Here is a 57,671-nt window from a genome sequence, read left to right on the forward strand (position 1 = left end):
TACCTTTTAACTTCTTTAAGATGGTGCTTACATTTAATTTCGGAGCATATTCAATATGCATGTGGACATGATCAGAACTAACGACTCCTTTTAATATTTCTATTCCCTCTGCTTCACAGATTTGGATTAAAACATCTCGACAACGCACTTGTATATCACCCCGAAGAACTTTGTATCGATATTTGGTAACCCAAACAACATGACAAGTCAAATGACTAACAGTATGAGAGCCTTTTCGCTGATAACTCATAGTCCGAAAATATGGATTTTTTCGCAATACTAAAGTTCTGCAATAAAATTGCAGGGTTTAAATCCCTATTTTGAGACCAATTAAACACAAAAAAGTCGTCTTAAAAAAGACGACTTTTTGCAATTATATATAACAAAAAACTTATTTCTTAAATTTCTTGTACTTGTTTTTAAACTTGTCAATACGACCAGCGCTATCAACCAATTTGGTTTGCCCGGTGTAGTATGGGTGAGAAGTTCTGGAGATCTCCAACTTAATAAGTGGATATTCTGTACCGTCTACTTCTATTGTTTCTTTAGTGTTTGCGGTAGATTTAGTAATGAATACATCTTCGTTAGACATATCTTTAAATGCTACTAATCTATAATTTTCCGGATGGATTCCCTGCTTCATCGCTTTAGTTCTTTTAATTTTGGAGGTGCAAATTTAAGTAATTCAATTATATAAACAAGGATTAGACAAAAATATTTTTAATTCTTATGCAATGTAACGTTTTCTTATATTTGCGCACTAACCGGTTATAACTAAACAATCATAAATTATGGAAAATTCTACCTCAATTAAATCGGTTGCTTATCCTTATGGAATAGTTCTCGCATTTTATTCTATCCTGGTTCTTGTGCTTATCTATGCATTTAATGTAGCTGAAGATAATTGGATAGTTGGAACACTAAACGCTTTTGTTTCAATAACTATATTTGTTCTGGCAATCAAAAAATTCAAACAAAATAATAGTGGATTTTTAAGCATCAAAGAGGCCTTAAAGGTTGGGTTAGCTGTAGCGGTAATAAGTGGAGTAATTGCTGCCATTTATTCATATATTCATTATAGCTTTGTATATCCTGAGTTTGCAGAGATGAAGTATGATGAAGCAGTTTTACAAATGTCAGAACAAAACATACCTGAATCTCAGCAATCCCAAGCCCTGGAAATGACAAAAATGTTTATTAGTCCGTGGTTTTTCGCAACTATGACTTTAGTAACAAGTTTATTTTTCGGGTTCATAATATCACTAATTACAGGATTATTTCTAAAAAGAGAAAATCCAGCTCATCAATAAAAACGTAATGCAGATTTCCGTCGTTATTCCTCTTTTAAACGAAGAACAATCTTTAACTGAATTATATAATTGGATCGCAAAAGTAATGCGATCCAATTCCTTTTCACACGAGATCATTTTTATTGACGATGGCAGTACCGATAATTCCTGGAAAACCATTGAAGCTCTTGTAAATAACGACAAGGCGGTTAAGGGAATCAAATTTAATAGAAACTACGGAAAATCACAGGCTTTACACGCCGGTTTCTTAAGAGCCCAGGGAGATGTGATTATTACCATGGATGCCGATCTACAGGATAATCCCGAAGAAATCCCCGAACTCTATCAACTTATAAAAGAGAAAGGTTACGACCTGGTTTCCGGTTGGAAAAAGAAACGCTACGATTCGGTAATTTCAAAAAATATTCCTTCTAAAATCTTTAATGCAGCCGCAAGAAAAACTTCTGGAGTAAAACTGCATGATTTTAATTGCGGACTTAAAGCTTACCGAAAAGAAGTGATCAAGAATATTGATGTTTACGGCGAGATGCATCGCTATATTCCGGTTTTGGCAAAAAATGCAGGCTATTCAAAAATTACCGAAAAGGAAGTAAAGCATCAGGCCAGGAAATTCGGAAAAACAAAATTTGGTGCAGAACGTTTTCTTAATGGCTTTTTAGACCTTATTAGTATTTGGTTCCTTTCCAAATTTGGCAGGAGACCTATGCACCTTTTTGGTGCTTTGGGAGTGCTTATGTTTATGTTCGGTTTCATCTCTGCCGGTTGGATTGGCATATCTAAACTCTACAAACTCTACCACGGCTTACCCAATGTTTTAGTAACCTCAAATCCCTGGTTTTACATTGCCCTGGCGGTAATGATAATTGGTTCTCAACTTTTCCTTGCCGGTTTTCTAGGCGAACTCATTTTACGCTCCAAGCGGGAAAAAGAACGCTATTTAATCAATAAAACCACTCCTAATTTATAATGCCATTAAGGCATTAATCCTTATTTTTGTTTCTCTAAACATAAAATTATGGCTCAAAATAAACCAGAAATCCTGGCTAAGGCTAAAGCCTGGCTCACCAATATATTTGACGAAGACACCCAAAAAGAGATCAACAACCTTATAGAAAACAACCCAAAAGAACTAGAGGAATCTTTTTATAAAAATGCAGCTTTTGGCACCGGTGGTATGCGTGGAATTATGGGCGTAGGCACCAACAGGATCAATAAATATACGCTTGGAAAAAATACCCAGGGGCTTTCTAATTTGTTGAAAGCTGAATTTAAAGGAGAAAAGTTAAAAGTAGCCATCGCTTACGATTGTAGAAATAACTCTAAAGAGTTGGCGCAAATGGTGGCTGAAGTATTTTCGGCTAACGAGATTGAGGTTTATTTATTTTCAGAATTAAGACCAACACCAGAGCTTTCTTTCGCTGTTAAGTATCTTGATTGTCACGCCGGGATCGTATTAACCGCTAGCCACAACCCACCGGAATATAATGGTTATAAAGTGTACTGGCAGGATGGTGGCCAATTGGTACCGCCGCAAGACACTAAACTTGTAGATATTATTAATAAGCTGGAGTATAACGAGGTTAATTTTGGAGCAAAGCCAGAATTTATTCATAAGATAGATAATGACGTAGATGATGCATTTCAAAAAGCTTCAGTAGCTAATGGGAGTTTTGACACTCCTTCTACAGCTAAAGACGAATTAAAAATCGTTTTCACCTCCCTGCACGGAACGGCTTGTAAAACCAATCCGCAGATTTTAGAAAAAGCAGGCTATAAAAATGTTTTTCTTGTAGAGGAACAAAAGGAGCCTAACGGAAATTTCCCAACGGTAAAATCACCTAATCCAGAAGAACCGGAAGCCTTAAAAATGGCATTAGACCTTGCCGAAGAAAAGAATGCCGATATTGTAATTGGCACAGATCCCGATGGTGACCGGCTTGGAGTTGCTGTGCGCGATCTAAACGGAAAGATGATTCTCCTTAATGGAAACCAAACCATGTTAATGATGACCTGGTTTTTACTTGAAAAACATAAGGAACAAAACAAGCTTTCTAAAAACTCCTTTGTTGCTTCTACGATTGTTTCTACGCCAATGCTTAAAAATATTATTGAAGCCTACGGCGCACAATATCACGAAGTTTTAACCGGATTTAAATGGATCGCCAAATTGATAAAAGATAATCCAGAGCTTGATTTTGTTGGCGGTGGTGAAGAAAGTTTTGGTTATATGGTAGGTGACTTTGTACGTGATAAAGATGCAGCAACTGCAACGCTTCTTGCCTGTGAGATAGCTGCACAAATGAAAGCACAGGGAAGTTCTTTCTACGAACAATTGCTAAAACTTTATACCGAACACGGTCTTTATCGAGAAGAGCTCACTTCTTTAGTGAAAAAAGGCATTGAAGGAGAAGCAGAAATAAAGCAAATGCTAATAGACCTTAGAGCAAATCCATGGAAAGAGATAGACGGAGAAAAAGTAGTACTTATTGAAGATTACCACACCTCAATAGCAAAAAATCTTCAGGAGCGCGGTGAAGAAAAACTAAATATTCCAAAATCTAATGTACTAATCTACTATACCGAAAATGGAACAAAAATCGCTGCAAGACCTAGCGGTACAGAACCAAAAATAAAATTCTATTTCAGCGTTAATTCCCAATTGGATAAAGTTGAAGATTTTGAAGTTGAAAATGCGAAACTTGCCGATAAGATTCAGCGAATTAAAAATGAATTACAACTGAGCTAATCGCTCACACCTATGACTTATTTAAAAAAGATCCTCCAGTTTGCAAAGCCTTACAAGACTTATGCAATACTTAATATTATTAGTAACGTTTTCTACGCGCTATTTAGCACCCTGGCGTTTATTTCTTTTATCCCCATGCTTAGGGTTTTATTTGGACAGGAAAAGCCTGTAAAAGTAAAACCGAATTGGGATGGAAATTTTGGCAATATAAAAGATTTCGCTAATGATTATTCCAATTACTTTTTAAATCAACAGGTGGAAGAATATGGCCAGCTTGCAGCGCTGGTTAGCATTTGTATTACTGTAATCGTGCTGTTTTTCCTTAAAAATCTCTTCAATTACCTGGCACTCTATTTTATTGCTAATCTTAGAAACGGAATGCTTAAGGACATAAGAAACCGTATTTACGATAAGATTGTAGATTTACCGGTTTCCTATTTTTCTGAAAAAAGAAAAGGAGATTTTATTTCCCGAATTACCAGTGATGTCCAGGAAATTCAAACTTCATTCTTAAGCATGTTGGAGCTATTTGTAAAAGAACCGCTTACGCTGATATTTACATTGGTAGCAATGATTGCACTTAGCCCTAAACTTACTCTTTTTGTTTTGGTCTTTTTGCCTATTTCAGGATTACTAATTTCTACCATTGGGAAAAAACTCAAATCACAATCAACCCAGGCGCAACAGGAAAATGCAAATTTCCTCACCATAGTTGAAGAATCACTTTCAAGCTTAAAAATTATTAAAGGCTTTAATGCTGAAGATAAATTCAAAAGGAAATTTTATAGCAGTACGGGGCGTTTAAATCAAATTTTAAACACGCTTTTACATCGCCAGAATCTGGCGTCACCTATGAGTGAGTTTTTAGGCGTTGTTGTAATCACAATCGTTTTATGGTTTGGTGGGCGAATGGTATTATTTGATAATACATTAGAGCCTGAAACTTTTATAGGATTTCTAGTGTTAACCTACAATATTTTAACACCGGCAAAAGCAATCTCTAAAGCAACATACTCTATCCAAAAAGGAAATGCCAGTGCAGAGCGAATCCTGGAAATTTTGGAAACAGAATCGACGATAAAGGATGATAGAAATGCAGTGAAAAAAGAAAGTTTTGATAATACTATTGAAGTAGATAACATCAACTTTAGGTATGAGAAAGAGAATGTGCTAAAGAATTTCTCTATGCAGGTTGAAAAAGGAAAAATGGTTGCGCTTGTAGGCCAATCTGGTAGTGGAAAATCTACCATTGCCAACCTTATAACACGTTTTTATGATGTTAACGAAGGAGAAATAAAGCTGGATGGGAATAATATTAAAGGAATTACCAAAAAGTCACTTCGTAATTTAATGGGACTTGTAACCCAGGATTCTATACTTTTTAACGACACGGTAAAAAATAATATCGCTTTAGGAAAAGATAATGCTACCGAAGATGAAATTATTGAAGCTTTAAAAATAGCCAATGCGTGGGAGTTTGTTAAAGAGCTTCCCGAGGGACTTGAAACTAATATTGGAGATAGTGGTAATAAATTGAGTGGTGGGCAGAAACAACGCCTTTCTATTGCTCGTGCGGTTCTTAAAAACCCGCCCATAATGATACTCGATGAAGCTACTTCTGCATTAGATACAGAAAGCGAAAAATTAGTACAGAAAGCACTGGAGAATATGATGAAGAACAGAACTTCTATCGTTATTGCCCATAGACTTTCAACGATTCAAAATGCCGATAAAATTATTGTACTGCATCGTGGAGAAATTGTAGAACAGGGAAAACACCTGGAATTACTAGCACAAAAAGGCACCTATCAAAAACTGGTAGAGATGCAGTCTTTTGATTAGATTAATAAAATATAAAAGCTGTCTAAGAATTTCCCAGACAGCTTTTTTTATTTCAATGATTCTTATTTCTACAGAATCAACTCTCCGTTTTTAAGTGCTTCATCTATATTAGCACTGATAAAGATATGGGTACGAAAGAATTTTCCTCCATCTTCCCTTTTTAAAATTACGGTAGTTTCCCCTACATCGTTGGTAGCAACTTCTGCCACTTCTACCCTTTTACCAATCAAACTCTTATAATTGGCGATTCCACCTTTTTTAATAATAAAATTAGCCTTTGGTAAATCTAAAGATTCAAAATCCTGATCACCATTTTGATTAATCACCAGAACATCTCCCACCACAACTGGATGGCTTTGTTGCTGCGCCTCTACCTGAATGGCAAATAATAACATAACCGGAATTATAAATATATTTCTCATTATAAAATTTATTTATTTCATAAAAATATACATAGAAATTTACCTCTATATAGTTTTAATAAATCTTTTAGTAAAATTTTCACAGTTTAAGATTTGAGCATAAAAAAAGGACAGAGTATACTCTATCCTTTTTTAAAACTATTCTCATTTTGGGGCAAATAAGAATAAAAGATTTAACTCGATTTTGTTTGGGGCAAAAAATATTAAATCATTCTAATACTGTAAATATAGATTAGAAAAACCTATCTACCAAACAAAAAGTGCTTTTTATCTATTTTTTATGCATTTTATCGATTAAATCTAGGTGCTATTGCGTGAATTTTGGATTCAAATTCTTTTATAGACTGACTTTAAGAAGAATAAAGTTTTAAGTACCTTTGATTTCCGTTACTCGGGATTCACCAATTTATTAAGACTAGCGTCCCTTTGAAAACGTCCGAAAATCTACTTATTAAACGCCTGCAGGATAAAAAAACTTCTTCAGAAGCTTTTAAAGAACTAATATCTTTATACAAAGAGCGTTTATACTGGCATATACGTAACATGGTCAAAGACCATGAGGACACGCATGATGTACTTCAAAATACCTTTATTAAAGTTTTTAAAAATATTCATAATTTTAAAGGAGAGAGCAAATTATTTTCCTGGATGTATAGAATTGCCACTAATGAGACAATTAGTTTTTTAAACAAACGAGCTAAGCGCAACCAAATTTCTTCAGAAGATTTACAGCAACAGCTTATTGCTAATTTAGAAAGTGATGTTTATTTTGAAGGTGATGAAATTCAGCTAAAATTACAAAAAGCGATTGCCAGTCTTCCTGCAAAGCAGCAACAGGTATTTAACATGAGATATTTTCAGGAATTAAAATATAGGGAAATGTCTGAAATTCTTGAAACAAGTGAAGGAGCGCTTAAAGCTTCCTACCACCATGCTTCCAAAAAAATAGAAGAATACTTAAAAACAAATTAAACCTTTTGTACTTTTTATAGTCAAATATACAAATGAAGAAAGATAAAATATCATATAATCCCAAGTCAGGTTTTAAAGCTCCCCAAGGCTACTTTGAGGGTTTTGAACAGGAATTGCTGGAAACCATGAAGCTTTCGGAAGATCTGGGGGAGAAAAAATCAACAGGTTTTACAGCGCCAAAAGGATATTTTGATGGAATGGAAGATGAGTTACTTAAAAAAGCAACTCAAGGTGAACCTAAAGTACGCAAATTGGTTACCAAAGAAGTTTTCCTTTATGCAGCGAGCATAGCAGCAATGGTTATTGCTTTTGCCAGTACCTTTTATATAAATCCTGAAACCCAAACCAGTTGGGAAAACGTAGAACTTTCTGTGATGGAGAGCTATATAGACAATAATAATATAGATCTCTCTACCGGTGAAATTTCAAATTACATTTTTCAACAAGGTTATATAGTAGATGATACCGATTTAGATAAAGTAGACTCTGAGGCGATGATGAATTATCTTGATGAAAATTTAGAAGAACCCCTATATATTTTAGATGAAGATTAATATGAAAACCCTACTTATAATATTATTGATGTTTTCTGGATTGTGGCAAATGCAATCACAGGAGAAACATGATAGTCATCGTGAGAAAATTAAGGAATTAAAAACCGCATTTTTTACGCAAGAATTAAACCTTGACAAGAATAAAGCGCAAAAGTTCTGGCCAATTTATAACGAATATGAATCTAATTTACACGAGCTAAGAAAACGAGAGCATAGAGATCTTCCTAATCTGGAATGCATTACTGAAAATGAAGCTGAAGATATGTTAGAGGAATATGTAGCGATAGAAAAGCAGGATTATGTACTTAAAGAAAAGCTTTTTAAAGATTTAAGAGAAATAATGTCTGCCCAGGAAATTATTAATCTTCATAAACTGGAAGATGAATTTCATAAGAAATTAATTAAAGAATACCGCGCCCGTAAAGAGCGCGAAAAGCAGGAAGAAGAATAGGATGCCTTGTTGAATCCGAACATTTAAACCTCGATTATCGAGTAAAGTTTAGTTTTTTGGTTAGTTAGTAGTTAGTATCCCGGTTGGTTTAGGTCTTCCGGGATTCTTTTTATCTAAAAGTTAGTTTTGCAATTCTTCCTTTCCCCGCGGCATAAGCAACTGAATCACTTTTAAATCTCAGCGTATAAAAACCTTCATTAGAAAGTTCCATCCAGTTTTCCCCGGAATCTTTAGAAAATGAAATTCCGCTAAATCCGGTAGCAATTATTTTCTCTCCTTTGCTATTTGGTACAAATCGAACACTGCTTTTATAGCCTGGCTCCTGCCCTTCTGCAATCAATTCCCAGGTTTTACCGCCATCTTTTGTAATAGCTTTATTCCCTGTATTTCCTTCAGGATTGGTATAATCGCCACCCATAATAATTCCAAAATTTTCATCGTAAAAATCCAGGGTATATCCACCTGTGGTCTCTTTGCCGTCTAGCAACAGAGTAGTAAAAACCTCCCAGGTCTCACCTTTATCAGGCGAAAAATATACACGCGATGTAATTCCGCCAGATAAAATCCATGTCTTATCGCCCTTAATAGCAATATTGGAATTACTCGCCGCAAAAGCTGCTTCCCCTTCAATAACTTCCGGTAACAGATAACAGTTTAATTTTTCCCAGGTTTTTCCTCCGTTACGGGTAATGATTATTGAAATACAATCATCGGTAGGATCGCCCATCGCAATTCCTTCCTTATTATTCCAAAAGGCCATAGCATCATAAAAGGCTTTTTCGTGTTCTTCTTTATATACCAACTCCATAGCACCAGAATCTCCCGTTTTATATAGTAAGGCAGGACTTCCCACGCTTAGCATAAAAAAATCGTTATCTGTAGCAGCTACGGCCCTATATTCAGGCACCAGAGTATCATAATTTTGAGTATTGATTCGCCAGTTTTTATTTTGAAAATTATACATTCCAAAAGTTCCTCCATTGGCGGCAAAAGCAAGGTTATTTCCAATTATTTCTATAGCTCGAATACTAAGAGAATCATCTTCAAGTATAGTTTCAATTTCTACTGAGGAAAAATTGATTTCAGATTTTTTGACTACTTTATTTTCAGCTTCATTCTTATTTTTACAGCTACTAAATACTAAAATCAGGCAAAAAACTATAAGTCGGTTCATAGGTGGAGTTTTAATTATTCTTTTAATCCGGCCAAAGGTAAATTTTCCAGAACAAATTACCTCATACTAATCTCCCAAAGCAGCTAAAAGTAGTATCACTTTATTATCCAGAAAAGCCTGTACGCATTTAAATCTCAATTATCGAGTAAAAAACATACCTTTGCAAATTCAAAATTTAATTATGCGGTTACACAGGAATTTGGTTTTTGCGACCATGGATGCCTTAAATGAAATTTTTAATAATGGTAAATATGCCGATAAGGTCATTGAGCAAACCTTAAAACGTGATAAACGTTGGGGCTCTAGAGACCGTAGTTTTATTGCAGAAACCGTTTACGACATTGTTCGCTGGAAAAGACTTTATGCTGAAATAGCGGAAGTAAAAGAACCCTTTGATCGTGAAAATTTATTTCGATTATTTACAGTTTGGGCTACTTTGCGTGGTATTACTTTGCCAGACTGGCCACAATTTGAAGGCACCCCTACCCGAAGAATTAAAGGGAAATTTGATAGCCTAAGTAAGATTAGAAAATACCGTGAATCTATTCCAGATTGGATGGATGAACTTGGAGTAAAAGAACTTGGACAAAAAGTATGGGAAAAAGAAATTGCTGCCCTTAATTTACATGCACCGGTAATTCTTAGAGCCAATACCTTAAAAACCACCAAAGATAAATTACGTAGTGTTCTTAAAGATGAAGAAATAATTTCTGAACCTTTAAAAGGATATAAAAGCGCTTTAAAACTGGAAGAACGTGGAAACGTTTTTAGAACCCAGGCTTTTAAAGACGGTTTCTTTGAAGTACAGGACGCATCTTCTCAATTAGTAGCTGAATTTCTTGAAGTAAAACCCGGAATGCGTGTGGTAGACACCTGCGCGGGTGCCGGCGGGAAGACACTTCACCTTGCGGCTTTAATGGAAAACAAAGGCCAGATTATTGCTACAGATATCTACGGAAATAAACTAAAAGAACTTAAACGCCGTGCCAAACGTGCCGGTGCACATAATATAGATCCGCGTGCTATTGATTCTACCAAAGTGATCAAAAAACTTTATGAAACCGCAGATCGCGTATTAATAGATTCTCCTTGTAGCGGACTCGGTGTTTTAAGCAGGAATCCAGATGCTAAATGGAAATTGCAACCGGAATTTATAGACAGGCTTATAAAAACCCAGGCCGAAATAATCGAAACTTACTCGCGTATTGTAAAACCGGGCGGAAAAATGGTTTACGCAACCTGTTCGGTTTTACCTTCTGAAAACGAGAAGCAAGTAGAAAATTTCCTAAAGAATACCGAAGAAGGGAAAAAATTCAAATTACTTAAAGATCAGAAAATATTATCATCTGAAACCGGTTTTGATGGTTTCTACATGGCCCTTTTAGAGAAAAAAGCCTAGGGATTTTACCCAAATTCCTTAATCGAATCAATTTCAGGTAAAATCCAACTATTTTCCCTGAAATTGATTTCTAATGAAAAAATATTACTTTCTACTTCTCTCGATCCTCATTTATTCCTGTGCCGCAGATGATGCTTCAATTCCTGAAGAAATTCCGCCGGAGAATAACTTTTCAACCGAAATCTTCTTTTCAGAATATTTAGAAGGCAGTTCTTTTAATAAGGCACTTGAAATTGTAAATCTCACAGGAGAGAAAATCAATCTGGAGGCTGAAGCTTATTCTATTAAAAAACAATCCAATGGTTCCGGAGACTGGATGGGGGAAGTTATACTTCAAGGAAACATTGCCCATACCGAAACTTTTATTATAAGTAATGAGTCTGCAGATATTTCTGAAATCACTGCTAAAGCCCATCAATTAAAAACCGGGGCACCTTTAGATTTTAATGGTAACGATCCTATTGGCCTCTTTAAAAATGGTGAATTAATAGATATCATTGGAACGCATAATAATTCTAAGGATTTTGCCAAAGATCAAACTCTTAGAAGAAAGAAATCTATTACCGAACCATCCCTTGAGTATAATTCAGAAGATTGGGAAGTTTTTGATATGAATAATGTAGATGAATTGGGTAGCTATTAAATAAGAAAAGGGCAAAGAGTTATGCGAGGAACAAGCGCAGTAAACTTTTGACTTTAGTAACCCGCCTATCTAAAAGGAACTTTCTCAAAAAAGTACAGATTCCCGCAGTTACCTGAAAAGACTCCTTCGCGATGACGGTAATTTACAGGAGCAATACTTAAAAATAAAAATCGATTTGTAAGCTACTTCGGAGCAAGCTCACGAAGCATTAATATTGAAAAATATAATTTGATTTCGAGGCAAGCCTCGGAGCATTCAATCTCGATTATCGAGTAAATTCGTGGCAAAATCCTTTTCTAGATTTTCTGCACAAACTTCCTGAAATATTTCCTTTAAAAAACCTAAATTTGTGCTTTCTCGAACAACACAAAACAACATAGAATGATCCTTTTCTTTGGAGACCAAGCCACTAAGGTTTTTGCGGTAGAAACGCATACTAATCTTACGGCTCAAGACATCACGAAACTAAACTGGCTTTTTGGAAATACACAACAAATCAATAAATCTGCACTGGCAGATTTTTTTGTTGGACCCCGAGCAGCAATGATCACTCCCTGGAGTACCAACGCGGTTGAAATAACCGAAAACATGGGAGTTCATGGAATTATCAGGATTGAGGAGTTCTTACGAATAGATAAGAATTATCACGATTTTGATCCAATGATTTCCCAAAAATACGAAGGCCTGGATCAGGATATTTTTGATATTCACATTAATCCCGAGCCAATCATTGAAATCGATGATATTGCGGCATACAACCAACAGGAAGGTCTCGCGCTTAATGCAGAAGAGGTTGCTTATTTGGAAGGCTTGGCCAACAAATTAGGCAGAAAACTCACCGATTCTGAAGTATTTGGATTTTCACAGGTGAATTCTGAACATTGCCGTCACAAAATTTTTAATGGCACTTTTGTGATTGATGGCGAAGAAAAACCAAGTTCATTATTTAAACTTATTAGAAAAACTTCTGAAAAGAATCCGAATGAAATAGTTTCGGCATATAAAGATAATGTGGCCTTTATTAATGGACCAAGAGTACAGCAGTTTGCTCCAAAACTTCCAGACGTTCCCGAATTTTATGAGAACAAAGATTTTGATTCGGTTATTTCTATAAAAGCCGAAACCCATAATTTCCCAACTACAGTAGAGCCTTTTAATGGTGCAGCAACTGGAAGCGGTGGTGAAATTCGAGATAGACTTGCCGGTGGAAAAGGTTCTTTACCATTAGCAGGAACCGCTGTTTATATGACTTCCTATTCAAGACTTGAAGAAGACCGAAAATGGGAAAATGGAATGAAAGAGCGGGATTGGTTGTACCAAACCCCAATGGATATTTTGATAAAAGCTTCTAACGGAGCTTCAGATTTCGGAAATAAATTCGGGCAACCCTTAATTTCTGGTTCTGTACTTACTTTTGAGCATAAAGAGCATCAAAGAAGTTTAGGTTACGATAAAGTAATTATGCTGGCCGGCGGAATTGGATATGGCAAAGCCAACCAGGCACAAAAGGATATTCCGAAGAAAGATGATAAAATAGTAATTCTGGGTGGTGAAAATTACCGAATTGGAATGGGCGGTGCCGCAGTTTCTTCAGCAGATACCGGAGCTTTTGGAAGTGGTATTGAGTTAAATGCTATTCAAAGAGCCAACCCCGAAATGCAAAAACGTGCTTCAAATGCGGTACGTGGAATGGTAGAAAGCGAGGAGAACCCTATTGTTTCCATTCACGATCACGGTGCTGGCGGACATTTAAACTGTCTTAGTGAGTTGGTTGAAGAAACAGGCGGAAAAATAGACCTTGATAAATTACCGGTTGGCGACCCTACACTTTCCGCAAAAGAAATTATTGGAAACGAATCTCAGGAAAGAATGGGATTGGTTATAGGTGGAGAAAATTATGAAATACTCCGTAGGGTTTCTGAACGCGAACGCTCCCCTATTTACCAGGTTGGAGACGTAACAGGCGATCACAAGTTTACTTTTGAAGGTTCAAAATCTAAACAAAAACCTATGGATCTGGAACTTTCTGATATGTTTGGTAGTTCACCAAAGACCATCATGAAAGATACCTCGGTAAATAGAGTTTATGAAGATGTAGTTTATTCTTCAAACCATATAAAAGATTATTTAACACAAGTACTTCAATTAGAATCTGTTGCCTGTAAAGATTGGTTAACCAACAAAGTAGACCGCTGTGTAACTGGCCGTGTAGCCAAACAACAAACTGCAGGACCATTACAACTTCCGCTAAATAACTGTGGTGTAATGGCTTTGGATTATAATGGAAAAGAAGGTGTGGCTACTTCTATTGGTCATTCTCCGGTTTCTGCATTAGTAGATCCGGTTGCGGGTTCTAAGAATTCTATTGGAGAAGCACTTTCCAATATTGTTTGGGCACCACTAGAAAAAGGCTTAAAATCTATCTCGCTTTCGGCAAATTGGATGTGGCCGTGTAATAATGAAGGTGAAGATGCCAGGCTTTATGAAGCTGTGCAGGGAGTTTCAGATTTTGCGATCTCGCTTGGAATAAATGTTCCTACCGGAAAGGATTCTCTTTCCATGAAACAACGTTATAAAGACGGCGAAGTACTTTCTCCTGGAACGGTTATTATTTCGGCAGCCGGACATTGTGATGATATTACTAAAGTAGTAGAACCTGTTTTGCAAAAAAATGGAGGCGACATCTATTATATTAATTTATCTCAGGATAATTTTAAACTTGGCGGATCTTCTTTTGCGCAAATTTTGAACAAAGTTGGAAAAGAAGTACCTACCATAAAAGATGATAAGAAATTTGCCGATGCTTTTTATAATATCCAAGGATTAATAAAGCAGGATTTAATTCTTGCCGGGCACGATGTGGCCTCAGGTGGATTAATCACAACGCTTTTGGAAATGTGTTTTGCTGATAATAATCTTGGTGCCAATCTAGATCTTTCAGCCTTAAATGAAAAAGACAGTGTTAAATTGCTGTTTAATGAAAACTGCGGAATTGTCTTCCAGGCAAAAGACGAAACAGCCGAAAAAGTATTAAGTGATAATAAAGTTGAATTCTTTAAAATTGGAAGTGTTACTGAAGAAAACACCCTTAAGATTAAAAATGGCTCGGAAAATTTTAGTTTCAATATAGATCAATTAAGAGATACCTGGTATAAGACCTCCTTTCTTTTAGATCAAAAGCAAAGTGGCGTAGACAAAGCAACAGAGCGATTTAATAATTATAAAAATCAGCCACTGGAATTTAAATTCCCGGAAAACTTCACGGGACTTCTCAACGATGCCGGAAGTGATAAGAAGAAAATAAAAGCTGCCATTATTCGTGAAAAAGGTTCTAATTCTGAACGTGAAATGGCTCGTGCAATGCATCTTGCCGGATTTGACGTTAAAGATGTACATATGACCGATTTGATCTCAGGCAGGGAAACTTTAGAGGATATTAAATTTATTGCCGCTGTTGGTGGTTTCTCTAATTCTGATGTTTTGGGAAGTGCTAAAGGCTGGGCAGGAGCGTTTTTATATAATCAAAAGGCAAAAACCGCCCTGGACAATTTCTTTGACAGAGAAGATACTTTATCCTTAGGAGTTTGTAATGGTTGCCAGCTTTTTGTAGAATTAGGATTAATAAATCCAGAGCATGAAGAAAAACCGAAAATGCTTCATAATGCGTCTCATAAATTTGAATGTAATTTTACTTCCGTAGAAATTATGGAAAACAATTCTGTGATGCTTTCTAGCCTTGCCGGAAGTAAACTGGGAATTTGGGCAGCTCACGGTGAAGGGAAATTTAGTTTTCCTTATAAAAAAGAACGTTATAACATTGTGGGAGAATATGGTTACGATAAATATCCTGCGAATCCAAACGGCTCAAATCATAACACGGCAATGTTAACCGACGACTCCGGAAGACATTTGGTGATGATGCCACATTTAGAACGCTCTACCTTTCCATGGAACTGGGCATATTACCCAAAAGATAGAAAAGATGATAAAGTAAGTCCCTGGCTTGAAGCTTTTGTTAATGCCAGAAAGTGGCTGGAGAAAAAATAATTTCCTTGTTATAATATTATTTAAAACGCCCGATAAATTTTTATCGGGCGTTTTTGTATTCAAATTAATTAATTGAAAATCAATTTAATAAATTATTACTTAGGTAAGCGCAGCTTAGTATTTAAACAGCTATCCTTATTAACTATTTTATATTGTTACTAATAAATCTGTGTATATTTTAATATTTCAATTTGAAATAGGTTACAAATTTGCTATTTTGCAAAGTATATAATAATTCCACACCCAAAATGAATAAACCAACAAGACTATTTGATTTCCCATATTTTCAACTGGAAACACATGATTTAGAAAAGGCGCTAGTTACAAAATATGATGGTAGCTGGAAGGCTCTTTCTACCCAGGAATATATTGACAGAGCCAATGCTGTGAGTCGCGGATTATTGCGTCTTGGGATCAAACCGAATGATAAGATTGCTATAATTTCTACAAGTAACCGAACTGAATGGAATGTTATGGATATTGGGGTATTACAAACCGGTGCCCAAACTGTGCCAATTTATCCTACAATTTCTGAAGAAGATTACCAGTATGTATTAGACCATAGTGAGGCAGTATTTTGCTTTGTTTCAGACACAGAAGTTTTAGAAAAGCTTAACTCTATAAAACAAGACACCAAATTAAAAGAGGTTTATACTTTTGATGAAATAGACGGCGCAAAAAACTGGACTGAAGTTATTGATCTTGGAAAAGACAAAAGCAATCAGGATGAAGTTGAACAAATGAAGAAGGCCGTTAAACCAGACGATCTTGCAACTTTAATATACACTTCCGGTACCACCGGAAGACCAAAAGGAGTTATGCTTTCGCATCAAAATATTGTGAGTAATGTATTAGATAGTGCCCAACGTGTTCCTTTTGAAAGAGGCACCTACATTGCGCTTAGCTTTTTACCCGTTTGTCACGTTTTTGAACGTATGATACTATATTTATATCAGTACTATTCGGTTTCTATTCACTTTGCAGAATCTATAGAGAAAATTAGTGACAACCTTAAAGAAGTAAAACCCCACGTAATCTCGGCCGTACCAAGATTACTGGAAAAAGTATATGATAAAATTATCGCTAAAGGTTCTACTGTTGGTGGAATTAAGCAAAAATTATTTTTCTGGGCTGTAGAATTAGGTCTGGAATACGAACCCTACGGTGCAAATGGCTGGTGGTATGAAACCCAACTTAAATTGGCCAGAAAACTTATTTTCTCTAAATGGAAAGAAGGTCTGGGCGGAAATATTGAATTGATCGTTTCCGGTTCTGCAGCGCTTCAACCACGTTTGGCTCGTATTTTTGCCGCAGCAGATATTCCGGTGATGGAAGGTTATGGACTAACTGAAACCTCCCCGGTAATTGCAGTAAACGATCAGAGAAATCATCATTTTAGAATAGGTACAGTAGGAAAGCCAATCAGAAATGTTGATGTAAAAATAGCTGAAGACGGAGAAATTCTAGCCAAAGGACCAAATGTGATGCTCGGTTATTATAAAGATCCGGAAAAAACAAAAGAAGTTCTTAATGGTGATCACTATTTCCATACCGGCGATATTGGAGAATTAGATGAAGATGGATTTTTAAAGATTACCGATCGTAAAAAAGAGATGTTTAAAACATCTGGTGGCAAATATGTAGCTCCTCAAATTATTGAAAACACAATGAAGCAATCTCGCTTTATCGAGCAGATTATGGTCATTGGAGATGGAGAAAAAATGCCTGCTGCTTTTATTCAACCAAACTTTGAATTTATTCAGGAATGGGCTAAACGCAAAAATTTAGATCTTGGCGACGGCTCTGAAAAGACTATAGCAGAAAACGAACAGGTTAAAGATCGTATTCAGGAAGAGGTAGATTTTTATAATGAGAAATTTGGTAAGTGGGAACGTATTAAAGTAATAGAACTAACTGGAGAAGTTTGGGGCATTGAGGAAGGCCACCTTACTCCTACTATGAAGCTAAAGCGAAGAAATATTAGAGATCGCTACCAAAAGCTATATGAGAAAATTTACAGACCTATATAGTTTCAGTATTAATGTTAAAACCCTTCAATATGAAGGGTTTTTTTATGTATTTATTGGAAATTTAAGTGGTAAATTCATAGAGATTATTATTTATTCTGTTTTTATTATGCGTGCATAATAATTTTTATTAACTTTGAGAATCAAGATTTAAGAATGAAGGAAAAAACAATAGATTATGTATTACGAGCCACCTGGATGGCGGTCTCTAAAATGTATAATGAAGAAGCCGGTAAAGCTGGAAGTACAATGTCCACCGGTTTTGCCCTCTTAAGTATAGATCCTGAAAATGGTACTCCCTCTACTTCCCTTGGCCCCAAAATGGGAATGGAAGCTACAAGCTTATCGAGAATACTTAGAACAATGGAAGATAAAGGCTTAATCCTGCGTAAAAAGAATCCAAAAGACGGCCGAAGTGTTCTTATATATTTAACCGATTTTGGACAGGAAATGCGTGAGTATTCTAAAAAAGTGGTCTTACGCTTTGATGATGCTGTAAAAGAAAACGTTTCAGAAGAAGACTTAAAGACATTTACAGAAGTAGCCAATACCATTCTGTACCTCATTTCAGAAAAGAAAATTTACGAAGAAGAAATTAAATTAAAATAATAAGAACTGAAGTTTACAGACTATAGAATCTGTAAAATTTTATTCAGTTTCGAAAACCTTATAGTAAAACCAGATAACAATTATGAAGAGAAGAATTAACAAAGTAGCAGTTGTAGGCTCCGGAATTATGGGGAGCGGTATTGCCTGCCACTTCGCCAATATTGGAGTAGAAGTTCTCTTGCTGGATATTGTCCCGCGGGAACTCAACGAGAAAGAGAAGAAAAAAGGACTCACTTTAGAAGATAAAGAAGTAAGAGACCGATTGGTAAACGAATCTTTGCAAGCTTCTTTAAAATCTAAACCCTCTCCTATTTATCATAAAGATTTTGCCAATCGTATAGAGACCGGAAATATGGAAGACGATATTTCTAAAGTCTCTGAAGTAGATTGGATTATTGAGGTAGTAGTAGAACGCCTGGATATTAAGCAACAGGTTTTTGAAAAACTGGAAAAACACCGTAAAAAAGGAACACTTATAACTTCCAATACTTCGGGAATTCCTATTCAGCAAATGAATGAAGGTAGAAGTGAAGATTTTCAGCAGCATTTCTGCGGAACGCATTTCTTTAACCCTCCAAGATATTTAAGACTATTTGAAATTATTCCGGGACCGTACACCAAACCGGAAGTTCTGGATTTTCTAAACGAATATGGTGAAAAATACCTGGGTAAAAAATCGGTAGTTGCAAAAGATACTCCGGCGTTTATAGGAAACAGAATAGGTATTTTTAGCATTATGAGCCTCTTCCACATGGTTAAAGATATGGATATGACCATAGAGGAGGTAGACAAACTTACCGGCCCGGTTATTGGCCGTCAAAAATCAGCTACTTTCCGAACGGTAGATGTGGTAGGCTTAGATACTTTGGTGCACGTTGCCAATGGCCTTCATAAAGGCGTTCCCGAAGATGAAGCGAACAATCTTTTTGCACTTCCAGATTTTATCCAGACGATGATGGATAATGAATGGCTGGGTAGCAAAACCAATAATACCGGTTTCTATAAAAAAGTAAAGAAAGAGGATGGCTCTAGTGAAATCAAGTCTTTGGACTTAGATAAAATGGAATATCGCGATAGAAAAAGTGCGAAATTCGATGTGCTGGAACAAACCAAAACTATAGATAAACTGGAAGACCGCTATGAAGTTTTAGTTGGTGATAAAGGAAAAGCTGGTAAATTCTACCGTAAAAACTTTTCAGCTTTGTTCGCTTATGTTTCTAACCGAATTCCAGAAATTTCAAACGATCTTTATAAAATCGATGATGGTGTAAAAGCCGGATTTGGTTGGGAGCACGGCCCATTTCAAATGTGGGATGCTCTTGGTGTTGAGAAAGGTGTTGAAATGATGAAAGCCGAAGGTAAAGAACCGGCGGCCTGGGTAAATGAGATGTTGGAAAGCGGTAAAGATTCTTTCTACACCGTTAAAGATGGAAACACCTATTATTACAATATTCAGAAAAAGGATTATACGAAAATTCCTGGTCAGGACTCATTTATTATTTTAGATAATATTCGTGAATCTAAAGAAGTTTTTAGCAACAGCGGTGTTGTAGTTGAAGATCTTGGCGATGGCATTTTAAATGTAGAATTCCGTAGCAAAATGAACTCCATTGGCGGTGATGTGCTAGACGGGATCAATAAGGCCATAGACATGGCTGAAAAAGATTACCAGGGATTAGTAGTAGCTAATAACGGCAAGAATTTTTCTGTAGGCGCAAACATCGGGATGATCTTTATGATGGCCGTAGAACAGGAATATGAAGAGCTAAATATGGCGATTAAATATTTCCAGGATACCATGATGCGCATGCGCTACTCTTCTATTCCAACGGTAGCTGCACCTCACTCCATGACACTTGGAGGTGGATGCGAGCTTTCACTTCACGCCGATAAAGTTGTGGCAGCAGCCGAAACTTATATTGGCCTGGTGGAATTTGGTGTTGGGGTAATTCCCGGCGGAGGTGGTTCTAAGGAAATGACCGTACGAGCCGCTGATACCTATCAAAAAGATGACGTGGAGCTAAACCGTTTAAGAGAACATTTCTTAACTATTGGAATGGCAAAAGTTTCAACCTCAGCCTACGAAGCCTTCGATTTAAATATTCTTCAAAAAGGAAAAGATATTGTAGTTGTCAATCCAGAACGCCAACTAAGCATTGCTAAACAGCACGCTTTATTAATGGCAGAAAATGGGTACACTAAGCCAATCGCGAGAAGAGATATTAAAGTTCTTGGTAAACAAGCATTAGGAGCTTTCTTAGTAGGTACAGACCAGATGAATGCAGGAAAATATATTAGTGATCACGATAAGAAGATTGCGAACAAACTTGCCTATGTAATGGCCGGTGGTGATCTATCTGAACCACAAATGGTGAGTGAACAATACTTGTTAGATCTGGAAAGAGAAGCTTTCCTTTCCCTAACCGGGGAACGCAAAACCCTGGAAAGACTTCAACATATGTTGAAAAAAGGGAAACCGCTTCGTAACTAAATAGTATAGTGTATAATGTAGATTGTATACTGTAATCTATAGATAATATGAATTATTTCAAGGAGTTAAAAGTTTGGCAGAAAGCTATCAATTTGGTCACTGAGACTTATACAAAGAGTCAGGAGTTTCCATAAGAAGAGCTTTATGGGTTGACATCTCAGATTAGAAGATCTGCGGTTTCAATTCCTTCAAATATAGCAGAAGGTTGCGGCAGAAAAACCGATAAAGATTTTGCAAACTTTTTGGGAATATCCCTTGGATCGGCATTCGAATTAGAAACACAGTTGATAATTGCAAAAAAATTAAATTATATGAATTCAGATGATTTTAAAATTCTAGAAAATGAACTTCATCATATTCAGAATATGATTATCAAATTACAATCAACATTATAACTAGATAATTTCAATATACATTATACAAAATACAATATACAATGAACAAAACAGCATACATAGTAAAAGCATACAGAACAGCCGTGGGAAAAGCTCCCCGGGGTGTGTTCAGGTTTAAGCGTCCAGATGATCTGGCTGCCGAGACCATAGAATATATGATGAAACAATTACCCGATTTTGATAAAACCAGGATCGATGATGTAATTGTAGGAAACGCCATGCCAGAAGCAGAGCAAGGCCTTAATGTTGGGCGTTTAATCTCATTAATGAGTTTAGACACCGATAAGGTTCCCGGAATGACGGTTAACCGTTATTGCGCTTCAGGACTCGAAACTATCGCGATTGCTTCGGCTAAAATTCAAAGCGGAATGGCGGATTGCATTATTGCGGGTGGAGCAGAAAGTATGAGCTATATCCCAATGGGCGGTTACAAACCGGTTCCCAATTATAACGCAGCCAAAGAAGGCCATGAAGATTATTACTGGGGAATGGGGCTTACAGCAGAAGCAGTAGCCGAGAAATATAAAGTTTCCCGTGAAGACCAGGATGAATTTGCTTTTAATTCCCATCAAAAAGCATTGAAAGCTCAGGAAGAAGATCGCTTTCAGGATCAGATCGTACCTATAGATGTTGAAGAAACTTTTGTAGGGAAAGACGGTAAGAAGAAAACCAAAACCTATACAGTTAACAAAGATGAAGGTCCGCGTGCTGATACTTCTAAGGAAGTATTAGGAAAACTAAGACCTGTTTTTGCCGAAGGCGGTAGCGTAACTGCAGGTAACTCATCGCAAATGAGTGATGGCGCTGCCTTTGTAATGGTAATGAGCGAAGAAATGGTAAAGGAATTTAATCTTGAACCCATTGCAAGAATGGTGAGCTATGCACCAGTTGGCGTAGATCCTCGAATTATGGGTATTGGGCCGGTTCACGCCATTCCAAAAGCTTTAAAACAAGCTGGGTTAAAGCAGGATGACATGCAGCTTATAGAACTTAATGAAGCCTTTGCTTCACAATCGCTGGCCGTGATTAGAGAACTTGGCTTGAATCCTGAGACCTTAAACCCAAATGGAGGAGCAATCTCTATGGGCCACCCATTGGGCTGTACAGGAGCAAAACTCTCGGTGCAGATCTTTGATGAAATGCGTAAACGCAATCTAAAAGATAAATACGCCATGGTAACCATGTGTGTAGGAACCGGACAGGGAGCTGCTGGGATCTATGAAGTATTTTAAATGATGAATGTTTAATGTTAAATGAATAAAATTGAAAAGTGAGAATATCATAGTAGACAAAACCTTTAAGTTTTCTCTTGACATCATCTCGCTTTTCAAAAAACTTCAAGAGGAAAGAGAGTTTATAATCTCCAGGCAATTATTAAAATCTGCAACAAGTATTGGCGCTAATGTAGAAGAAGCAACTGCAGCACAATCAAAGCGAGATTTTATAAGTAAAATGTCAATTGCTTCCAAGGAAGCCAGAGAGACGAAATACTGGCTAAGACTTCTAGAAGATTCAGAAATAACAAAAATTGAAGTTTCAAATCATTTAAATGAAATCACACATATAATAAACATCATCACTAAAATTATAATTACAGCTCGAAAAAACATTAATAACACTGAATTATAAAAAGCTAGATCATTTAAAATTTATAATTCAAAATTCAAAATAATAGAATGGAAACAACAGAAAATAAAAATGAACTTCTACGCGGCGGGCAATTCCTTGTTAAGGAAACCAAAGCAGAAGATGTATTTACTCCTGAAGATTTTAATGAGGAGCAAAAAATGATGCGTGATTCGGTTAAGGAATTTGTAGATCGTGAGGTTTGGCCGAAGAAGGAAGAATTTGAAAATAAAAATTACGCGCTTACCGAAGAGGTAATGGGAAAAGCCGGGGAACTTGGTTTTCTTGGAGTAGCAATACCAGAAGAATACGAAGGCCTTGGAATGGGATTTGTCTCAACCATGTTGGTTTGTGATTATATCTCGGGAGCATCTGGTTCTATTGCAACCGCCTTTGGCGCGCATACGGGAATTGGAACATTACCAATCCTGCTTTATGGAAATGAAGAGCAACGCAAAAAATATATCCCGAAGTTAGCTACAGGAGAATGGTTCGGCGCTTATTGCCTTACTGAACCGGGAGCTGGTAGTGATGCCAATTCAGGGAAAACTAAAGCTGAGCTTACCGAAGACGGAAAAAGCTACAAAATAAACGGACAAAAAATGTGGATCTCCAATGCGGGATTTGCAAGTGTTTTTATTGTTTTTGCGCGTATTCAGGATGATAAAAATATTACCGGGTTTATCGTGGAATACGATAAAGAGAATCCGAACGGGATTACTTTTGGTGAAGAAGAGAAGAAGCTGGGAATCCACGCCTCCTCTACTCGCCAGGTATTTTTCAATGACACTGTAGTTTCTGCTGAAAATATGCTTTCGGAAAGAGGAAACGGATTTAAAATCGCAATGAATGCGCTAAACGTTGGCCGAATTAAACTGGCAGCAGCATCTTTAGAAGCGCAACGACGAGTAACCGATGTAGCTGTGAAATATGCTAATGACAGGGTGCAGTTTAAAACCCCAATTGCAAAGTTTGGTGCTATAAAATCTAAACTTGCAGAAATGGCTACTTCAGCTTATGTTGGAGAAGCAGCGTGTTATAGAGCTGCAAAAAATATTGATGATCGAATTAATCTTCGCCTGGAAGGTGGAGAATCTCATGCTGATGCCGAATTAAAAACCTTTGAAGAATATGCAATAGAATGTTCTATTTTAAAAGTTGCTTGTTCTGAAGATATTCAGAACTGTAGCGATGAAGGTATCCAGGTATTGGGAGGAATGGGCTTCTCTGCCGATACTCCAATGGAATCTGCCTGGAGAGATGCCAGAATTGCCAGGATATATGAAGGTACTAATGAGATTAACAGAATGTTGGCTGTTGGAATGCTGATTAAAAAAGCGATGAAAGGCCACGTAGATCTTTTAGGACCGGCACAGGCAGTTGGGGAAGAACTCACCGGTATCCCTTCAATGGACAAACCAGATTTTAATGAATTGTTTGCTGAAGAAAAGGATATGATCAAAAAACTGAAAAAGGTTTTCTTGATGGTAGCCGGTAGCGCAGTTCAAAAATTTGGTCAGGACCTGGAAGAACACCAGCAATTACTTCTTGCTGCTTCAGATATTCTTATTGAAGCTTATATGGCTGAATCTGGAATTCTAAGAGCTGAAAAGAATGTAAAACGTTTTGGTGAAGATGCACAAAAAGAGCAGATCGCTATGGCCAAATTATATCTATATCACGCTGTAGATACCGTAAACCAGAAAGCCAAAGAGGGTATTGCATCTTTTGCTGAAGGAGACGAGCAACGTATGATGTTAATGGGACTTAAGCGTTTCACCAAATACGACAGAATGCCAAATGTGGTAGCCTTAAGAAATACTATTGCTGAAAAACTTACTTCAGAAAATAAGTATTGTTTCTAAAAATTCTGATAAATCTATTTTAAAATGGCCGTCAAATTTAGACGGTCTTTTTTTTATTCCTTAATTTTAAAATTATTCCAATCAATAATTTTAGAATAGACTTCAATAAATAGGTATGAACAACCAAATGAGATTGTTATTTTTAATTTTCAGCATATTCCTGCTGCCCATTTCGGTTTTTGCTTTTCAACAGGATTCGGTAAGCACTGAAAAAACACTTCCTTCAGAAGAAAAAATAGATGAACCAAATAAGTCCAACTATCTTCCAAATAGCTTAAAAGAGTACAATGAAGCCTATTACCAACTTACACGTTTAAATAATCCATTAGGTTTACCACCAAACAAATTTAATTTACAAACTCCACAATCTACATTAGAGCATTTTGTGATTAGTTGTAGAAATAAAAACTTTAAAGAAGCTGCGTATGCTTTAAATCTTAACCTATTCCCCAACAATATTACCGAGAAAGAAGCGATAGATATTGCGCAGAAACTTTATTTTGTAATGGATCAACGGGTGGCGATCAATTGGGATGGATTACCAGACCGCCCAGATGGACAGGTAGATATTAGAACCACTACCAATCAGGCGGTGGCTGGAGAACCTAGAAGAAGTGTTGTTTTTGGAGAAACACAGATAAAAACTCGGGATATAATTTTTAGGTTACAAAGAATAAAATATCAGAATTATGGAGCATTTTGGTTAATCTCCGCAAATACTGTTGAGAATACCGAAGAACTATACCAGGTTTATGGCCCCACCTTTTTAGACCGCCATATGCCTACCTGGTCTCAGGCAAAAATAGGTACTGTCCCCTTGTGGAAGCCAGTGCTAACATTTCTATTACTTATTGTTTCCTATATTCTTGGAAAAGTAGTCATTCTTTTAATAAGAAGAATCGCCCAATCATTTGATAAACCAATAATTGTAGCCTTATCTAAAAGGTTAGGGATTCCGGCTGCTTTAGCCTCAGGAGTTCTGTTTTTCTATATTACGCTTAACCAGTTAATTTCCTATTCCGGTACTTTCTCAAGTACCATCTATGCCATTCTACTGGCTATTGTAATCGCATCAGCTACATGGTTCTTTATGCGAATTTTAGATTTTGCTATGCGCTATGTTGCTGAACATAAAATTGGCGATGTGACTTCAGAAAATAGCCATGAATCCAGGCAACTTTTCACCTATTTATCGGTTGCCAGGAGAATTCTAACCTTTACCGTGGTTATTATTGGCACTTCAATTATCCTGTCCCAATTTAAATCAATGGAAAAACTTGGGGTTTCTATGTTGGCTTCGGCAGGACTGGCTACTATAATTATTGGTATTGCTGCCCAAAGCACTTTGGGGAATATTATTGCCGGAATTCAAATTGCCCTTACCAAACCCGCAAGGATTGGGGATACTGTAATTATTGAAGGCCGCTGGGGTTATGTTGAAGATATAAGATTTACCTATATGATTGTTAGAACCTGGGATCTTAGAAGACTGGTAGTGCCTTTAAAAACAGTGATTTCTGATACCTTCGAAAATCTTTCTATTACGAGCCCGCACTCGCTAAACGAAATTGAACTTTATGTAGATTACCGTGTAGATGTTGAAAAACTTAGAACAAAATTTAAAGAGTTGCTTGAAGAATCTGATGAATGGGACGAAGAACACCCTCCCATAATGCAGGTTACTGAAATGACCGAGAAATCTTTAAAAGTAAGAGCCATTTGTAGCGCCAGTACTGCAGTTATTGCCTGGGATCTTCATTGCAAACTAAGGGAGCAAATGGTAGCCTATATTAAAGAATTGGAAAAGGGAATTTATTTTACGCGTTCCCGAGTAGAATTAAATGAACCTTATTTTAATGCCGAAAAGACTAAAAAGCCAGATAAGTAATTTGCTTTAATTAGCGAATCGCTCTATAACTATCTCAAACTACTCAGCTTTTGATGTAAATTTATTAGGGAGAAACTTAAAATTTTCTCCCTATAATATTTAAAACTCACTAAGCCAGCTTTCTTCGGAACTTGTCCCTATACTAAAATTAGCAGCGGTTTCTATTAAGGCCAGGTGGGAATATGCTTGTGGAAAATTACCCAACAATCTTTTGGTTTCAAAATCTATATCTTCACTAAATAATCCCAAATGGTTACTATAAGAAAGCAATTGATCGAACATTTTTTTAGCTTTCTTCTTCTCCCCTATTTTAAAAAGACTATCTATTAGCCAAAAAGTACAAATAGTAAAAGAAGAAGTTGGTTCGCCAAAATCATCCTTATTCTTATAACGATACATCAGTCCGTCTTTACATAATTCTCTTTCAGTTGCCTGAACGGTGCTCACAAATCTTGGATCTTTAGCCTCTATAAATCCATATTGCTCCATGAGCAAAGTTGAAGCATCCAAATCTTTAGAACCGTAGTATTGTGTATAAGCCTGCACCTCTTCATTCCAGCCGTTTTTATAAATATCATTATAAATTTCGGCACGTAAAGATTTCCAATGCGTATCGTTAATACCCATTCTTAAAACCTCTCCAATCTTTATCGCCCGGTCTATTGCTACCCAACATAAAAGTTTTGAAAATACAAAGTGCCGGTCTTCAGTGCGTAGTTCCCAAATTCCTTTATCGGGTTTTTGCCAGTTTTCTTCTACAATGCTTACTATTCCGCGTACAACGGTCCAAAGTTCTTCTGAATTCTCCAAAGAGGTTTCAAACTGGTTGAATTGCTGATAAATCACCTCCATCAAAATTCCGTAGATATCATTTTGCTTCTGGATATAAGCAGCGTTTCCGGTTCTTACGGGATGAGAATCTTTATAACCAGATAAATGATCTAAAATATGTTCGGTAAGTTCTTTTTCACCATTTATACCATACATGATCTGGATTTTTTCATCCTTATCAGGAATAATATCTATGATAAATTGAAGAAAATCTTTAGCCGATTTTATATGTCCAAGGCCCGCCATCACTTTAATAACCATAGAAGCATCACGAATCCAGCAGAAACGATAATCCCAGTTTCGTTCTTCCCCAATAGTTTCAGGCAAAGAAGTGGTGGCTGCCGCTAATACAGCACCAGACTTTTTATAACTAAGGCATTTTAATACTAAAGCACTTCGCATTATTTCATTTTCATAATGCGTATAACGAGTAGTTTTAGAGCTCCAATTCATCCAATAGGTCTTGGTACGCTGAAATTTTAAATAGGAACGATCTAAAGATTGCGTAATAAGCTTTTCGTGATAACCCAAAAGGCAATATGCGTTTCCGGTTAATTCAATCTCCTTTTGTTCTAAAATATCATTCAGGTCTAAACTGGAGTAAAAGAAAAGGGAATCGTATTTACCTTCTTTGGTAAAACTCTTAATATAATTCCCCTTGTGAGTATTAAATGTTTTTTCTCGGGCAAAGTCTAAACGAGGATCGTACTTTATTCTAAATTTAGGCTTTCCGCTAATTAATCGTATAAATCTAATTATATCTGGCGGCGCATAATAAGAACCATCTTCACGCGGATACCTTGGCATAAAGTCTATAACCTGAAAGGAATTTTCGCCATCAGTAAATTCGGTATTTAAAATATTGGTTTCCCAAAGATATTCCTGGGTAATTTTATATGAATCGTCTACAATAAACTCAAAACTTCCACCAATTTTTTCATCCAACAACTTTGCAAAAACAGCTGATGAAGCAAAATTTGGTAAACAACACCAATCTAATGAGCCCGTTTTTGAGACCAATGCAGCACTCTTACAATTTCCTATAATTCCATAATCTAAATTCTCCATATACTCTTAAAATTCTTTAAAAAGACTTGTAGTGTAAAATGATTTTCGGAAATTTAAGAAAAATCAATTTCGCAACAACAGCATTCACATATAATTATGAGTAAGACGATAATAATTTCGAATAGATTACCATTACAAATTAGTTTAGAAGATAATCAGCTAGAGGTCACTCCAAGTGTTGGAGGTCTTGCAACGGGCTTAAAGTCATTCCATAAAGATGGCGATAGTATTTGGATAGGTTGGAGTGGTCTCACGGAAGAAGAAATTCCTAAAAACCTTTTGGATGATGTGAAAGAAAAAGCTCGTAAAGAAGCTTGTGTTGCTGTAAACCTTAGCGAAGAAGAAATTGAAGGTTTTTATTATGGCTTTAGCAATCGCACTATTTGGCCACTTTTCCATTATTTTATGGAATACACTGAAGCCGATAAAGAGCACTGGGAAACCTATAAAAGCGTAAATAGAAAATATGCCGATGAAGTACTAAAACATTACGAAGATGGTGATCATATTTGGGTACACGATTATCAATTGCTTTTAGTGCCAAATATGATTAGGGAAAAACAACCCGAAGCAACTATTGGGTTTTTCAACCATATCCCTTTTCCTTCCTATGAAGTTTTTAGAACTCTACCCTGGCGTGATGAGGTTTTAAAGGGTGTTTTAGGTGCCGATTTAATAGGTTTTCATACCTATGATTATGAAAGACATTTTCTAAGTTCGGTAAGTCGTATTCTTCGTCACCAGGTAAATTTCAATGAAATTACGCTTCCAGAAAGAATTGTAAAGGTAGATTCTTTCCCCATGGGAATAGATTACAATAAGTTTGAAAGTGCCGCTCATAATCATTTCAAAAACACCGAAGAACAACGCACCGAATTACAAAGAAGACTTGATCATCATTCCAGCGAGACGCCTGAAGCAAAACTTATTTTAAGCATAGATCGTCTAGATTACACTAAAGGGATAGCCAACAGAATTCGTGCTTTTGAATATTTTTTGGATAACCACCCAGAATTTATTGAAAAAGTAAGGTTGGTAATGCTTGCGGTTCCATCAAGATCTAACGTTCCGCAGTATCAACGCTTAAAAAGGGAAATAGATGAATTGGTAGGAAGAATAAACGGTAAGTTCTCTACCGTAAGCTGGACACCTATCTGGTATTTTTACCGCTCTATGCCTTTTGAAAACTTAATAGATCTTTATACCAGCTGTGATATTGCTTTATTAACGCCAATAAGAGACGGAATGAACCTGGTGGCTAAAGAATTTGTGGCCACAAGAATAAATCAAACTGGGGTGCTAATATTAAGTGAAATGGCCGGTGCAGCGCACGAAATGAATGAAGCTTTGATAATCAACCCAAATAATTTTGAGCAAATTTCACAAGCTTTGATCCAGGCTATAGAAATGCCGAAGGAAGAACAACAACAACGTAATAAAACCCTTCAAAAGCGATTAAAACGTTACAGTGTAGAAAAATGGGCTAGCGATTTTATGAGCGCCTTAGCTAATACAAGTCAGGATCGTGAGGCCTTTAAAGCAACCAGGATTTCCTCTAAAGTTTCAGATGAAATTGTGGAGAAATTTAAAAACGCTAAGAATAGAATCCTATTCCTTGATTATGATGGAACTCTGGTTAATTTCACCGATAAACCCGAAAAAGCAAAACCAGACCAGGATTTAATTGATTTGGTTCATAAATTAAATCAGTCTGAAAATACCGATGTTATTCTTATTAGTGGAAGGGACAAAGACACCCTTGGTTCCTGGTGGCAGCAAATACCTGTTGAGCTTATTTCTGAACACGGAGTTTGGATGCGTCAAAAAAATTCTGAATGGGAATTATCTGAAAATGTGAATAACGATTGGATGAGTACGGTAAGACCGGTAATAGAGACATTTGTAGATAGAACTCCCGGTACCTTTATAGAAGATAAAAACTATTCGCTAGCCTGGCATTACAGAAAAGCCGATCCCGAACTTGGAGAAATTAGAGCCAACGAACTTTCTAATGTTTTAAAGGAATTAATCTCTAACCGTGGTCTTAGCGTTCTTGAAGGAAATAAGGTCTTAGAAATAAAAAGTAGCGGCGTAAATAAGGGAAAAGCTTCCAATAAGAAACTTGTAGCGAAAGATTATGATTTTATTTTTGCGATTGGAGATGATTGGACAGACGAGTATATGTTTGAAGAACTGCCAGAAGAGGCATTTACTGTTAAAGTTGGGATGAAAAAAACCAGTGCAAGCTTCTATGTAGAAGACACTTCTAAAGTAAGGGATATCCTGAATAAATTTGCTGAAAATTCTTAAGGACTAAAAGTGTTAAAATCCTTGACATTTGCTAAAAAAGTTTATGCATAACTTAACTCCAAAAATATGGCAGGCTTTCTATTATCATCTAATTTTACATTAAACAATAATACGAACCAAACTTAAAAACTTAGATCGATGAAATCAGGAAAAATGTTATTAGGATTAATATCAGGAGCAGCTGCAGGAGCAGCATTAGGATTATTATTTGCACCTAAAAAAGGAGCAGATACTAGAAAGGCGATTTCAGATTCAAGCAATGAAGCATTAGAAGAAACTAAAGGAAAATTCAATGAATTTTCTGACTCTTTAAGTCATAAAGTAGACGCCTTAAAAAACAAAACAAAAGCTAGTCTTTCAAAAGCTGAAAAAAAAGCTAACGAAGCAAAAGCTGAAATTCATAATATGAAAGCAAGCTAAATTCTAATTTTAATTAGAATACAATATAAGATCCCGGCATAATCGTCGGGATTTTTTTGTTTGGAATCTTATCAAAATCGCAATTATTTGTGATATCACCGAAACTTTGGGTATTTTAGAAGCTTAAACCACATTTTTATATGATTAAAAATATATCTACTCTTGCCCTACTCATTTTTTCAGGATTAATATTTCAACAAACAAATGCACAAACAGATCAGCGTATTTATGAAATTATCGACAAAGTTTCAGCAGATAGTATTGAAGCCGATATTCGTAAACTTGCCGGTTTTGGCACCAGGAATACCTTTAGCGACACAGTATCTGATACTCGGGGAATTGGAGCAGCACGAAGATGGATAAAATCTGAATTCGATTATCTTTCTAAAAACTGCGATAATTGCCTGGATGTTTTTTATCAAAAAGACTTTGTTACTACAGATGATGGTGAGCGCATTCCTCACGACGCCTGGGTGGTGAACGTAGTGGCCATTCAAAAAGGAACCAAATATCCCAACCGATATATAATTATGAGCGGTGATATAGATTCTCGCGCCAGTAATACAATGGATTATAAAACCGATGCGCCGGGTGCCAACGATAATGCCAGCGGAATGGCCGGTGCTATGGAAGTCGCCAGGGTTTTATCACAATACGAATTTGAAAGCAGTGTGGTGTATGTTGGGCTCTCTGGGGAAGAACAGGGTCTTTTTGGTGGAAAAGGACTAGCCAAATATGCTAAAGAAAACAATTGGGAGATCATTGGAATTTTAAATAACGATATGATTGGTAATATTGAAGGAGTAGACGGTGTAATTGATAACCGTACTTTTAGAATATTCTCCGAACCGGTACCTCCAAATGAAACAGATAGGGAAAGAACTATGCGCAGGTTTTACGGCGGTGAAGTAGATGGTATTTCTCGTCAACTTGCCCGCTATGTTCATAAAACCACGAAAACTTACATGCCAGAAATGAACCCTATGATGATTTATCGACTAGATAGGTTTGGACGTGGTGGGCACCATCGTCCTTTTAACGACCTTGGCTTTGCAGGAATTAGGATTATGGAAGCTCACGAAAATTATAACCGACAACACCAGGATATTCGTACTGAAGATGGGATTGAATATGGCGATGTGGTAGAAGGTGTGAATTTTGATTATGCTGAAAAACTTACGGCGGTAAATGCTATAAATATGGCAAGCCTGGCCTGGGCACCTCCTGCTCCAAAAAATGTTGAAATTGGTGGAATTGTAGAACCTTCAGCAAAACTAAGATGGGATGAAGTTGAAGGCGATATTGCCGGTTATAAGATTTACTGGAGAGAAACTACCGAAGCACAATGGCAATATTCCCGTTTTGTTGGTGATGTAAATCAATTTACGCTAGACGGCATTGTTATAGATAACTACTTTTTTGGTGTTGCAGCCGTAGGAAAAGACGAGCATGAAAGTGTGGTGGTTTTTCCTTCGGGAGTTTTTCGTTAGTTTCTAATTTCAAAATATAACTGGAATTTGGTTTAATTCGGAAATAACAAAGAAGGTAAACATTTCCTGAAACCATATAATTAACTGAGACAGCCTTGCAGAACTAGACCTCACAGGTTTTTAAAACCTGTGAGGTCTAGTTTAAAAATACAAAACATCAGTCTATCAAAGAAAGTTGAACACGTTTTTTCTTTTCATCTACAGACAGCACTGTAACTTCCAGTTCCTGGTTTAGTTTTACCACTGCATTTACATCGCTTATAAATTCATTAGCGAGTTTAGAGATATGTATAAGTCCGCTTTCTTTAATTCCTATATCCACAAAACAGCCAAAATTGGTGATGTTGTTCACTATACCCGGTAGTTTCATACCTGGTTTAAGATCGGCTATGCTTTTTACGGAAGGATCAAAATTAAAAGGCTTTTTCTTCGCCCTGGGATCGGCACCCGGCTTTTTCAATTCTTCCAGAATATCTTTTAAACTGGGTAAACCCAAGTCTCCGGAAATATAATCTTCAGGATTAATTTTATCCAGAATTTGTTTGTTACCGATAAGGGCTTCAGGTTTTAGACCATTACTTTTAGCCATTTTTTCAACCACAAAATAACTTTCCGGATGAACCGCAGAATTATCTAAAGGGTTTTCAGCATTTCTTATCCTTAAAAATCCGGCAGATTGCTCAAAGGCCTTTGCTCCAAGTCTTGTCACTTTCAGCAATTCTTTTCGGCTAATAAACTTTTCATTTTCTTTTCTATAATCTAAGATATTTTGTGCCAATCCCGGACCAATTCCAGAAACATAAGAAAGTAATTCTTTACTCGCGGTATTTAGATTAACACCAATCTTATTTACACAGCGCATCACCACCACATCCAGTTTTTCCTTTAATTTTGTCTGGTCTACTTCGTGTTGATACTGCCCTACTCCTATAGATTTAGGATCTATTTTCACCAATTCCGCCAGGGGATCAATTAATCTTCGTCCAATAGAGACAGCTCCACGAACAGTGACATCATAATTAGGAAACTCTTCCCTGGCAATCTTAGAGGCTGAGTATACCGATGCACCAGCTTCATTAACCGTAAAAACCGAAACTTCTTTTGGTAAATACACTTTTTTAATGAATTCCTCTGTTTCCCTGGCAGCAGTACCATTTCCTATGGCTATAGCTTGTATTTTATAAGCATTTACCAAACTTTTAATCTTTGCTGAGGCCGCTTCTGTTTTCTTCTGTGGTGGGTGCGGAAATATGGCTTCGTTATAAAACAGATTTCCCTGCTCGTCTATACAAACCACCTTACAACCAGATTTAAAACCCGGGTCTATAGCCAGAATACGTTTACTCCCTAATGGCGCTTCCATTAACAGTTGCTCCAGGTTGGAAGCAAAAACCGCAATCGCATCTTCATCAGCTTTTTCTTTAGCTTCACCAAGGAATTCGGTGGCAAAAGATTTTTTTAGCAATCTGGTAAAGGCATCTTCAATCGAGACCTTTAGATATTTTATTCCTGAAAAACCTGGATTTTTTATTACTGATTTTTCCAACAGCTGTAATGCTTCATTTTTATCAACTTCCAGCTTCACTTTTATAATCCCGAGTTTTTCGGCACGGTGAATAGCCAGAAATCTATGCGAAGGAATTCTATTTAGGGATTCCTCCCATTTTTCAAATTGCGTGAATTTTGAAGCTTCAGGATGTTCTTCTTCAGTTTTTACCCACTTTGTAATTAATTGTGCTTTTCGAGCATATAATCTTCTTAGCGAAATTCTAACATAAGTGTTCTCATTGATCCATTCAGCAATAATATGGCCTGCGCCGGCAAAAGCTTCCTCCCTGGTTTTTACTTTTGTAGAAAGAAATTGTTTCGCAGATTGTTCGATATTTTGAGCGTTTTGCGCCATTAAAATTTTAGCAAGTGGCTCTAAACCGACTTCTCTGGCGGTATCTGCTTTTGTTTTTCGTTTCTTTTTATAGGGTAAATAAAGATCCTCAATTTCGGTTAAAGTTGTGGCTTTTTTAATTTTTTCAGCTAAGGCATCGGTTAAAACATTTTGCTCTTTGATCGATTTAAGAACTGCAGCCTTTCGCTTTTCCAATTCTTTAAACGTTGTGAGCAGTTGCGAAATCTTTTCTATAGCAACTTCATCTAAATTTCCTGTGGCTTCTTTTCGGTATCGGGAAATAAAAGGGATTGTAGCATCTGCCTCTAACAGTGCGATAGTATTTTGTATGCTTTTGGCAGGTAATTGCGCCCGGGATTGTATATAGTCCTGTACTTTCAAATAATAGGATTTCAGGTTAAGTAATTCTTCGATTAAAATTTCAGCGAATTTCAGCAAATATAGGATTCAGAATTCTTAAATAATCCCTTCTTCACGTGAATGTTCTATGGCCTTATGACTATGTTTAAAGTAACAAACGCTAACGCCCAGGCTTTCAATATTTTTAAGGATTTTAGTTATTTCCGACTTTTTCTTTTTACCTGTTTGCCTAATATAAACCGCTTTTAAACTCTTTGGAAAAATCTTGCAGATACGCTCGTAAATATAAGCGTCTTTTTGGGAATCGTCTCCCAGGAGAACATAAGGAATATTTGGATAGAAAGATATGATATCTTTTATTTTTTCAAATTTATGATCGTGGCTTCCTCGCCCGGTAGAGAGAAAATCTGAAATACCCGTCTTAATTTTTTTTAGCTTAATTACTGCCTTTGGTAATTCGTGCATTTTAGCAAATTCATTTATAAACTCATATAAATTCCATTCGCTACTGGAAACATAGAAAAATGAATTTGAAGCACATTCTGAATCCTGCCCCGAACGGCTTAATTCTTTATAATGCTCTACTACATCATCAAAAATTTTACGCTTATAGATATTCTTGGAAAGCATTACATACAACTTTTTAAAAAAGCTATTACTATGGGAAATAAGAAATGTATCATCAATATCTGATATTATTCCGTATTTAGATGGATGTGGTTTTAATACTTCTCCTTTCTCAACTATTCCAAAATCTTTTAAATTACATATTACTTCATATTGGTGCCAGCCACTTTCTAATTCTTCGTTAAAGGGAATTGAAAACCGGAAATAACCATCGTCAAGGGTTTTGGTAGTAACTTTGGTATTTTGAAACTTAAGCGTGATCTCCACATTTTTTAAAGGACTAATGCGAAACATATGGATTATAGCAAATGCATGTTTAATTCCTTTTCTATCCAGTCTATATTTGTCTGGGGCCCAGGATTCAAACAAATGTCCATATACGTTAAGTTCCTGGTCATTTACATAACCTCGATAAAGTTTTAGATCTAATTTCAAAATTTTAGATTTTTATTGAATTTTTCTTATCCCAAAATAATTAAATTTAAGAACATTTTGAAGCTATATGGAAGAAATACAGAAGGTTTTACTTATTGTAAACCCCATTTCGGGCGCAATTAATAAAGAAAATATCATTCAAAATATTGAAGTAGAGGTAAGAAAAATTAATGCTGAATTACAAACTTACCGCACTACCGGCGAGAATGACCAAAAAAAGATTAAAAATTTGGTTGCTGGTCAGGCTTTTGATCGCATTCTAATTGCTGGCGGCGATGGCACAATTAAACAGGTGGCAGAGGCATTAATATATAATAAAACGCCAATTGCAATAATCCCGGCTGGTTCGGCTAACGGGCTTGCTATTAATTTAGGTATTCCAAACAATCTAAAAGAACAACTAAAAATTGCATTTGGAAATTCTATAACCCAAATGGATATGTTAGAGATTAATAGCGAGCTTTGTTTGCACATTGGTGACCTGGGGCTAAATGCCGAATTAATTAAAAACTATCAGCAATCCAGGATTAGAGGGAAAATGGGATATCTTCTTCAGTCCATCCCTACCCTATGGTATAGTAAATATCCTTTTGAATTTGAAGTTCAAATAGAAAGTAGAAGTTTTACAAAACAAGGAATCCTTCTGGCTTTTGCCAACGCTAAAAAATATGGAACCGGCGCTAATGTAAACCCAAAGGGAAAAGTTGATGATGGCGTTTTTGAAGTTCTTTTATTTAAAAATTTTGATACTCTGGAGATTCTTAAAACCCTACGTAATGAAACCGATGTGAACTCTGAATTCGTTGAAATAATTCCTGTAAAAGAAGCTAGAGTTTACTGTAAAAAGCCGGTTTCTTTTCAGATTGATGGTGAATATATTGGAGAAAAGGAAGAGATTTATGTAAAAATATCCTCTGAAAAACTACCAATTATGACGCAGAAGAAGTATTAAACTACAAGCTTAAGAACAAGAATAGAAATAATCTTAATTCATAAGACGTAAATGGCAATTAAATCTCAACAATATAGAATAAAAAGCCCTCACAGATGGTTTCTGTAAGGGCTTTATCATATAGAAAAAATGTAAGTTTTAAATCAAAGATTGGTTAATTACAGCGACATTGCTTTCCCGCCCCCTAATTCATCGACTGATCCGCAGGGAATATATTCACCGGGTACCGGATCATACCACATTACATTTTCACCAATCTCTTCACTGGTTTTGTATGCCCAAATTGCCATATTACGCACTTCCTGTAAATAAGCCAGCGAACCGGCATCTGCATCTAAAGTAACTTTTAGATCTCTATCTTGCGGATCTTGAGTTTCGGTATTGCGCTTTGCAATTTCGTCTCTTTCTGCCTGTGTGGCTTTTAAATATTTTGCAACAATTTGCTCATATTCTTCTGTGCTACCTTTTCCTTCTTCTTTATCAAATTCATTGTTAAAAGCCCTGGAAAAAGCATCGGCAGAGTTTTTGAAATTCTCCTGTCTTTCCTTAGAAGCTACTTGCTGCATATAAGAATCTATAAATTCAGCAATATTTAGATCTTCTGCTCCCGGAGTATCAGTTTTAGGTATAATTACCTCTAAAATTTGTTTTAAGGCAAAACCATTAGATACGCTTAAAAAAGTAGGTTCCCAATTATAACCGGGATCATTTTTACAACTTTGTAAAAGGTTTAAAGTAGTTGGACCAACAATTATAGCCCCCGCTCCAAGCCCTATGTTTCTTAATGCCTGTCTTCTGTTCATAATCCTAAATTTAGACGTTAGATTTTTTGAAATTCTTAGAAGCATGGTCTGCTGCCCTTGCAGTCATGGCCATATATGTTAAAGAAGGGTTCTGGCAACCTGCAGAGGTCATAAAAGATCCATCGGTAACATATACATTAGGAACTTCATGTATTTGATTATTCCCATTTAGAACCGATGTTTTGGGATCTCTTCCCATTCGGGCTGTCCCCATCTCGTGTATTCCAAGCCCGGGAGCTCCCAGATAATCATAAGGTTGAACATCTCTGAATCCACCTTTTTCCAGCATTTCTACCGCCTGGTTTACCATATCCTTTCTCATTTTAAGCTCATTCTCCTTAAACTCGGCATCGAAAGTTACGGTTGGTAGACCCCATTCATCGGTTTTATTATAGTCCAGGGTCATTTTATTTTCATGGTAAGGTAAGGTCTCTCCAAAGCCCATTAGTCCCATAGTCCAGCCTCCAGGCTTCACTATGGCTTCCTTTAGTTCTTTACCATAAGACGCTTCCGCTATACTTTGGCTCCAATCACCACGACCGGCACCTCCCTGATAACCATAACCACGTTTAAAATCAAGATTATCCCCTGCTTTCAAATTTCTAAATCGAGGTAAGTAGATACCATTTGGTTTTCGGCCTTTATAATATTGATCTTCAAAACCGTCATATTTGGCTGAAGCTCCAGCACGGAAATGATGATCCATCACATTATGACCTAATTCTCCGCTATCGTTCCCCATTCCATTCTCAAATCTATCAGACTTTGATTGCATAAGGATACTTGTAGAAGCAATGGCTGAAGCACAAAGAAAAATTACGTTGGCTTTAAATTCTATTTCTTCTTTAGTTTCGGCATCAAAAATTTTAACACCGGTAGCTAATTTGGTTTCAGGATCGTAAACTACTTCGTGAACTACAGAGTTTGGCCTTAAAGTCATATTACCTGTACGCTCGGCTGCAGGTAAAGTAGAAGAGTTACTACTAAAATAACCTCCATAGGGACAACCTCTAATACAACGATTTCGGAATTGACAATTAGAACGGCCTTCAAAATTTTTATCACCAGTAAGATGCGCCACTCGTCCTGCTGTTAAAACACGACCATCTGTAAAGTTTTTTGCCATACTTTTCTTGAGGTGATCCTCAACACAATTAAGTGGCATTTGTGGGAGAAACTTCCCATCGGGTAATTGACTTAAACCAAGGTTTTCCCCACTTACACCTATATATGATTCTACATAGTCATACCACGGTGCGATATCTTTATAACGAATTGGCCAGTCTACTCCGTGGCCATCATTTTTATTGGCGGTAAAATCTAAATCACTTAATCGGTAACTATGTCTTCCCCACATAATAGATCTACCTCCTACGTGGTAACCTCGCATCCAATCAAACCTTTTGGTTTCATTATAAGGGTGTTTTATATCATCTACAAACCAATGCGCACTAGCTTTGTTAGTAGTATAGCCTGTACGAGATTGCTTCTGCTGGCGTTTCTTCTCTTCCCTTGTTAATTGTCCTTTATGCTTATAATCCCAGGGATCATCGTTCATAGTAGGATAATCTTCAATATGCTTTACCATACGCCCCCTTTCCAGAACAAGGGTTTTAAATCCTTTTTCACTAAGTTCTTTGGCGGCCCAACCACCGCTTATTCCCGTACCTACGACTATTGCATCATAAGTGTCATTTTCATAATAATTGCTCACTTTCCTGTAGTTAATTAATAATTTAGTTAATCGAATGTTCCCAAATATATAAATTTATGCTTATGATTTTACTTCTTTAAAAAAAAGTATACTTTTAAGATTCTAAAAATATCAGTAAAATCACATTCTGTAATCCTTAAATCTATTTTATGAAAATGAACTCAACTAATTTTTTATCCCTTTCCCTTATATTTTTCCTTTTCCTCGGAATATATTCCTGTAAAGATCAAAAATCACAAAAAGAAAATACTGAAACCGCTGAAGCTAATTCTGAAGTAAATAAAAATCCATTTTTTAAACTTTCGCTAGCGCAATGGTCTCTCAACAAACCTATTTTTGCCGGCGATTTAGACCCTATGGATTTTGCGGAAAAAGCAAATGAAATGGGCTTTCAGGGCATTGAATATGTTAACAGTTTCTATGCACAAAAAATCAAAGATGCTGAAAACCCGGAAGAGGCATTGCAGAAAGTTTTAGATACTTTAAAAGCGAAAAGTGAAGAGTTTAACGTAGAAAACGTTTTAATAATGATAGATGGTGAAGGTGATCTAGCTAGTCCTGAAAAAGATAAGCGTGAATTAGCTGTTGAAAATCATAAAAAATGGGTTGATGCTGCTAACTTTTTAGATGCTCAAGCCATTAGGGTAAATCTTTTTGGCAGCCAGGATCCAGAAGAATGGAAAACTTCTGCCACTCAAGGTTTAAAAGCCCTTAGTGAATATGCAGCAGAAAAAAATGTAAATATATTAGTTGAAAATCACGGCCAACTATCTTCAAATGCTGGGTTACTCGTAGAGGTAATTAAAGGTGTTAACATGGATAACTGTGGCACATTACCAGACTTTGGGAATTTCTGTCTTAAAAGAGAAGGTGGCGCACAATGGGAAGCAAAGTGTGTGGAAGAATATCCAAAATATAAAGGTATAGAGGAAATGATGCCTCACGCTATGGCCGTAAGTGCAAAATCTTACGACTTTAACGAAGAAGGAGAAGAAACTACCCTAGATTATGAAAGAATCCTGAAAATTGTTCAGGATGCTGGATATACCGGTTTTATTGGGGTGGAATATGAAGGTCAGAACTTATCTCCGGAAGAAGGTATTAAAGCTACTAAAGAACTTTTAATAGGAGTGGGAAGTAAACTAAATACTAAATAAGAGAAGCCACAGGAGATAATGAAAAGTATAACCAGATTTCAACTATCAACCATGATGTTCCTCGAATTTTTTATTTGGGGCGGGTGGTTTGTAACTTTAGGAACATTTTTAGGTCAAAATTTAAGTGCTACCGGTGCCCAAACCGGGATGGCATTTTCTACTCAATCATGGGGAGCCATTATAGCTCCCTTTATTATTGGCCTTATAGCCGATCGCTTTTTTAATGCCGAACGCATATTAGGTTTTCTTCATCTGGCAGGAGCGGTTTTGCTCTATATGATGTTTCAGGCGGAAGACTTTACTAATTTCTATCCTTTTGTTTTAGGATATATGATTATTTACATGCCTACCCTGGCTTTGGTGAATTCCATTTCCTTTTATCAAATGACCGATCCTTCTAAACAATTTTCAGGCATTAGGGTTTTTGGAACCATGGGATGGATTGTTTCAGGAGTGGTAATTAGTCTGGTATTTGGCTGGGATTCTGCTATAGCGCGAGAAGAAGGAATGCTTAAATACACTTTTTTAATGGCAGCGGCTGCTTCTGCAGTTTTAGGCTTATTTAGTTTTACCTTACCTAAAACCCCACCAAGTAGTAAAGGGGAAAAAGTGACATTATCTGATATTTTAGGGCTGGAAGCACTTGCTTTACTTAAAGGAAGAAACTTTTTAATGTTCTTTATTTCATCAGTTTTAATTTGTATTCCATTGGCTTTTTATTATCAAAATGCCAATCCATTTCTTTCGGAAGTAGGAATGGAAGATCCGACTTTTATGATGTCTATCGGTCAAATTTCCGAAGCATTATTCCTTTTATTATTGCCATTCTTTTTTAAGAAATTTGGCTTTAAAATCACCTTATTGGCCGGGATGTTAGCCTGGGTGCTTCGGTATTTATTATTCGCTTATGGCAACGCCGGCGAATTGGTTTATATGCTCATTTTAGGAATTGCGCTTCACGGGATTTGTTATGACTTCTTCTTTGTTTCCGGCCAGATCTATACCGATTCTAAAGCGGGACCAAAAATTAAAAGTGCAGCACAGGGCTTAATTACATTAGCTACTTATGGCGTAGGGATGTTAATCGGTTTCTGGGTGGCAGGACAAATTAGTGATCTTTATTTAAACGCAGACGGTACTCACAATTGGCAACAAATATGGATAGTTCCAGCAGGTTTTGCCTTTGTAGTAATGATAATTTTCGCTATTTTCTTTAAAGATGAAAAAATAGCAAAAAAAGATATTGAAATTTAAAAAGCAAAAGATTAAAAATTATGGGTAAAAAGATAAAATTAGGAGTTTTAGGCGGCGGCGGTGATTCCCTTATCGGGATCTTACACCGGGTGGCCTCTTCTATGTTTGATAAATTTGAATTTGTTGGTGGTGTTTTTAATCCCGACCTGGAAGAGAGCAAAAAATTTGCTCAGGAACTGGGAATTGGAACTGATAGGATTTATAAAGACCTTGACCATTTAATCGCTGAAGAAGAAAAGTTACCGGAAGATGAGCGTATTAAAGTTGTTTCTATTCTTACGCCAAATTTCCTGCATTTCCCTATGGCTAAACAGCTTTTGGAAAATGGGTTTCATGTGATTTGTGAAAAACCAATGACCACGACTTACGAGGAAGCTAAAATTCTTGAAGACACCCTTAATAAATCTAAAACCATCTTTGCGGTAACCTACACCTATACAGGTTACCCTATGATTCGCCAAATGAAAGAAATGATCGCCGCTGGCGAAATTGGTGAAGTACAAAAGATAGACGTACAATATTATCAGGGTTGGATAAATCCTATTATCCACGATAAAGATGAAAGAAACAGTATATGGCGACTTGATCCAGAAAAAGGAGGTATTAGCTGTTGTATTGGTGACATTGGTACCCACGCTTTTGATATGATAGAATATGTTTCCGGCCTGGAAGTAAAAGAACTTTTAGCCGATCTAAACTATGTGTATTCAGATAATATAATGGATGTAGACGGCACCGTTTTACTTCGTTTTTCAGAATATGTAAAAGGAGTACTTAGATCCAGCCAGATCGCGACCGGAGAAGAAAATAATTTTGCGGTAAAGATCTATGGAAAAAAAGCCGGCTTAAAATGGGAGCAGGAAAATCCCAATTATTTGTATAAATTAGAAGATGGCCAGCCAATAAAGGTTTTAAAACCCGGGCACGAATATAATTCAGCACTTTCTTTAGACGGAACAAAATTACCACCGGGACATCCTGAAGGTATTTTTGATTCTATGGGAAACATCTACAAAGGAGTAGCTAAAGCAATTAATGGTGAAAAATATCATCCCGCAGAATTCCCAACAATGAAAGATGGTATACGCGGAATGAACTTTATTGAAAAAGTTGTAGACTCTCACGCCAAAGGAAATGTTTGGGTGAAATTAGACGCATAAAATTGGAGTATTATGAAAACAGTAAAAGGACCTGCGGTTTATTTAGCACAATTCATGGACAGCAAAGCGCCATTCAATAGTTTGGATGGTTTGTGTAAATGGGCTGCAGATTTAGGATATAAAGGAATACAAATCCCAACCTGGGAATCGGCTTTAATAGATCTAAAAAAAGCAGGTGAAAGCAAAGATTACTGCCAGGAAATTAAAGGAAAAGTAGAATCTTACGGCTTAGAAGTTACCGAGCTTTGCACGCATTTGCAAGGCCAACTTGTTGCTGTACATTCAGCATACGATACCATGTTCGATAATTTCGCTCCAGATGAAGTTAAAGGCAATCCAAAAGCGAGAACCGAATGGGCCGTTGAGCAAATGAAAAGCGCAGCCCGTGCCAGCAGGCATTTTGGCTTAGATGTACACGGTACTTTTAGCGGCTCGCTGCTTTGGCACACTGCACACCCCTGGCCACAAAGACCGGAAGGTCTTGTAGAAATGGGATTCCAGGAACTCGCAAAAAGATGGACACCCATTTTAAACGAGTTTGATGAACAGGGTGTAGATGTTTGCTACGAGGTTCACCCGGGAGAAGATCTTCATGATGGAGTTACTTTTGAGCGTTTCCTTGAAGCTACCAATAATCATAAAAGGGTAAATTTACTATATGATCCCAGCCATTTTGTGCTGCAACAATTAGATTACATATCTTATATAGATCATTACCATGAATTTATTAAGATGTTCCATGTAAAAGATGCTGAATTTAATCCTACCGGAAAAAAAGGTTCTTTTGGTGGATATGGCGACTGGATAGATCGAGCCGGCCGTTACAGGCATCCCGGAGATGGCCAGGTAGACTTTAAAACTATATTTTCTAAATTAACCGAATATGGCTGCGATGTCTGGGCCGTTTTAGAATGGGAATGCTGCATTAAATCCCCGGACCAAGGTGCTCGTGAAGGTGCGCCGTTTATTCAAAGTCATATTATTGAGGCTACCGAAAAGAAATTTGATGATTTTGCCGGAAGTGAAATTGACGAACAAAAATTAAAACGAATCTTAGGACTTAACTAACATATCATGAAAAAAACCAGCTTAATTTTAGCAGCCGCTGTAATAATGGCCTCCGCCTGTAAATCTGATAAAAAAGAAAGCAAGGCAAACGAAACCAGTAAAAAACCAGACACTACTGCTATGACAAGTCTTGAAGGTAGTTGGCAAAACCTGCTTAATGGTGAAAATCTTGAAAATTGGAAAGCTTTTAATGCTGATTCTATTTCAGATCAATGGCAGGTAAAAGATGGGGTACTTGCTTTTACCCCGGCCGAAGGAAAACGGGAAAGTACAGAAAACCTTATTTCAAAAAACTCTTACACCAATTTTGAACTTTCCCTGGAATGGAAAATTTCAGAAGCAGGAAATAGCGGAATTATGTGGGGCGTTCAGGAAAGTGAAGAGTTTTCTGAGCCTTACTTAACCGGGCCAGAAATTCAAATTCTGGATAACAAATTGCATCCCGATGCCAAAAATGGCCCAATTAGGCAAGCCGGTGCCCTTTACGATATGATGCCACCAAGCGAAGACAAATCCCGTAACGCCGGCGAATGGAATAAAACGGTGATTCGAATTAATCATAAGACCAATAAAGGCTCGGTTCGTTTAAATGGAACGCTAATCACAGAATTCCCGGTTCACGGGGAAGAATGGAGTAAATTGGTAGAAAACTCAAAGTTTAAAGACTGGGAAGATTTTGGGAAAAGCAGAGAAGGCCATATTGCACTGCAGGATCACGGCAACAAAGTGTGGTTTAGAAATATTAAAATAAAAGACTTAGATTAACCTAATTCCTATTTTATAATTGGGGCTTTCTGAAAAGGTTTTAAAATCGTCATCTTGATTTTATTTCATAGCGTGCCCCGATTTTTTATCGGGGATCTAACATACTTATAATCAATAAGAGTATTAGAAGCTGAAATAAGTTCAGCTTGGCGAAAATAGACTTTTCAGACAGCCTTTTTTTGTTTTGGCACTTGCGCTAAACAATTTGTACATTTAATAAAATACCTCGCGTTAAGTCCATGACGCATTAAATGGAAAGATTTTTAGATTTCGAGGCAAGTCTCGGAAAATTAAACCTCGATTATCGAGTAAAAATTAAGTTATGAGAACCGAAAAAGTAAATTTCAAAAATAAGAATGGAGATGATTTATCGGGATACCTGGAACTTCCACTAAACCAGGATCCGCATAATTTTGTGCTTTTTGCACATTGTTTTACCTGCAACAAAAATTTCTTCGCCGCTAAAAATATAAGTCGAACTTTAGCACAAAACGGCTATGGGGTTTTACGCTTTGACTTTACCGGATTAGGAGAAAGTGAAGGTGATTTTGCCGACAGTAATTTTTCTGGAAATATCCAGGATCTTCTAGCTGCGGCAACTTACCTGGAAAAAGAATTTAAAGCTCCCAGCCTTTTAATTGGTCATTCCCTTGGTGGAGCCGCGGTATTATTTGCTGCAAAAGAAATAGAATCGGTTAAAGCTATAACTACTATTGCAGCTCCTTCTACTACTGCCCACGTTCAGCATTTAATAGAAAATAACATAGACGAGATTAAAAAAAATGGCGAAGCTAAAGTGAATATTGGAGGCAGAAGTTTTAAAATCAAAAAACAGTTTCTAGAGGATATTGACCAGCATGAATTGAAACCTTACCTAAGTGAACTTAAAAAATCACTTTTAATAATGCATTCGCCGCAAGATAATATTGTAAGTATTAAAAATGCCGAAGAATTATACATTGCCGCAAGACATCCTAAAAGCTTTGTTTCATTAGATGGAGCAGAACATCTTTTAGCTTCAGAAAAAGATGCGGTGTATGCCGGAAATGTGATTGCTACCTGGGCTTCCCGATATTTAATAATTCCTAATAAGGAAATTCCGGAATCTAATGCAGATGTGGTAGCAGGACTAGAAAAAGAAGATGCTTTTACTACTAGAATGAAAGCTGGAAACCATACTTTCCTGGCCGATGAACCGGTAAGCTCCGGCGGAAAAGACTACGGCCCTACTCCATATCAATTTCTATCGTCCGCGTTAGCCTCCTGTACTTCTATGACGCTTCAGATGTATGCTAAACGTAAAAAATGGCCATTGGAAGATGTGGAAACGCATGTTTATTATTCCCGGAAACATCAGGAAGATTGTGAGAATTGTGAAAAAAGCAATACAAAAATTGATACCTTTAGAAGAGAGATCAAGCTTTATGGGGATTTAGATGAAAAACAAAAAAAGCGATTACTTGAAATTGCAGATCGTTGCCCTGTCCATAAAAGTCTAACTTCCACAACAACTATAGCTACTAAATTAATCTAAAGTAATCAGCTGAGGTTGTTAACCTATCCTTAAATCTTTGGCTATACACAGCGATAAACCTAATTTAGCCCTGTTAAATCTAAAAAACCAATCTAGATTATGAAACGAATAAGTTTATCATTAGTGTTTTGCGCCTCATTATTTATTATAGGTTGTAAAAACGACAAAAAAGAAAATGAAACAGAAAATGCTACCGAAACAGAAATGAATTCTGAAATGGACAGCATGGAAAAAGAAGAAGAAACTAAAGAAATTACTGTGCCTCTAGAACCAAAAAGCGGAAGCGATTTAGGAGGTGAAGTTACTTTTACCCAGGAAAATGGAGAAGTAACTATGGAAGCTACCATTACAGGTTTAGCTGAAGGTAAGCACGCTATCCATATTCACCAAAAAGCAGATTGCTCTGCTGAAGATGGAACTTCTGCAGGTGGGCACTGGAACCCTACCAACGAAAAGCACGGTAAATGGGGTGATGCTGAAGGATATCACAAAGGTGATATTGGAAACTTTGAAGTTGATGCTAATGGAGAAGGAACGGTTAGTATGACTACCGATGAATGGTGTATAGGTTGTGAAGACGATAACAAAAATATCGTTGGAAAAGCAATTATTATACACGACGGTGTAGACGATTTCACTTCTCAACCTTCTGGAGCAGCAGGTACCAGAGTTGGATGTGGTGTAATAAAAATGTAAGCACTTTCACATAAATTTTAATAAAAAGCGGCTAAATGCCGCTTTTTATTTTTTTCAAGCTGGAGATTTATATACTTTTACTACTTAAGCCTACAATTTCTTTATGCAACAAGATGCTTTAATTTTAGAACTACAAAATGGTAACGAACGTGCCTTTGAACGTATTTATCATTTGTATTCAGAAAGCACCTACGGAATTATTTATAGTATAATTAGGGACGAAAAGATTGCAGAAGAAGTACTGCAGGATGTATTTTTAAAAATTTGGGATAAAGCCCCAAGTTATAATTCTGATAAAGGCCGATTTTTTACCTGGATTTTGAATATTGCCCGGAATGCTTCCATAGATAAAATAAGATCAAAAAGCTTTAAAAACGATCAACAAAACCTTAAGACCGATAACTTCGTAGATATATTAGAGGCGAAAACAAATTTCTCTGAAGCTGTAGACTCAATCGGACTCAAAAAGTATATTGAAGCTTTAAAGCCGGTTTGTAAAACACTGATAGATTATCTTTTTTTTAAAGGCTATACACAAAAAGAGACTTCAGAAGAATTAGATATGCCACTGGGAACTGTAAAAACCCGCAATAGAATTTGTATTGATAAGTTAAGAGCAATGGTAATTAAGTAATGGATATTCAAAAGTACATATCGTCTGGAATTCTTGAACTATATGTTTATGGCGCACTTTCTGAAAAAGAAAGCCATGAGGTAAGCCGCGTGCTTAAAAAATATCCTGAAATTAAAACTGAAGTAGAAGAGATTGAAAAATCTCTCCTTACACTTTCAGCTGCTGCAGCTCCTAATAATGCCGAACATTTAATTGCTTCAATAAAAAATAAACTAACCAATTCGACGTCTACCACTAAAGCCCCTTCAGTGACGCCGGTTAGATCCATAAACTGGATCACCTATTCCGGTTGGGCAGCAAGCTTACTCCTACTCGTTGGCCTTTTCATTTTCTTTAACCGAACCAACGAACTAAGAGAAGATTTACAAGCTGCCAATGCCAGAAATGTGCAGATGGAAGAACAAATAGCGAATGCCCGTGAGAACGCTGAAAATGCTGAAGAATTACTCGCTGTAATTCGAGACAGGAATGTAAAGCGTATACCTTTACAGGGCCAACAAGTTGCTCCTGAAGCCTTTGCTTCTGTTTACTGGAACACCCAGGAGAATACTGCTTATATAGACGCCAAAGACCTGCCCGAACCTCCTAGAGGAAAAGTTTACCAGGTATGGTCACTTACCATGCAACCCCTTACTCCTACGAGTATAGGTTTACTTGCAGATTTCGAAACCGATGATAATAAAGTTTTTAGTCTTGAAAATCAAAACCAATCTGAAGCTTTTGGTATTACTTTAGAACCTGAAGGTGGTAGCGAGACACCAACAATGGAGCAGTTATATGTTTTAGGAACAGTAGCTGCACCGTAACTATAGCGCAAACAAAAACAGCTTTTACTCCTAATCCAGGTAATTGAACTTTTTAAGCATACAATTTTCAGGCTAGTCTGCCTGAAAAAATACATTCTAATTTCAAAAAAAAGATCGCTTGAATTCGCACAGGCCACGGAATATTTTAATCTCGATTATCGAATAAAAAATGAAGGTCTGCCATAATTATTACGGCAAACCTTCACATAACCAACCAAAAAAATAAAATTCGAAAAACCAGGGGGCTAATAAAAACGAATCTGCTTTTAGTTACCCAACTTTTCATAGATATTTACGTAGAAAATCAGCTGGTGGTTTTTATTAGCGCCAATTTTAACTTTTTCAGCCTAAGAAATCCAGTCTTTGAAATCTCGCACTCGCTCCCGACTAACAATAAGCTGAAATTCACTAAACACTTTCACTTTAACCTCTAAGCGACTATTGGTATAGCTAATAATATCTTCTATACAGTCAATATTCACAATAGATTTTCGATTAATTCTGAAGAATTTCTCGGGATCCAGATCTTTTTCTAAGTTTTCAAGGGAAACATCTACCGGGTAATTTCTGCCTGAAGCGGTAGTTAGATAAGATGCCTTATTTTCAGAATAAAAACAGCAAATTTCATTGGTTGCGATAATCTTTAAATGCTGGCCAACTTGAATAGTAAAACGGGTTTTATAATCTGGTTTATTTCCGGTTTCCAGGATTTTTCTAAAGGCGTTAAAATCTATTTGTGGTGAATTTTTGAGGTAATTTTCTTTAAATTTCGTCACTGCGTTTGCCAATTCTTCTTCATCTATAGGCTTCAACAAGTAATCAACACTGTTCAGCTTAAATGCTTTTAGAGCATATTCATCATAAGCCGTGGTAAAAATAACGGCGCTATTGATTCTCACCTTTTCAAAAATTTCAAAAGAAATGCCGTCACTCAGTTGTATATCCAGAAAAACAAGATCTGGTTCAGGATTTTCTTTAAACCAGGCAATCCCATCATTAACCGAATGCAACATGATATTTACTTCTAATCCCAGCTTTTTGAGCATTCTTTGTAAACGCCGGGCAGCAGGCTTTTCGTCTTCTACAATTACTACTTCCATTATTCCCAGCGCTGTTTTTCTTCTTTTTCCATGTATTCCTGGATCTTGCGTTCTTCCCATCTTTTATCAAACATAGGATTCAATCTAAAAACTTTTAGCGCATCAAAGGCTAAACCAATTCCCCAACCACCTACAACCCATAAGAACCAGGGATACGCCCATTGATTTGTATAGTAATTGATCCCGGCCAGGAATACATTGACCAAAATATAAGAGAATAAATGATTATAAAATTCTTTTAATTCTTTCACTTGTTCCCGAGCTTGTAGATACTTGTCTTCTGATGTTTCCATATTTAGTTGGCTTTATTTTTTTTCATTAATTCCTTTATTTTGCGTTCCTCCCAGTTTTTCCCAAGCAAGAGGTTATAGTTAAATACCGAAAGCCCATGAAAAAAAACACCTATTCCCCAACCAATTGCGGGAAAAATAACCCAAAAAAATTCGTCATAGGTTAGAAAATTAAATAGTCCAAGCACCGGAATTACAATTAAATAAGAAGTTAAATGTCCATAGAAATCGCGTTCTGCCTTTACTTGTTTTTGTGCTCTTAAATAAGCATCTTCTTTGTTAAAAGCTGGGATTTGTCTTTCCATTTTTACAATTTTTGTTAGTAGTGGTAATTTTACACTAAACACCTGGTTCTCATTAAAAACTTCAACCTTCCTATCGGTAAGCAAACCATAGCGTTGCTGAATATTTGAAAGTCCAACCCCACTACCCCGTTTTAATATTTTCTTAGGCTGAATATTATTTTCCACCACCAGGTTGCGGTCTTCTTCCACGATGGTTATTTCTAAGGGATTTTCAGAATTTACGGTATTGTGTTTTATAGTATTCTCCAGTAATAACTGCAGTGAAAGCGGAACTACTTTGGCTTCTGGTCTTTCTAACATCGAGGGAAAATTAAAAATAATCGCATCCTCAAAGCGCATCTTTAGCAAATCCATATAGGTTTTTGCGAATTTCAATTCTTCCTCCAGATTTACCAATTCCTTATTCTTCTGCTCTAACACATAGCGGTATACTTTAGAAAGCGCGCTGGTAAACTTTTGTGCCTGCTCGGGGTTTTCATCAATCAAAGCACTTAAAACATTCAAACTATTGAATAGAAAATGTGGATCTAATTGATTTTTTAAAGCATCAAATTTAGCCGAAGCCGTACCTGCAATTATTTTTTGCTCTTTTACTTTCTTTTCCTGTAAAGCTTTATAGAAATAAATAAGATGAAAAAACAGTGAAATAATGGTGGTAAATAGCAACGGAAACAAATAAGTATACATTTTTTCGTTTGCTAAAAACTCTTGCAGCGCGACTCCTTCGTAGACCACGTAATGCAGCACCCGGCAAAAGAAAAACCCTATTAAAGTTAAAATAACAGCTCCAAATGCTCCAAAAAGCACCTTTTTTAAGGTGGCCTTTTCCCAGGTTATTTTAGCACCAAACCACCAGAAGTAGCTTCCGTTAATGAAAGTAAGAATAAAACTATAAGCGAAAAAGAGAATCCAGGTTTCAAAACTCATAAACTTTTCTAGCTCAAAACCTCCAAAGAGCAATTCTAAACCAATAATGAGAATGGTTATCGCAAGACTAATTTTTAATATTTTCTGAATAAACTTCATCTATTTATAAATTACGCCACTAAATTGCGTGAAAGTAATTTGTATTACTAATTATTATTTCTGAATTGTAGAAAAAAGAAACTGAACCGTTAAATTCTTTAGAACCGATTTAAACTGCTTACGAAAAACTCTGGTTTAAATTTTCCTTAACATATAAATCAATAATTTAGAAGCTTAACCAATACCTAAATTATGAATATTTTTGAAGCTTTACGCCAGGAACATGAAATACAGCGAAACCTTGTGGCCAAACTGGTAGAAACCCACGGCGATACTCAGGAGCGTAAAAAGATCTTTGAACAGCTAAAACATGAATTAAAAATTCATGCTGATGCGGAAGAAAGGCATTTTTATATCCCGCTAATCAAAAAAGACCTTACACAGGAAAAAGCCAGGCATAGTGTAGCTGAACACCACGAGATGGATGAATTGATTGAGCAACTGGAAGACACAGAAATGGATGCCTCAAACTGGCTAAAAATTGCAAAGGAGCTTGAGCATAAGGTAATTCATCATTTAGATGAAGAAGAACAGGAAGTCTTCCAAATGGCTGGAAAGGCGCTAACCGAAAACCAAAAGACTTCCCTGGCTGATGATTATAATAAGGAAATAAAGAAAATGAGGTAATTCTAAAAACAAATAAATAAGGTTCTGTGATAAATTAAAAAGAAAGATCAGCCTAAAGAAAAAAGACTGTCGGAAAAAGTTTCAAAACCGTCATCCTGAATTTATTTCAGGATATAATATATTGATAATCAATGAAAATATTAGAAGCTGAAACGAGTACAGCTTGACGAGAATAAACTTTTCAGACAGTCTCTTTCCTATTTATATCTCTTCTTTATCTACCTTCATTTGTTTTTCATAACCTTTAAATGGCCTTATAATTAACCGGGCCGCTTTATCATAATTCCAGTAATTATAAAGCCAGTTAAAGAAAGTCACCAAACGATTTCTAAATCCAATAAGGAACCAAAGGTGTACAAACATCCAAATAAACCAGGCCAAAAATCCACTAAAAGATCCTTTGTCCAAATCTACAACCGCACGGTTTCGTCCAACCGTGGCCATAGTTCCTTTGTCTTTATATTTAAAAGCTTCTAGCTTTTTGCCCTCTACAATATTCATAATATTAGTTGCCAGATGCTTCCCTTGTTGAATCGCCGGTTGGGCAACCATAGGGTGACCTTTTGGATATTCCTGAGTTTGCATTAAGGCAATATCTCCTATAGCAAAAATATTATCATAGCCTTTTATTTGATTAAAGGCATTCACCTCATATCTATTAGCCTTTTCTACCATAGCTTCGGCTTTTAGACCTTTCACCGGTGCACCGGTTACCCCGGCGGCCCAAATAAAAGTTTCTGTTTTTAATTTAAGATCGGTATTGGTGGTCACTAAGTGGCCATCATACTCCTCAACCATAGTATTTAAATGAATTTTCACTCCTAGTTCTTCCAGAAATTCGTGGGCTTTTCTAGATGATTTTTCGCTCATTGGAGGTAAAACCCTATCCAATCCTTCTAAAAGATGAATATTCATCTCATTTGGGTTAATATCGGGATAATCATTGGGGACAATGTGATTTTTAAGTTCGGCAATAGCACCACTAAGCTCTACACCGGTTGGTCCAGCTCCTACTAAAACAAAATTTAACAGCGCTTTTCTTAGTTCAGGATCATCGGTAATTACCGCCTGCTCTAAATTTTCCAGGATCAAACTACGAATATTCAATGCCTGTGGTACGGTTTTCATCCACATACCATTATCTTCAATACTTTTATTTCCGAAGAAATTAGTCTTAGAACCCGTGGCAATCACCAGGTAATCATAGATTAAATCTCCTATAGAAGTTTCAATTAAACTCTTTTCGGGATTTATAGACTTTACTTCGGCCATCCTAAAGAGGCATTTTTTACTATTTCGCGTAATTTTACGCATAGGATAAGCAATGGAATCTGGTTCTAAGCCAGAAGTAGAAACCTGGTAAAGTAATGGTTGAAAAGTATGGTAATTATGCCGGTCTAAAATCACAGTTTGGACATCTTCGCCAATCAACTTTCTTAGCATTGCCATTCCCGCAAAACCGCCACCAATAATAACGACTCTAGGTAAATTTGTTCTTGGAATATTCATAAAGCTTGGTTTTTCTCAATATTTAGAGATTTAAATTACCACTATTATCGCGGTAGTGCACTCAAATTTAAGTTTTCTCGTGCTTTAGCTGAAAAATTAAAGTGGCATTAACGATACTTTATAGTTTTTTGTAACATTGCAGGCACTTAAGCTACATATAAGTGCTAACCAACTATTGTGAATAAGGAATTAGAACATCAGTTTGTAACGAACCTGGAAAAGCACCAGAATATTGCACATAAAATTTGCCGTATTTATACGAATAATCAAGATGCGCACAACGATCTTTTTCAGGAAATTACCATTCAGCTCTGGAAAGCTTACCCAAAATTTAGGGGCGAAGCAAAATTTAGTACCTGGATGTACAGAGTGGCACTTAACACCGCCATTACCTTATACAGAAAGAAAAAAAGAAGTATACCAACACAAGATTTTGATACGGTAGATTTTAAGATTAAAGCAGAAGAATATGATGATGAAACCGAGCAGCAATTAAAAGTCATGTATGCTGCAATTCAGGAATTAAATGATATTGAAAAGGCTCTTGTTTTTTTATATCTCGAAGATAAAAATTACAGGGACATTTCTGAAACCCTTGGTATTACTGAAGTAAATGCAAGAGTGAAGATGAATAGGGTAAAAACAAAGTTAAAGAACATTTTAAATCCGTAGTGAATAATGGATGGATTGGATTTATTAAAAAAAGATTGGAAAAAACGCGAAGGCAGCCTTCCGCAACTTTCCTACAACCAAATTTATAAAATGCTGTGGAAGCGCTCCTCTTCTATAGTAAAGTGGATTTTTTTAATTAGCATAGTGGAGTTTCTTTTTTGGGCACTTATTACTGTTTTCATGGCAGACCATGAATATTGGGAAGAGATGGAGCGTATTCACCTAAAAGAATTTACGGTAGCCACTTATGTAATTAATTATGCCATTACCTTTTTCTTTATCTTTTGTTTTTATAAGAATTATCGAAAAATTTCTTCTACAGATAATGCGGCTCAATTGATGAAAAACATTTTGCAAACCAGAAAGACGGTTAAGTATTACATAGGTTATATTTTAATTTCTACAGCCTTAGTTGCCTTAATCTATACTTATTTTATGATGGATTATCATGTTTCCAGCACTGTTGTAGATGATATGGAAAAATATAGTTTTACTCCGCTACAGTGGTTAATGTTTGCCGGAATTATGATTGGTGGTCTCGCTGTTTTCCTTGGTTTAATATGGTTATTCTACCGAGTGGTCTACGGAATTCTACTAAGAAGATTGAATAGAAACTATAAAGAACTCAAGAAGTTGGAGATTTAGAATAACTGATTTCTTATAAATAAAAAAAAGTGGCTGTTTGAAATTCTAACAAACAGCCACTTTTTTTATAAGTTATTTTTAAAACCGATTATACGTGAAGCGCACGATTATCGGTAGCAGCAAGAGCTGCTTCCTTAACGGCTTCAGCATAAGTTGGGTGGGCATGACTCATTCTTGCTATGTCTTCAGCAGATGCTCTGTATTCCATTGCAACAACAGCTTCAGCAATAAGATCGGCGGTACGTGCACCAATCATATGCACGCCTAAAACCTCATCGGTCTTTTCATCGGCAAGGATTTTTACAAATCCGTCTGTATCTCCACTTGCCCTGGAACGTCCAAGAGCACGCATTGGGAATTTCCCTTCTTTATATTTCACCCCATCTTCCTTAAGTTGTTCTTCGGTTTTTCCTACGGAAGCAACTTCAGGCCAGGTATAAACAACACCCGGAATTAAATTGTAATCAATATGTGGTTTTTGTCCGGAAATGATTTCAGCAACAAAACTTCCTTCCTCTTCAGCTTTATGTGCCAGCATCGCGCCTTTTACCACATCTCCAATAGCATAAATATTATCTACATTCGTTTGCAGATGTTCGTTTACTTCAATTCTACCTTTATCATCAACTTTTACTCCGGCACCATCAGCATTTAAACCATCGGTAAAAGGTTTACGCCCTACAGAAACCAGGCAGTAATCTGCCTTTATTTCAATCTCTTTATCCTTTTTATCATCAGCTTTTATAATGATCTCATCACCTTTTCGCTCAACTGATTTCACTTTGGTTGAAGTATGAAATTTTACTCCTTGTTTTTTAAGCACTTTTTGAAGTTCTTTTGAAAGTGCGGCATCCATTGTAGGAATAATTCTATCTAGAAATTCTACAACAGTAACCTCAGCTCCCAAACGACGGTAAACCTGACCTAATTCCAGGCCAATTACACCACCGCCAATCACGACCATGTGTTTAGGAATTTCCTTTAATTTTAAAGCTTCAGTAGAAGTAATCACTCGCTCTTTATCCAGCTCGATAAACGGAAGGTTTGCCGGTTTTGAACCTGTAGCGATAATTGTTTTCGCAGCCTCGATGGTTTCGGTTTCACCATCGTTTTTCTCAATATTGATGTGGGTTTTATCTTTAAAAGATCCTACTCCTTCAAAAACATCAATTTTATTTTTATCCATCAGGAACTTCACTCCGTCGCAAGTTTGACTTACTACTGAAGATTTACGTTCCATCATTTTCTCAAGGTTTACTTTAACCTCACCAGGGATTTCTATTCCGTGCTCTTCAAAATGTTTTACGGCATCGTGGTAATGATGAGAAGAATCCAAAAGAGCTTTACTTGGAATACAACCAACATTAAGACAGGTTCCACCTAAAGTTGAATATTTTTCTATGATAGCAGTTTTCATTCCCAATTGTGCGCAGCGAATAGCGGCCACATAACCTCCGGGGCCTGAACCTATAACTGCAACATCATATTTACTCATAATTTTATGTTTTACGTTGATTTTTTAACAAAGTAAAACAAAAGTACAACTATTCGTGGCAATGACCAATGCGTAAAAAATTATGCTTTAGGCTTTAACATAAACTGTTTTCTTATTAACAAACTCCATCATTCCATCTTTTGCTAACTCGCGTCCATAGCCAGATCGCTTGGTTCCACCAAACGGAAGCCTGGGGTCTGATTTTACCAGCTCATTAACAAAATAAGCGCCATCACTAACACTGCCCGCCATTTGCATAGCTTTTTCAATATCTTTTGTGAAAACCGTAGTTCCCAGTCCAAACTTTGATTTCTCTGAAAGTTCAAAAGCCTCATCAATGTTTTTTGCTTTAATCATTGCCGCCAGGGGTCCAAATGTTTCTTCATCAAAGGCAGGCATTCCCGGTTTTACATTTCCTAAAATAGTTGGCTGGTGGAAACATTCGTTTTGTTCACCTCCAAGTAGTAATTCCGCTCCTTTATCAATAGACCTTTTAACCTGGCTTTGAAGTTGATCTGCCAGATCTTTTCTGGCAAGCGGACCAACCTGGGTAGCATCATCCATAGTGTCGCCGGCTTTTAACAAGCTTACTGCTGTTTTGAATTTCGATACAAATTCATCATAAATTCCTTCCATCAAAATAAAGCGCTTCGCTGCGATACAGCTTTGTCCGCAGTTTAGCATCCTGGCGGTTAGAGCTGTTTTTACAGCCTGGTCAATATCTGCATCTTCCCAGACAATAAAAGAATTATTGCCCCCCAGTTCCAGCAAACTCTTTTTAATATATTTCCCCGAAAGTTGCGCCACGGCAGCTCCCGCAGCTTCACTTCCGGTTAAGGTAACTGCCTGCACTGCATCGTGAGCAATGATCATTTCTGTTTGATCATGATGCGCAATTAAATTCTGAAAAACTCCAGGCGAATAACCGGCTTTTTTAAAAACGTCTTCAATCATTGAAGCACATCCAAAAACATTTGGAGCGTGCTTTAAAATACCGGTGTTCCCGGCGGTTAGTGTAGGAGCAGCAAACCTAAAAACCTGCCAGAATGGAAAATTCCATGGCATAATGGCAAAAACAGTTCCTATCGGGTCGTGCCTTACATAACTGTGAGTGGCATCTGTTTTTATTTCTTCCTGCTGAAGGAAATCTGAAGCATTTTCAGCATAATAATCACAAACCCAGGCGCATTTGTTAACCTCAGCTCTAGATTCAGAAATTGGTTTTCCCATTTCCTGAGTGATCATTTTAGCATAGTCTTCCAGGTTATCTTTTAATACCTGCCCAGCTTTCTGTAAAAGTTCGGTTCTGAAAGAAAGCGGCTGCTTACTCCAGTCCTTAAAAGCCCCTCCAGATTGTTCCAGGACCTTTTTGGTTTCTTCAGTGCTTTGTGCTGTATACTTTCCAACTTGCTTCCCAGTATATGGGTTTACGCTATAAAATTCCATTGTGTTTTATTTTAAAGTAGTTGATGAAAATTGGCAAAAAGGCCTGAGGAACTCCAATAAGTTAGATCTCAGAATAAATTTCGGAGCAGGCTCTGAAACAAGTTCAGG

The 57,671-nt window shown here is 36.7% G+C and carries 48 protein-coding genes and 1 pseudogene; 34 read left to right on the forward strand and 15 right to left on the reverse strand.

Annotated elements, in window-relative coordinates; genetic code table 11:
- A partial coding sequence (gene tnpA, locus B5X51_RS14970; RefSeq protein ID WP_139374908.1) for an IS200/IS605 family transposase occupies positions 1 to 250 on the reverse strand: 250 nt, incomplete at its 3' end.
- Positions 251 to 391: 141 nt separating this feature from the next.
- Positions 392 to 643, reverse strand: coding sequence for a type B 50S ribosomal protein L31 (locus B5X51_RS14975; RefSeq protein WP_079722006.1), 252 nt, complete (start codon positions 641 to 643; stop codon positions 392 to 394).
- Between the two features lie 148 nt (positions 644 to 791).
- Here B5X51_RS14975 and B5X51_RS14980 point away from each other — a divergent pair, with 148 nt between their 5' ends.
- The 4 genes from B5X51_RS14980 to B5X51_RS14995 are packed head-to-tail and all read left to right on the forward strand — an operon-like array spanning position 792 to position 5,898.
- Positions 792 to 1,310 (forward strand): DUF4199 domain-containing protein, encoded by a 519-nt coding sequence (locus B5X51_RS14980; protein WP_079722007.1) that lies wholly within the window; start codon positions 792 to 794, stop codon positions 1,308 to 1,310.
- Positions 1,311 to 1,317: 7 nt separating this feature from the next.
- Positions 1,318 to 2,277: a glycosyltransferase family 2 protein gene (locus B5X51_RS14985; RefSeq protein WP_079722008.1), complete on the forward strand. Its 960-nt coding sequence runs from the start codon at positions 1,318 to 1,320 to the stop codon at positions 2,275 to 2,277.
- Positions 2,278 to 2,325: 48 nt separating this feature from the next.
- Positions 2,326 to 4,056, forward strand: a complete 1,731-nt coding sequence (locus B5X51_RS14990; protein WP_079722009.1) for a phospho-sugar mutase — start codon at positions 2,326 to 2,328, stop codon at positions 4,054 to 4,056.
- A gap of 12 nt (positions 4,057 to 4,068) precedes the next feature.
- A complete protein-coding gene (locus B5X51_RS14995; protein ID WP_079722010.1) occupies positions 4,069 to 5,898 on the forward strand; it encodes an ABC transporter ATP-binding protein in 1,830 nt (609 codons plus the stop codon).
- Positions 5,899 to 5,966: 68 nt separating this feature from the next.
- On the opposite strand, the gene B5X51_RS15000 is transcribed toward B5X51_RS14995, so the two are convergent.
- Positions 5,967 to 6,320, reverse strand: coding sequence for a hypothetical protein (locus B5X51_RS15000; protein WP_079722011.1), 354 nt, complete (start codon positions 6,318 to 6,320; stop codon positions 5,967 to 5,969).
- A 426-nt stretch (positions 6,321 to 6,746) separates the two neighbouring features.
- On the opposite strand from B5X51_RS15000, the gene B5X51_RS15005 reads away from it, so the two are divergent.
- Genes B5X51_RS15005 through B5X51_RS15015 form a run of 3 tightly spaced genes read left to right on the forward strand, consistent with a single transcriptional unit; the run spans position 6,747 to position 8,297 of the window.
- A complete protein-coding gene (locus tag B5X51_RS15005) occupies positions 6,747 to 7,292 on the forward strand; it encodes an RNA polymerase sigma factor (RefSeq protein ID WP_079722012.1) in 546 nt (181 codons plus the stop codon).
- Positions 7,293 to 7,324: 32 nt separating this feature from the next.
- A complete protein-coding gene (locus tag B5X51_RS15010) occupies positions 7,325 to 7,846 on the forward strand; it encodes a hypothetical protein (protein WP_079722013.1) in 522 nt (173 codons plus the stop codon).
- Positions 7,836 to 8,297: a hypothetical protein gene (locus tag B5X51_RS15015; RefSeq protein WP_245828761.1), complete on the forward strand. Its 462-nt coding sequence runs from the start codon at positions 7,836 to 7,838 to the stop codon at positions 8,295 to 8,297. Before B5X51_RS15010 ends, B5X51_RS15015 begins: the two co-directional genes overlap by 11 nt.
- A 109-nt stretch (positions 8,298 to 8,406) precedes the next feature.
- Here the strand turns inward: B5X51_RS15015 and B5X51_RS15020 are convergent, their stop codons facing one another.
- Complete coding sequence (locus tag B5X51_RS15020) at positions 8,407 to 9,471, reverse strand: WD40/YVTN/BNR-like repeat-containing protein (protein WP_079722014.1); 1,065 nt, start codon at positions 9,469 to 9,471, stop codon at positions 8,407 to 8,409.
- Positions 9,472 to 9,652: 181 nt separating this feature from the next.
- On the opposite strand from B5X51_RS15020, the gene B5X51_RS15025 reads away from it, so the two are divergent.
- The 11 genes and pseudogenes from B5X51_RS15025 to B5X51_RS15075 all read left to right on the forward strand — a co-directional run bounded on the left by B5X51_RS15025 (position 9,653) and on the right by B5X51_RS15075 (position 26,461).
- Positions 9,653 to 10,870, forward strand: coding sequence for an RsmB/NOP family class I SAM-dependent RNA methyltransferase (locus B5X51_RS15025; protein WP_079722015.1), 1,218 nt, complete (start codon positions 9,653 to 9,655; stop codon positions 10,868 to 10,870).
- 73 nt (positions 10,871 to 10,943) lie between these two features.
- A complete protein-coding gene (locus tag B5X51_RS15030) occupies positions 10,944 to 11,513 on the forward strand; it encodes a lamin tail domain-containing protein (RefSeq protein ID WP_079722016.1) in 570 nt (189 codons plus the stop codon).
- Positions 11,514 to 11,894: 381 nt separating this feature from the next.
- Entirely contained in the window at positions 11,895 to 15,560 is a 3,666-nt protein-coding gene (gene purL / locus B5X51_RS15035; protein WP_079722017.1) for a phosphoribosylformylglycinamidine synthase, read from the forward strand.
- A gap of 248 nt (positions 15,561 to 15,808) precedes the next feature.
- Complete coding sequence (locus B5X51_RS15040) at positions 15,809 to 17,590, forward strand: AMP-dependent synthetase/ligase (RefSeq protein WP_079722018.1); 1,782 nt, start codon at positions 15,809 to 15,811, stop codon at positions 17,588 to 17,590.
- Between the two features lie 153 nt (positions 17,591 to 17,743).
- Complete coding sequence (locus B5X51_RS15045) at positions 17,744 to 18,196, forward strand: MarR family winged helix-turn-helix transcriptional regulator (protein ID WP_079722019.1); 453 nt, start codon at positions 17,744 to 17,746, stop codon at positions 18,194 to 18,196.
- Positions 18,197 to 18,278: 82 nt separating this feature from the next.
- Positions 18,279 to 20,687: a 3-hydroxyacyl-CoA dehydrogenase/enoyl-CoA hydratase family protein gene (locus B5X51_RS15050; protein ID WP_079722020.1), complete on the forward strand. Its 2,409-nt coding sequence runs from the start codon at positions 18,279 to 18,281 to the stop codon at positions 20,685 to 20,687.
- 146 nt (positions 20,688 to 20,833) lie between these two features.
- Positions 20,834 to 21,082 (forward strand): annotated as a pseudogene (locus tag B5X51_RS15055) (four helix bundle protein); the annotation flags it as partial.
- A gap of 41 nt (positions 21,083 to 21,123) precedes the next feature.
- Positions 21,124 to 22,314, forward strand: a complete 1,191-nt coding sequence (locus tag B5X51_RS15060; RefSeq protein WP_079722021.1) for an acetyl-CoA C-acyltransferase — start codon at positions 21,124 to 21,126, stop codon at positions 22,312 to 22,314.
- A gap of 31 nt (positions 22,315 to 22,345) precedes the next feature.
- The gene (locus B5X51_RS15065; protein WP_079722022.1) at positions 22,346 to 22,711 is read left to right on the forward strand and encodes a four helix bundle protein; all 366 of its coding nucleotides are present in this window, start codon (positions 22,346 to 22,348) and stop codon (positions 22,709 to 22,711) included.
- Between the two features lie 47 nt (positions 22,712 to 22,758).
- Positions 22,759 to 24,573, forward strand: a complete 1,815-nt coding sequence (locus B5X51_RS15070; RefSeq protein ID WP_079722023.1) for an acyl-CoA dehydrogenase family protein — start codon at positions 22,759 to 22,761, stop codon at positions 24,571 to 24,573.
- 115 nt (positions 24,574 to 24,688) lie between these two features.
- A complete protein-coding gene (locus B5X51_RS15075; RefSeq protein WP_079722024.1) occupies positions 24,689 to 26,461 on the forward strand; it encodes a mechanosensitive ion channel family protein in 1,773 nt (590 codons plus the stop codon).
- A 99-nt stretch (positions 26,462 to 26,560) separates the two neighbouring features.
- Here the strand turns inward: B5X51_RS15075 and B5X51_RS15080 are convergent, their stop codons facing one another.
- Positions 26,561 to 28,360 (reverse strand): glycoside hydrolase family 15 protein, encoded by a 1,800-nt coding sequence (locus B5X51_RS15080; RefSeq protein WP_079722025.1) that lies wholly within the window; start codon positions 28,358 to 28,360, stop codon positions 26,561 to 26,563.
- Between the two features lie 96 nt (positions 28,361 to 28,456).
- On the opposite strand from B5X51_RS15080, the gene B5X51_RS15085 reads away from it, so the two are divergent.
- From B5X51_RS15085 to B5X51_RS15095, 3 genes are all read left to right on the forward strand, one after another.
- Positions 28,457 to 30,670: a bifunctional alpha,alpha-trehalose-phosphate synthase (UDP-forming)/trehalose-phosphatase gene (locus B5X51_RS15085; protein WP_079722026.1), complete on the forward strand. Its 2,214-nt coding sequence runs from the start codon at positions 28,457 to 28,459 to the stop codon at positions 30,668 to 30,670.
- A 138-nt stretch (positions 30,671 to 30,808) separates the two neighbouring features.
- A complete protein-coding gene (locus tag B5X51_RS15090; RefSeq protein ID WP_079722027.1) occupies positions 30,809 to 31,090 on the forward strand; it encodes a YtxH domain-containing protein in 282 nt (93 codons plus the stop codon).
- Positions 31,091 to 31,230: 140 nt separating this feature from the next.
- Positions 31,231 to 32,580: a M28 family metallopeptidase gene (locus B5X51_RS15095; RefSeq protein WP_079722028.1), complete on the forward strand. Its 1,350-nt coding sequence runs from the start codon at positions 31,231 to 31,233 to the stop codon at positions 32,578 to 32,580.
- 157 nt (positions 32,581 to 32,737) lie between these two features.
- On the opposite strand, the gene B5X51_RS15100 is transcribed toward B5X51_RS15095, so the two are convergent.
- Together B5X51_RS15100 and B5X51_RS15105 are read right to left on the reverse strand one after the other, a co-directional pair.
- Positions 32,738 to 34,864, reverse strand: a complete 2,127-nt coding sequence (locus B5X51_RS15100; RefSeq protein WP_079722057.1) for a Tex family protein — start codon at positions 34,862 to 34,864, stop codon at positions 32,738 to 32,740.
- Positions 34,865 to 34,939: 75 nt separating this feature from the next.
- Complete coding sequence (locus B5X51_RS15105) at positions 34,940 to 35,905, reverse strand: App1 family protein (RefSeq protein WP_079722029.1); 966 nt, start codon at positions 35,903 to 35,905, stop codon at positions 34,940 to 34,942.
- Between the two features lie 67 nt (positions 35,906 to 35,972).
- Here B5X51_RS15105 and B5X51_RS15110 point away from each other — a divergent pair, with 67 nt between their 5' ends.
- The gene (locus B5X51_RS15110; RefSeq protein ID WP_079722030.1) at positions 35,973 to 36,857 is read left to right on the forward strand and encodes a diacylglycerol/lipid kinase family protein; all 885 of its coding nucleotides are present in this window, start codon (positions 35,973 to 35,975) and stop codon (positions 36,855 to 36,857) included.
- Between the two features lie 158 nt (positions 36,858 to 37,015).
- Here the strand turns inward: B5X51_RS15110 and B5X51_RS15115 are convergent, their stop codons facing one another.
- Entirely contained in the window at positions 37,016 to 37,660 is a 645-nt protein-coding gene (locus B5X51_RS15115) for a gluconate 2-dehydrogenase subunit 3 family protein (RefSeq protein WP_079722031.1), read from the reverse strand.
- Positions 37,661 to 37,670: 10 nt separating this feature from the next.
- The gene (locus B5X51_RS15120) at positions 37,671 to 39,374 is read right to left on the reverse strand and encodes a GMC oxidoreductase (RefSeq protein WP_079722032.1); all 1,704 of its coding nucleotides are present in this window, start codon (positions 39,372 to 39,374) and stop codon (positions 37,671 to 37,673) included.
- Between the two features lie 149 nt (positions 39,375 to 39,523).
- Here B5X51_RS15120 and B5X51_RS15125 point away from each other — a divergent pair, with 149 nt between their 5' ends.
- The 9 genes from B5X51_RS15125 to B5X51_RS15165 all read left to right on the forward strand — a co-directional run bounded on the left by B5X51_RS15125 (position 39,524) and on the right by B5X51_RS15165 (position 48,448).
- Positions 39,524 to 40,531, forward strand: a complete 1,008-nt coding sequence (locus B5X51_RS15125) for a sugar phosphate isomerase/epimerase family protein (protein WP_139374909.1) — start codon at positions 39,524 to 39,526, stop codon at positions 40,529 to 40,531.
- Positions 40,532 to 40,549: 18 nt separating this feature from the next.
- Positions 40,550 to 41,785 carry a nucleoside permease gene (locus B5X51_RS15130; protein ID WP_079722033.1) on the forward strand — a complete coding sequence of 412 codons (1,236 nt, stop codon included), beginning with the start codon at positions 40,550 to 40,552 and terminating at the stop codon, positions 41,783 to 41,785.
- 20 nt (positions 41,786 to 41,805) lie between these two features.
- Complete coding sequence (locus B5X51_RS15135) at positions 41,806 to 42,945, forward strand: Gfo/Idh/MocA family protein (protein WP_079722034.1); 1,140 nt, start codon at positions 41,806 to 41,808, stop codon at positions 42,943 to 42,945.
- Between the two features lie 12 nt (positions 42,946 to 42,957).
- A complete protein-coding gene (locus B5X51_RS15140; RefSeq protein WP_079722035.1) occupies positions 42,958 to 44,013 on the forward strand; it encodes a sugar phosphate isomerase/epimerase family protein in 1,056 nt (351 codons plus the stop codon).
- 6 nt (positions 44,014 to 44,019) lie between these two features.
- Positions 44,020 to 44,778, forward strand: coding sequence for a 3-keto-disaccharide hydrolase (locus B5X51_RS15145; RefSeq protein WP_079722036.1), 759 nt, complete (start codon positions 44,020 to 44,022; stop codon positions 44,776 to 44,778).
- Between the two features lie 322 nt (positions 44,779 to 45,100).
- Positions 45,101 to 46,312, forward strand: a complete 1,212-nt coding sequence (locus B5X51_RS15150; RefSeq protein ID WP_079722037.1) for a bifunctional alpha/beta hydrolase/OsmC family protein — start codon at positions 45,101 to 45,103, stop codon at positions 46,310 to 46,312.
- 99 nt (positions 46,313 to 46,411) lie between these two features.
- Positions 46,412 to 47,008, forward strand: a complete 597-nt coding sequence (locus B5X51_RS15155) for a superoxide dismutase family protein (protein WP_079722038.1) — start codon at positions 46,412 to 46,414, stop codon at positions 47,006 to 47,008.
- Between the two features lie 103 nt (positions 47,009 to 47,111).
- Positions 47,112 to 47,642: an RNA polymerase sigma factor gene (locus B5X51_RS15160; protein ID WP_079722039.1), complete on the forward strand. Its 531-nt coding sequence runs from the start codon at positions 47,112 to 47,114 to the stop codon at positions 47,640 to 47,642.
- Positions 47,642 to 48,448 (forward strand): anti-sigma factor, encoded by an 807-nt coding sequence (locus tag B5X51_RS15165; protein ID WP_079722040.1) that lies wholly within the window; start codon positions 47,642 to 47,644, stop codon positions 48,446 to 48,448. The genes B5X51_RS15160 and B5X51_RS15165 overlap by 1 nt, the downstream gene beginning before the upstream one ends.
- Positions 48,449 to 48,795: 347 nt before the next feature.
- On the opposite strand, the gene B5X51_RS15170 is transcribed toward B5X51_RS15165, so the two are convergent.
- Genes B5X51_RS15170 through B5X51_RS15180 form a run of 3 tightly spaced genes read right to left on the reverse strand, consistent with a single transcriptional unit; the run spans position 48,796 to position 51,169 of the window.
- Entirely contained in the window at positions 48,796 to 49,548 is a 753-nt protein-coding gene (locus B5X51_RS15170; protein WP_079722041.1) for a LytR/AlgR family response regulator transcription factor, read from the reverse strand.
- A complete protein-coding gene (locus B5X51_RS15175) occupies positions 49,548 to 49,841 on the reverse strand; it encodes a 2TM domain-containing protein (protein ID WP_079722042.1) in 294 nt (97 codons plus the stop codon). The genes B5X51_RS15170 and B5X51_RS15175 overlap by 1 nt, the downstream gene beginning before the upstream one ends.
- Positions 49,842 to 49,843: 2 nt before the next feature.
- Complete coding sequence (locus B5X51_RS15180) at positions 49,844 to 51,169, reverse strand: 2TM domain-containing protein (protein ID WP_079722043.1); 1,326 nt, start codon at positions 51,167 to 51,169, stop codon at positions 49,844 to 49,846.
- Positions 51,170 to 51,361: 192 nt separating this feature from the next.
- Between B5X51_RS15180 and B5X51_RS15185 the strand changes: the two genes are divergently transcribed.
- Positions 51,362 to 51,796: a hemerythrin domain-containing protein gene (locus B5X51_RS15185; protein ID WP_079722044.1), complete on the forward strand. Its 435-nt coding sequence runs from the start codon at positions 51,362 to 51,364 to the stop codon at positions 51,794 to 51,796.
- A 201-nt stretch (positions 51,797 to 51,997) separates the two neighbouring features.
- Here the strand turns inward: B5X51_RS15185 and B5X51_RS15190 are convergent, their stop codons facing one another.
- On the reverse strand, positions 51,998 to 53,305 hold the full coding sequence (locus B5X51_RS15190) for an NAD(P)/FAD-dependent oxidoreductase (RefSeq protein WP_079722045.1): 1,308 nt from the start codon (positions 53,303 to 53,305) through the stop codon (positions 51,998 to 52,000).
- Between the two features lie 177 nt (positions 53,306 to 53,482).
- On the opposite strand from B5X51_RS15190, the gene B5X51_RS15195 reads away from it, so the two are divergent.
- Together B5X51_RS15195 and B5X51_RS15200 are read left to right on the forward strand one after the other, a co-directional pair.
- Positions 53,483 to 53,977, forward strand: coding sequence for an RNA polymerase sigma factor (locus B5X51_RS15195; protein WP_079722046.1), 495 nt, complete (start codon positions 53,483 to 53,485; stop codon positions 53,975 to 53,977).
- A gap of 6 nt (positions 53,978 to 53,983) precedes the next feature.
- Positions 53,984 to 54,622 (forward strand): hypothetical protein, encoded by a 639-nt coding sequence (locus tag B5X51_RS15200; RefSeq protein WP_079722047.1) that lies wholly within the window; start codon positions 53,984 to 53,986, stop codon positions 54,620 to 54,622.
- 88 nt (positions 54,623 to 54,710) lie between these two features.
- Here the strand turns inward: B5X51_RS15200 and lpdA are convergent, their stop codons facing one another.
- On the reverse strand, positions 54,711 to 56,117 hold the full coding sequence (gene lpdA, locus B5X51_RS15205) for a dihydrolipoyl dehydrogenase (protein ID WP_079722048.1): 1,407 nt from the start codon (positions 56,115 to 56,117) through the stop codon (positions 54,711 to 54,713).
- 87 nt (positions 56,118 to 56,204) lie between these two features.
- A complete protein-coding gene (locus tag B5X51_RS15210) occupies positions 56,205 to 57,563 on the reverse strand; it encodes an NAD-dependent succinate-semialdehyde dehydrogenase (RefSeq protein ID WP_079722049.1) in 1,359 nt (452 codons plus the stop codon).
- Positions 57,564 to 57,671 lie beyond the last annotated feature (108 nt).

Source organism: Salegentibacter holothuriorum (assembly GCF_900168045.1).
GTDB lineage: Bacteria > Bacteroidota > Bacteroidia > Flavobacteriales > Flavobacteriaceae > Salegentibacter > Salegentibacter holothuriorum.

What these genes read in the sequence shown, in the direction of transcription:
- B5X51_RS15185 (WP_079722044.1), top strand. Translation starts at nt 51,362, where the DNA reads ATGAATATTTTTGAAGCTTTACGCCAGGAACATGAAATACAGCGAAAC.
- B5X51_RS15175 (WP_079722042.1), bottom strand. Translation starts at nt 49,841, where the DNA reads ATGGAAACATCAGAAGACAAGTATCTACAAGCTCGGGAACAAGTGAAA.
- B5X51_RS15010 (WP_079722013.1), top strand. Translation starts at nt 7,325, where the DNA reads ATGAAGAAAGATAAAATATCATATAATCCCAAGTCAGGTTTTAAAGCT.
- B5X51_RS14990 (WP_079722009.1), top strand. Translation starts at nt 2,326, where the DNA reads ATGGCTCAAAATAAACCAGAAATCCTGGCTAAGGCTAAAGCCTGGCTC.
- B5X51_RS14985 (WP_079722008.1), top strand. Translation starts at nt 1,318, where the DNA reads ATGCAGATTTCCGTCGTTATTCCTCTTTTAAACGAAGAACAATCTTTA.
- B5X51_RS15075 (WP_079722024.1), top strand. Translation starts at nt 24,689, where the DNA reads ATGAACAACCAAATGAGATTGTTATTTTTAATTTTCAGCATATTCCTG.
- B5X51_RS15085 (WP_079722026.1), top strand. Translation starts at nt 28,457, where the DNA reads ATGAGTAAGACGATAATAATTTCGAATAGATTACCATTACAAATTAGT.
- lpdA (WP_079722048.1), bottom strand. Translation starts at nt 56,117, where the DNA reads ATGAGTAAATATGATGTTGCAGTTATAGGTTCAGGCCCCGGAGGTTAT.
- B5X51_RS15180 (WP_079722043.1), bottom strand. Translation starts at nt 51,169, where the DNA reads ATGAAGTTTATTCAGAAAATATTAAAAATTAGTCTTGCGATAACCATT.
- B5X51_RS15015 (WP_245828761.1), top strand. Translation starts at nt 7,836, where the DNA reads ATGAAGATTAATATGAAAACCCTACTTATAATATTATTGATGTTTTCT.
- B5X51_RS14975 (WP_079722006.1), bottom strand. Translation starts at nt 643, where the DNA reads ATGAAGCAGGGAATCCATCCGGAAAATTATAGATTAGTAGCATTTAAA.
- B5X51_RS15135 (WP_079722034.1), top strand. Translation starts at nt 41,806, where the DNA reads ATGGGTAAAAAGATAAAATTAGGAGTTTTAGGCGGCGGCGGTGATTCC.
- B5X51_RS15080 (WP_079722025.1), bottom strand. Translation starts at nt 28,360, where the DNA reads ATGGAGAATTTAGATTATGGAATTATAGGAAATTGTAAGAGTGCTGCA.
- B5X51_RS15050 (WP_079722020.1), top strand. Translation starts at nt 18,279, where the DNA reads ATGAAGAGAAGAATTAACAAAGTAGCAGTTGTAGGCTCCGGAATTATG.
- purL (WP_079722017.1), top strand. Translation starts at nt 11,895, where the DNA reads ATGATCCTTTTCTTTGGAGACCAAGCCACTAAGGTTTTTGCGGTAGAA.
- B5X51_RS15160 (WP_079722039.1), top strand. Translation starts at nt 47,112, where the DNA reads ATGCAACAAGATGCTTTAATTTTAGAACTACAAAATGGTAACGAACGT.
- B5X51_RS15150 (WP_079722037.1), top strand. Translation starts at nt 45,101, where the DNA reads ATGAGAACCGAAAAAGTAAATTTCAAAAATAAGAATGGAGATGATTTA.
- B5X51_RS15130 (WP_079722033.1), top strand. Translation starts at nt 40,550, where the DNA reads ATGAAAAGTATAACCAGATTTCAACTATCAACCATGATGTTCCTCGAA.
- B5X51_RS15125 (WP_139374909.1), top strand. Translation starts at nt 39,524, where the DNA reads ATGAAAATGAACTCAACTAATTTTTTATCCCTTTCCCTTATATTTTTC.
- B5X51_RS15165 (WP_079722040.1), top strand. Translation starts at nt 47,642, where the DNA reads ATGGATATTCAAAAGTACATATCGTCTGGAATTCTTGAACTATATGTT.
- B5X51_RS15190 (WP_079722045.1), bottom strand. Translation starts at nt 53,305, where the DNA reads ATGAATATTCCAAGAACAAATTTACCTAGAGTCGTTATTATTGGTGGC.
- B5X51_RS15045 (WP_079722019.1), top strand. Translation starts at nt 17,744, where the DNA reads ATGAAGGAAAAAACAATAGATTATGTATTACGAGCCACCTGGATGGCG.
- B5X51_RS15060 (WP_079722021.1), top strand. Translation starts at nt 21,124, where the DNA reads ATGAACAAAACAGCATACATAGTAAAAGCATACAGAACAGCCGTGGGA.
- B5X51_RS15040 (WP_079722018.1), top strand. Translation starts at nt 15,809, where the DNA reads ATGAATAAACCAACAAGACTATTTGATTTCCCATATTTTCAACTGGAA.
- B5X51_RS15030 (WP_079722016.1), top strand. Translation starts at nt 10,944, where the DNA reads ATGAAAAAATATTACTTTCTACTTCTCTCGATCCTCATTTATTCCTGT.
- B5X51_RS15140 (WP_079722035.1), top strand. Translation starts at nt 42,958, where the DNA reads ATGAAAACAGTAAAAGGACCTGCGGTTTATTTAGCACAATTCATGGAC.
- B5X51_RS15090 (WP_079722027.1), top strand. Translation starts at nt 30,809, where the DNA reads ATGAAATCAGGAAAAATGTTATTAGGATTAATATCAGGAGCAGCTGCA.
- B5X51_RS15025 (WP_079722015.1), top strand. Translation starts at nt 9,653, where the DNA reads ATGCGGTTACACAGGAATTTGGTTTTTGCGACCATGGATGCCTTAAAT.
- B5X51_RS15095 (WP_079722028.1), top strand. Translation starts at nt 31,231, where the DNA reads ATGATTAAAAATATATCTACTCTTGCCCTACTCATTTTTTCAGGATTA.
- B5X51_RS15110 (WP_079722030.1), top strand. Translation starts at nt 35,973, where the DNA reads ATGGAAGAAATACAGAAGGTTTTACTTATTGTAAACCCCATTTCGGGC.
- B5X51_RS15000 (WP_079722011.1), bottom strand. Translation starts at nt 6,320, where the DNA reads ATGAGAAATATATTTATAATTCCGGTTATGTTATTATTTGCCATTCAG.
- B5X51_RS14995 (WP_079722010.1), top strand. Translation starts at nt 4,069, where the DNA reads ATGACTTATTTAAAAAAGATCCTCCAGTTTGCAAAGCCTTACAAGACT.
- B5X51_RS15210 (WP_079722049.1), bottom strand. Translation starts at nt 57,563, where the DNA reads ATGGAATTTTATAGCGTAAACCCATATACTGGGAAGCAAGTTGGAAAG.
- B5X51_RS15020 (WP_079722014.1), bottom strand. Translation starts at nt 9,471, where the DNA reads ATGAACCGACTTATAGTTTTTTGCCTGATTTTAGTATTTAGTAGCTGT.
- B5X51_RS15170 (WP_079722041.1), bottom strand. Translation starts at nt 49,548, where the DNA reads ATGGAAGTAGTAATTGTAGAAGACGAAAAGCCTGCTGCCCGGCGTTTA.
- B5X51_RS15200 (WP_079722047.1), top strand. Translation starts at nt 53,984, where the DNA reads ATGGATGGATTGGATTTATTAAAAAAAGATTGGAAAAAACGCGAAGGC.
- B5X51_RS15155 (WP_079722038.1), top strand. Translation starts at nt 46,412, where the DNA reads ATGAAACGAATAAGTTTATCATTAGTGTTTTGCGCCTCATTATTTATT.
- B5X51_RS14980 (WP_079722007.1), top strand. Translation starts at nt 792, where the DNA reads ATGGAAAATTCTACCTCAATTAAATCGGTTGCTTATCCTTATGGAATA.
- B5X51_RS15145 (WP_079722036.1), top strand. Translation starts at nt 44,020, where the DNA reads ATGAAAAAAACCAGCTTAATTTTAGCAGCCGCTGTAATAATGGCCTCC.
- B5X51_RS15070 (WP_079722023.1), top strand. Translation starts at nt 22,759, where the DNA reads ATGGAAACAACAGAAAATAAAAATGAACTTCTACGCGGCGGGCAATTC.
- B5X51_RS15115 (WP_079722031.1), bottom strand. Translation starts at nt 37,660, where the DNA reads ATGAACAGAAGACAGGCATTAAGAAACATAGGGCTTGGAGCGGGGGCT.